This window comes from Prevotella sp. LMAG:51, from assembly GCF_008680225.1.
In the GTDB taxonomy this organism is placed as follows: Bacteria; Bacteroidota; Bacteroidia; order Bacteroidales; family Bacteroidaceae; genus Prevotella; species Prevotella pectinovora.
Genome location: NZ_NALQ01000030.1, coordinates 1 through 57,671 on the forward strand (window position 1 = coordinate 1; position 57,671 = coordinate 57,671).

General features: G+C 48.1%; 39 protein-coding genes and 5 tRNA genes (1 of these 44 running past the window's edge). 12 read left to right on the top strand and 32 right to left on the bottom strand.

What is annotated here, in order from left to right; all coding sequences use genetic code 11:
• Window positions 1-261: 261 nt before the first annotated feature.
• Window positions 262-3,633, bottom strand: coding sequence for a T9SS-dependent choice-of-anchor J family protein (locus CCC32_RS11985; protein WP_287074790.1), 3,372 nt, complete (start codon window positions 3,631-3,633; stop codon window positions 262-264).
• A gap of 3,325 nt (window positions 3,634-6,958) precedes the next feature.
• On the opposite strand from CCC32_RS11985, the gene trpS reads away from it, so the two are divergent.
• From trpS to CCC32_RS12010, 5 genes are all read left to right on the top strand, one after another.
• Window positions 6,959-8,047: a tryptophan--tRNA ligase gene (gene trpS, locus CCC32_RS11990; protein WP_022316694.1), complete on the top strand. Its 1,089-nt coding sequence runs from the start codon at window positions 6,959-6,961 to the stop codon at window positions 8,045-8,047.
• Between the two features lie 358 nt (window positions 8,048-8,405).
• Window positions 8,406-9,875, top strand: a complete 1,470-nt coding sequence (locus CCC32_RS11995) for a hypothetical protein (RefSeq protein WP_287074792.1) — start codon at window positions 8,406-8,408, stop codon at window positions 9,873-9,875.
• Between the two features lie 440 nt (window positions 9,876-10,315).
• Window positions 10,316-11,017 (top strand): iron-sulfur cluster assembly scaffold protein, encoded by a 702-nt coding sequence (locus CCC32_RS12000; RefSeq protein WP_022317243.1) that lies wholly within the window; start codon window positions 10,316-10,318, stop codon window positions 11,015-11,017.
• A gap of 17 nt (window positions 11,018-11,034) precedes the next feature.
• Entirely contained in the window at window positions 11,035-12,048 is a 1,014-nt protein-coding gene (locus tag CCC32_RS12005; protein ID WP_287074795.1) for a GGGtGRT protein, read from the top strand.
• 269 nt (window positions 12,049-12,317) lie between these two features.
• Window positions 12,318-13,334 (top strand): virulence RhuM family protein, encoded by a 1,017-nt coding sequence (locus CCC32_RS12010; RefSeq protein ID WP_044079320.1) that lies wholly within the window; start codon window positions 12,318-12,320, stop codon window positions 13,332-13,334.
• A 95-nt stretch (window positions 13,335-13,429) separates the two neighbouring features.
• On the opposite strand, the gene CCC32_RS12015 is transcribed toward CCC32_RS12010, so the two are convergent.
• The 24 genes from CCC32_RS12015 to CCC32_RS12125 form a co-directional block, all read right to left on the bottom strand.
• Window positions 13,430-15,505 (bottom strand): glycoside hydrolase family 20 protein, encoded by a 2,076-nt coding sequence (locus tag CCC32_RS12015; protein WP_287074798.1) that lies wholly within the window; start codon window positions 15,503-15,505, stop codon window positions 13,430-13,432.
• Window positions 15,506-15,988: 483 nt separating this feature from the next.
• Window positions 15,989-17,794 (bottom strand): DUF262 domain-containing protein, encoded by a 1,806-nt coding sequence (locus tag CCC32_RS12020; protein WP_287074800.1) that lies wholly within the window; start codon window positions 17,792-17,794, stop codon window positions 15,989-15,991.
• Between the two features lie 411 nt (window positions 17,795-18,205).
• Window positions 18,206-19,141, bottom strand: a complete 936-nt coding sequence (locus tag CCC32_RS12025; RefSeq protein ID WP_287074803.1) for a hypothetical protein — start codon at window positions 19,139-19,141, stop codon at window positions 18,206-18,208.
• A gap of 195 nt (window positions 19,142-19,336) precedes the next feature.
• Window positions 19,337-19,861: a tetratricopeptide repeat protein gene (locus CCC32_RS12030; RefSeq protein WP_287074805.1), complete on the bottom strand. Its 525-nt coding sequence runs from the start codon at window positions 19,859-19,861 to the stop codon at window positions 19,337-19,339.
• Between the two features lie 2 nt (window positions 19,862-19,863).
• Window positions 19,864-20,817 carry a helix-turn-helix transcriptional regulator gene (locus CCC32_RS12035; protein WP_287074807.1) on the bottom strand — a complete coding sequence of 318 codons (954 nt, stop codon included), beginning with the start codon at window positions 20,815-20,817 and terminating at the stop codon, window positions 19,864-19,866.
• 245 nt (window positions 20,818-21,062) lie between these two features.
• The gene (gene rpoC / locus CCC32_RS12040; protein WP_042520215.1) at window positions 21,063-25,403 is read right to left on the bottom strand and encodes a DNA-directed RNA polymerase subunit beta'; all 4,341 of its coding nucleotides are present in this window, start codon (window positions 25,401-25,403) and stop codon (window positions 21,063-21,065) included.
• A 39-nt stretch (window positions 25,404-25,442) separates the two neighbouring features.
• Complete coding sequence (gene rpoB, locus CCC32_RS12045; protein ID WP_022317237.1) at window positions 25,443-29,255, bottom strand: DNA-directed RNA polymerase subunit beta; 3,813 nt, start codon at window positions 29,253-29,255, stop codon at window positions 25,443-25,445.
• A gap of 168 nt (window positions 29,256-29,423) precedes the next feature.
• On the bottom strand, window positions 29,424-29,801 hold the full coding sequence (rplL, locus tag CCC32_RS12050) for a 50S ribosomal protein L7/L12 (protein ID WP_022317236.1): 378 nt from the start codon (window positions 29,799-29,801) through the stop codon (window positions 29,424-29,426).
• 56 nt (window positions 29,802-29,857) lie between these two features.
• Window positions 29,858-30,376 carry a 50S ribosomal protein L10 gene (gene rplJ / locus CCC32_RS12055; RefSeq protein ID WP_022317235.1) on the bottom strand — a complete coding sequence of 173 codons (519 nt, stop codon included), beginning with the start codon at window positions 30,374-30,376 and terminating at the stop codon, window positions 29,858-29,860.
• 18 nt (window positions 30,377-30,394) lie between these two features.
• Complete coding sequence (gene rplA / locus CCC32_RS12060) at window positions 30,395-31,087, bottom strand: 50S ribosomal protein L1 (RefSeq protein WP_022317234.1); 693 nt, start codon at window positions 31,085-31,087, stop codon at window positions 30,395-30,397.
• A 22-nt stretch (window positions 31,088-31,109) separates the two neighbouring features.
• Window positions 31,110-31,550: a 50S ribosomal protein L11 gene (gene rplK / locus CCC32_RS12065; protein WP_022316015.1), complete on the bottom strand. Its 441-nt coding sequence runs from the start codon at window positions 31,548-31,550 to the stop codon at window positions 31,110-31,112.
• Window positions 31,551-31,607: 57 nt separating this feature from the next.
• Complete coding sequence (nusG, locus tag CCC32_RS12070; protein WP_287074813.1) at window positions 31,608-32,150, bottom strand: transcription termination/antitermination protein NusG; 543 nt, start codon at window positions 32,148-32,150, stop codon at window positions 31,608-31,610.
• 12 nt (window positions 32,151-32,162) lie between these two features.
• The gene (gene secE, locus CCC32_RS12735; RefSeq protein WP_353756629.1) at window positions 32,163-32,354 is read right to left on the bottom strand and encodes a preprotein translocase subunit SecE; all 192 of its coding nucleotides are present in this window, start codon (window positions 32,352-32,354) and stop codon (window positions 32,163-32,165) included.
• A 14-nt stretch (window positions 32,355-32,368) separates the two neighbouring features.
• Window positions 32,369-32,441 (bottom strand) — tRNA-Trp (locus CCC32_RS12075).
• 58 nt (window positions 32,442-32,499) lie between these two features.
• Window positions 32,500-33,693, bottom strand: coding sequence for an elongation factor Tu (gene tuf, locus CCC32_RS12080; protein WP_042520216.1), 1,194 nt, complete (start codon window positions 33,691-33,693; stop codon window positions 32,500-32,502).
• Window positions 33,694-33,772: 79 nt separating this feature from the next.
• Window positions 33,773-33,844: transfer RNA gene (locus CCC32_RS12085), tRNA-Thr, on the bottom strand.
• A 6-nt stretch (window positions 33,845-33,850) separates the two neighbouring features.
• Window positions 33,851-33,923: transfer RNA gene (locus CCC32_RS12090), tRNA-Gly, on the bottom strand.
• A 17-nt stretch (window positions 33,924-33,940) separates the two neighbouring features.
• Window positions 33,941-34,023, bottom strand: a tRNA-Tyr gene (locus tag CCC32_RS12095).
• Between the two features lie 28 nt (window positions 34,024-34,051).
• Window positions 34,052-34,125 (bottom strand) — tRNA-Thr (locus CCC32_RS12100).
• A gap of 102 nt (window positions 34,126-34,227) precedes the next feature.
• Window positions 34,228-34,527 carry a ribosome hibernation-promoting factor, HPF/YfiA family gene (gene hpf / locus CCC32_RS12105; protein WP_022316019.1) on the bottom strand — a complete coding sequence of 100 codons (300 nt, stop codon included), beginning with the start codon at window positions 34,525-34,527 and terminating at the stop codon, window positions 34,228-34,230.
• Between the two features lie 25 nt (window positions 34,528-34,552).
• The gene (locus tag CCC32_RS12110; protein WP_287074817.1) at window positions 34,553-35,437 is read right to left on the bottom strand and encodes a tyrosine-type recombinase/integrase; all 885 of its coding nucleotides are present in this window, start codon (window positions 35,435-35,437) and stop codon (window positions 34,553-34,555) included.
• Window positions 35,438-36,405: 968 nt separating this feature from the next.
• Entirely contained in the window at window positions 36,406-36,597 is a 192-nt protein-coding gene (gene rpsU / locus CCC32_RS12115) for a 30S ribosomal protein S21 (RefSeq protein ID WP_022316160.1), read from the bottom strand.
• 193 nt (window positions 36,598-36,790) lie between these two features.
• Window positions 36,791-38,437 (bottom strand): hypothetical protein, encoded by a 1,647-nt coding sequence (locus tag CCC32_RS12120; RefSeq protein ID WP_287074820.1) that lies wholly within the window; start codon window positions 38,435-38,437, stop codon window positions 36,791-36,793.
• Window positions 38,434-40,221 carry an aminopeptidase P family protein gene (locus tag CCC32_RS12125; protein WP_287074882.1) on the bottom strand — a complete coding sequence of 596 codons (1,788 nt, stop codon included), beginning with the start codon at window positions 40,219-40,221 and terminating at the stop codon, window positions 38,434-38,436. Before CCC32_RS12125 ends, CCC32_RS12120 begins: the two co-directional genes overlap by 4 nt.
• A gap of 170 nt (window positions 40,222-40,391) precedes the next feature.
• On the opposite strand from CCC32_RS12125, the gene CCC32_RS12130 reads away from it, so the two are divergent.
• The gene (locus tag CCC32_RS12130) at window positions 40,392-41,384 is read left to right on the top strand and encodes a malate dehydrogenase (RefSeq protein ID WP_022315707.1); all 993 of its coding nucleotides are present in this window, start codon (window positions 40,392-40,394) and stop codon (window positions 41,382-41,384) included.
• A gap of 494 nt (window positions 41,385-41,878) precedes the next feature.
• Here the strand turns inward: CCC32_RS12130 and CCC32_RS12135 are convergent, their stop codons facing one another.
• Complete coding sequence (locus CCC32_RS12135) at window positions 41,879-42,802, bottom strand: IS982 family transposase (RefSeq protein ID WP_287071600.1); 924 nt, start codon at window positions 42,800-42,802, stop codon at window positions 41,879-41,881.
• 368 nt (window positions 42,803-43,170) lie between these two features.
• On the opposite strand from CCC32_RS12135, the gene CCC32_RS12140 reads away from it, so the two are divergent.
• The 3 genes from CCC32_RS12140 to priA all read left to right on the top strand — a co-directional run bounded on the left by CCC32_RS12140 (window position 43,171) and on the right by priA (window position 46,897).
• Window positions 43,171-43,725, top strand: a complete 555-nt coding sequence (locus CCC32_RS12140; RefSeq protein ID WP_287074822.1) for a hypothetical protein — start codon at window positions 43,171-43,173, stop codon at window positions 43,723-43,725.
• Between the two features lie 326 nt (window positions 43,726-44,051).
• Window positions 44,052-44,564, top strand: coding sequence for a gamma carbonic anhydrase family protein (locus CCC32_RS12145; protein ID WP_287074824.1), 513 nt, complete (start codon window positions 44,052-44,054; stop codon window positions 44,562-44,564).
• 47 nt (window positions 44,565-44,611) lie between these two features.
• The gene (gene priA, locus CCC32_RS12150; RefSeq protein ID WP_287074825.1) at window positions 44,612-46,897 is read left to right on the top strand and encodes a replication restart helicase PriA; all 2,286 of its coding nucleotides are present in this window, start codon (window positions 44,612-44,614) and stop codon (window positions 46,895-46,897) included.
• A gap of 178 nt (window positions 46,898-47,075) precedes the next feature.
• Here the strand turns inward: priA and CCC32_RS12155 are convergent, their stop codons facing one another.
• Window positions 47,076-48,638, bottom strand: a complete 1,563-nt coding sequence (locus CCC32_RS12155; RefSeq protein WP_278840657.1) for an OmpP1/FadL family transporter — start codon at window positions 48,636-48,638, stop codon at window positions 47,076-47,078.
• A 198-nt stretch (window positions 48,639-48,836) separates the two neighbouring features.
• Window positions 48,837-50,915 (bottom strand): HD family phosphohydrolase, encoded by a 2,079-nt coding sequence (locus CCC32_RS12160; protein ID WP_044064462.1) that lies wholly within the window; start codon window positions 50,913-50,915, stop codon window positions 48,837-48,839.
• A 258-nt stretch (window positions 50,916-51,173) separates the two neighbouring features.
• Here CCC32_RS12160 and gltX point away from each other — a divergent pair, with 258 nt between their 5' ends.
• Both gltX and CCC32_RS12170 read left to right on the top strand, forming a co-directional pair.
• On the top strand, window positions 51,174-52,691 hold the full coding sequence (gene gltX, locus CCC32_RS12165) for a glutamate--tRNA ligase (protein ID WP_042519477.1): 1,518 nt from the start codon (window positions 51,174-51,176) through the stop codon (window positions 52,689-52,691).
• A gap of 102 nt (window positions 52,692-52,793) precedes the next feature.
• Complete coding sequence (locus tag CCC32_RS12170; RefSeq protein WP_022316797.1) at window positions 52,794-54,017, top strand: 3-deoxy-D-manno-octulosonic acid transferase; 1,224 nt, start codon at window positions 52,794-52,796, stop codon at window positions 54,015-54,017.
• A 166-nt stretch (window positions 54,018-54,183) separates the two neighbouring features.
• On the opposite strand, the gene CCC32_RS12175 is transcribed toward CCC32_RS12170, so the two are convergent.
• The 4 genes from CCC32_RS12175 to CCC32_RS12190 all read right to left on the bottom strand — a co-directional run bounded on the left by CCC32_RS12175 (window position 54,184) and on the right by CCC32_RS12190 (window position 57,073).
• On the bottom strand, window positions 54,184-55,350 hold the full coding sequence (locus CCC32_RS12175; protein ID WP_287074832.1) for a hypothetical protein: 1,167 nt from the start codon (window positions 55,348-55,350) through the stop codon (window positions 54,184-54,186).
• 47 nt (window positions 55,351-55,397) lie between these two features.
• Entirely contained in the window at window positions 55,398-56,048 is a 651-nt protein-coding gene (locus CCC32_RS12180; RefSeq protein WP_287074834.1) for a PG0215 family putative anti-sigma factor, read from the bottom strand.
• Window positions 56,045-56,536, bottom strand: a complete 492-nt coding sequence (locus CCC32_RS12185) for a GFO_1088 family ECF-type sigma factor (RefSeq protein WP_287074837.1) — start codon at window positions 56,534-56,536, stop codon at window positions 56,045-56,047. The genes CCC32_RS12180 and CCC32_RS12185 overlap by 4 nt, the downstream gene beginning before the upstream one ends.
• Window positions 56,537-56,830: 294 nt before the next feature.
• The gene (locus CCC32_RS12190) at window positions 56,831-57,073 is read right to left on the bottom strand and encodes a T9SS type A sorting domain-containing protein (protein ID WP_353756646.1); all 243 of its coding nucleotides are present in this window, start codon (window positions 57,071-57,073) and stop codon (window positions 56,831-56,833) included.
• 481 nt (window positions 57,074-57,554) lie between these two features.
• Here CCC32_RS12190 and CCC32_RS12195 point away from each other — a divergent pair, with 481 nt between their 5' ends.
• Window positions 57,555-57,671 carry the beginning of a hypothetical protein gene (locus tag CCC32_RS12195; RefSeq protein ID WP_287074885.1) on the top strand. The gene runs 192 nt beyond the window's last position, so only the first 117 of its 309 coding nucleotides appear in the window; its start codon is at window positions 57,555-57,557; the stop codon falls past the right edge of the window.

Below are 57,671 nucleotides of genomic sequence, written 5' to 3' on the forward strand. Positions count from 1 at the left end.
GGTGATGTTCAGCGTCTTGTCCTTCTTCTGTGCGGATGCCGGGAGGATACTGCCGAAGAGGACGAAGAGAAACGTAAGGAGTAGGATATCTTTTCTCATATCGCGTTGTTTTTCGTTTATATTGTTTCCTGATTTATCTGCCTATACCATAGCGAACTGTGGTTGCGGCAGGAAATGCGGAAAAATAAAAAAAGGTAACGGGGTGTCCCGCCTGCTGGGGCGGGACTGTTACCCATTACCAATACTAATTTTCAAAGATTTTTATTTAACAGTTACCTTCATGGTCTTCACGCCGTCGGCGGTCTGCATCCTTACGACATAGATGCCGTTCTCGAGCTGGTCGAGTGTCTGCATTCCGGTTCCCTTGGCGAGCTGCGATCCGTTCAGAGAGTATACTGTGACTGCAGCGTTCTGTGCGTCTTCAGCACTGATGCCCTGGATGTTGCTGCCTTCTGCCGGCACGAAGTTGGTGAACGTGAAGTCATCGTAGAATGCCTGGAGAGCAAATGTCGCGTTGTAGTCGCGCACTGCCACGTAGATGTCCTTGCCTGCGTATGCAGAGAGGTCGATGACGTAGTGTTTCCAGTCTGCACGGTCGAGGAACGGAATCTCCTCAAGCGGCAATACCTCTGTGAACTGGTCGGTGCTGCTGTTGCCTGTCTCGCTGACGAGCACTGCCACCTTATGCTTTGCTGATGGCAACACGCTCTGCAGACTCTCCAGGTTGCGTGCCCAGAAGTCGAACTGTGCGCCTTCTCCAGCCTTGAGCTTCTGACTGATAATCCAGTTGTCGCCCGTGATGTTCTCCGACAACGGTGTTCCAGCCATGAGCACTGCGTCGCCTGATATTGGAGCGATGCCGTTGTGGTTAGGACGCTCGTAGACGATGGTGAAAGCGAAGACGCCACCGCTCTCCGGACATTCTGTACCGTAGTATGTGAAGCGTGATGTTGCAGCTCTGTCCACGTCAATCATTGTGAAGTCGTTCTTCCAGTTGTGGTCGAGGTCGTTGTCCTCGAATGAATAGTAGTAAACGTTGCTTGCCAACGCTGTTCCCTCAACAGGGAGCGAAAGGGTGTAGCCGCTCTCGAATGTCACTGTGAGGTTGTCGCTTACTGTAGAAACGGCATCCTTGGCATTGAACTGAATGTTGAACTTCTGTCCCTCGCCGGCTGCTATCTCGTCGCCTGCCTTGATGGATGTCTCGAAGTTGCCGGTTGCGAACGTTGCGCTCTTGACCTTCAGCGTATTGGCTCCCTTGTTGATGAGTGTGAAGATGTCGCCAGAATTGGTTGCCATGTTGTAGTTCACCTTGCCTGCGTTCCATCCGCTCTTGTTGAGGATTGCCTTGTCGCCTTCTTTCTCTTCCAATACCACATTGTCGAGAGCTCCGCCTGAATCCTTGCCGCTGTAGCTGTAGTGTGTCCAGCGGAACTTCACTGTCTTGCCTGCGTATTCTGCGAGGTCGAACGATTCTCTGATCCAGTAGATCTTCTCCTTCGCCCAGTCTGTTGACATGTAAGAGAGTTCTTTCCATTCACCGTCGGCATAGATTTCGAAGGTCAGCTTCTCAACGCCGTTGTTAGGCTCTATGTTTACTTTCTTTTCAATGCCGCTCGCATCTGCCACGAGGTCTGTAGGATGACGGTCGCCCCAGTCGAATGATATTGCCATGGTCTTGTTGGCAGGGAGCTTGAACTCCTGTGTAGACACTGAGATATGCTCGCCGTTATTGAGCCATGTGGCATAGAGGCATGGCATTGGATTGCCTGATACTGTATTGACGCTCCATTCGCGGTTATACTGCGACTCGCCTTCTGTGGTCCAGCCTGTCGGCAGATTGTCGCCACTGAAGTCCTCGGTATATGGATAGTCGGCAACCGAAGCGTCTTTCTGTGTGGTGAAGCGCCATTCCGGAGATTTCGTTGCCTGGCCTGCAGCGTTGTATGCCACTACCTTCCAGTAGTATGTAGTCTCATAGTCGGCTGTTGGGAGTGTATAGGTGAGCACGTTGCCCACGTTCTGTCCGTCAATCACGTTGTAAACGCCTTCTGCTGTTCCCACATAGAGGTTGTAGCCCTCGGCGAACAATGCCGGTGTCCATTCGAGCTTGATGTCCTTAGGATAGATGTCTGTTGCCTTGTCCTTAGGTGTCACCACCTTGCAGGTGTCTGGCACGCCGTCCTGTCCGTAGAGTGCAGGAAGGAGGATACGGTCGAGATAGAAGTTGCTGCACTCCGGCACGTAGCCGTCGTTTGATGTCACGCCGGTGTTCACCCAGCGCACGTATGAGTTGTCTGTTCCTGTGCCGAGGTCAACGGTCTGTGTCACCTTCACGTTGCTCTTGCTGACATCTTGGTATGGGAATATCCATTTCTCGGTCCATGTCTTTCCGCCGTCGGTAGAGAGTTCCACCTTGATGTCGTTGCTCTGGTATGTAGTACCGTCTTCGCTGGTGAAGTCGTTGTAGTATTCGAATATCACCTTGCCGCCTTTGGTGAGGTCGAGGCGTGGCGTAGTGATGTAATTGTCCTGCATGTCTACGCTTGCCACTGCCGAGCGGTCGCCCTCAAGGGCTGTAGATGTTGCTGACCATCCTGAGTTCTTCCATCCTGCCGGTGGGAAATATGCCTCGAAGGTTTCCTCTGTCATACCGTCGGGCAGCATTTCCTTGGTTGCCTTCAGGGTGATGGTGAGGTCGCCGCCATTGGTATGGAGCACCACGTCAGCTGACGATGGACTGGCAAGCGAAGCGGTATACGACAGCTGGAAGTTGACCGCCTCGTTCTTGTCGAGGTTCACTGTGGTAGGGTCGAGTGTCATCTTAACGCAGTCAGGCATGTCGACGCCTGTTATCTGCAGACCCTTCTTGCCCACGTTGGTGAGGGTGAACTGCTTGGTATAGAATTTCTCTCCGAGATACATCTTGCCGTAGTCATAGCTCGTGAGGTTGAGCTTGCCCACTGGTGTAGTGGCTGGAGTGAACTGCTTCACGAGCACGTTGTCCAATGCCATGGAGTTTGAATTGGTGGTGAGCATCTTGTACACAAAGGCGATCTTCACCTTCTGGCCCTTCCATTCGCTGAGGTCGAGCTTGCTTGACTGTGTCTGCCAACCCACGAAGTTGGTCACTCCGCTCTCTTTCAGGTCTTCTGGATTCTGGATGGAGAATATCGTCTCGGCATTGGCGAGGTCACCGTTTTTCACGATGCGCACCTGCAGGTCGTACAGGGACTCGGCACTGAATGCCACCTGCGAGGTCTTCCAGTCGAAGCTCAGCTGATAGGTGTCGTCGAGGTCGAGCTCAGGTGTGAGCAGGATTTCCTCTCTCGGTCCGGCGCCGTCGGCACCCGAAAACATCTGTCCGTCGCAATATGCCACGTGTTTACCGGATATCGTACCTTTTTCAGAATAATAGTTGGTCCATTTATACTGGGGGGTCTCGCCGGCGTAGGTGTCTACCGTTGTCCACCCTTGGCCGCTGGCTACGGGACGCGAGAATGGAGTGTCGTCTTCCGAAGCTCTCACATAGTCGGTCTCAAAACCCTCGTCGAGCAATACTTTCTGTGCGCTGACGCTTACAGAAGTAGCAAACATTGCCGCTAACAGCATTAAAGATTTAAACTTTTTCATTGGCTTTGCTTTTTGGGATTATTATTGTTATATCTATTTCATTAAACACATATTTGTATATAGTGGGAATAATATTTGTGAATCAATCACCATACTGGTTGTTCCTTTCTGCCGACAACTGACTTCTTGTATCATCGTGTCGTTTCATCGGCAAAAGTAATAAAAAAACTCACTTTTTGCTAACATTTTATGCGAAAATACGGCAGGCAATCTATTAAAATACAATTTGTCGCATTAATTTGTAATGCAAAAGATACAAAATGGAAGATTTTGCATGACCACCGCCAATAAAGTTACGGATTAAAATCAGTCAGAGAGAAATAGTAACAATGACAATCATAACAAGCATATAAAAATTAAAAAACCTTAGACAGGACACACAATGCCTTGCCTAAGGTTTTCTTGTTCGCGTCCGAACAAATACTACATGTTATTTAATCATTACCTTCAATATAATTTATTCATTTCTGCTAAAAATGTACTTGGAAATATTATATATTATGTCTGTTTTTCTCTTTTCATACTGACTGTCATGACCTGTTCGCAGTTTCGCGTCGTGGAGGAATGGAATGTAAAAGACCAGATAACCTCACTTAACTAGCTTTTCTACGTCAAGATGCATTTTTGAAAGACTTTGGATGAAATGTCTGGATTGGGTTAGCAATTGACTTTCGACCTTAAAAACTATGAACCTATCATTTGTAGTCGTTATGACTATAGAGATTGATGAATAATGTAACGGCTTGTGGTGCCAGTTAATAGTTGTCTCTAACGGGAGAATATGTCATTATCGTTGACGCTCCCACAAAAGTTGATTTCACGATTTCTTGTCCTTTTTGTATGCTTCAGTCAGTAGTATCGTATGTTTCCTTTAATTAAATTATTACTATGTTCCTTGTTTTGTTATTACGCTTGCAAATATATTGCTTTATTTTATTTTCACAAAACAATATATCACTTTTTTTTGTGCTTTTTGAAAAAATCGCAAAAATATACGCTTTTTTATTATACAACGCCTCAATTACATTATATATAGGGCAATGTAAATGCAAAATTGCCGTTTTGCTACAGAATGTAAGGAAGCACCCTGTTCTGCTTAAATCATATACAGGGATAGCAAAGCCAAAGCTACATATTGAAAGAAAGAGGATTGAACAAATATTGGATATTTTATCACAAAGAAATAACAAAGTGTCACTTACGAATTGACTGTATACATTCGGAATTGGAAAAAGATTGACAATAACATGGAAAACGGACAAAAGAAAGAAAAAAGTAAGTAGATAAATCACATTACCCTGCTCATAATAAGAAACCAGAAGAATATCATGCAAGAAGTGGATGGCAGCCAGACGAAAAAGCCATAACTTGTCTTGACCATTGCTACAGCTCTGATCAGACAGGACCTCTTGCCAGGTATGGCTTCGTAACATACAAACTAAAATCACTTGATTGAAAAACTGTTGGAAAATAAAAGTTTTTTCCGATGAAACCGCCAATTCTTAGATCACAATCAACTACTATGGCTTGCTTTTAGAAGGTCGAAATATGATTGTCTTTTAACCCAAATCGGTCGTTAGGGATTGCTTGGATTTTGTTTTTTAGAAGGATGGATTTTGTTTGGCTTTTAATGAGTAATAGCGGGCTATTGCGAATTAAAAACAGACGAAAGACGCCTTATGAAAATCAAAAGACTGCAAGCAGTTATTTGAATTATATATTAAACGGCCTAATGACCTATTGGGAGGGGTAACGATAATCAAGCACAAAATATACACATAAGAATGTTTTTTTACGGGAAAAAGTATCATAGTATCATTTTACGGTCTCTCAGAACGGCTAAAATCCTGCAAGCCAACGAGTAACGCCAATGATACTTTTCCGAACTCTTTACAGAAAAGTATCATTGATGTATCATCGAAATATCATACCGTTTTATGTTGTTTTAACCCCAATCGGTCATTAGAACCATCCTGACCTACCTAATGGGAAAGGACAAGTTACTCTGCATATTGCCATCAGCCCCCACCTATCCTCCCCCGTAGGGGAGGGAATGGTTACTCTTGACTGCCTGTTTACCAGTGGGTTATCCATAATTTTGCAACTTGACCACCAATGGTCATCAGTATTCGAAGTAAACGGCACCACCAGTCTATGGCAGAAACGGAGTAAACTGCATCACCAGTCTATGGCAGAAACGGAATAAACTGCACCACCAGTCTATGACAGAAACGGGATTAACGGCACCACCAGTCTATGGCAGAAACGGAGTAAACTGCACCACCAGTCTATGGCTGAAACGGAGTAACCTGCACCACCAGTCTATGACAGAAACGGAGTAACCTGCACCACCAGTCTATGACAGAAACTGGATAACCTGCACCACCAGTCTATGACAGAAACGGAGTAACCTGCATCTCCCCTTCGGGGGAGAACGAGAGGGGGCTGAAGTCAGAGGCAGAGTAATCTGTTACCTCCCTTTGGGAATGTTAGTTTGTAACCAAGAGCGTATGGGTTACAGATAAAACACCCTAAACCCATTTGTCATTCCGTGATGTCGCTGTATCCCCAGCCTATGGTTGATGGACAGCAGTCTATGATCCTGTCAGAGAGTACAAAATCTGCCCAACTGGGGCAACGTGCTTGCCCATGTTGGGCAACGTGCTTGCCCCACTTGGGCACGCTGCTTGCCCCACTTGGGCAGAAAATGCACCAGACGGCTGCCCAATTAGTTAATGTTGTAATATCCATATTCCTGTTTTCTGGATTCTGCCAACACATGTAATTCCTGCCATCTGAATTCCTGCCATCTGATACTTCCTCTCATCTGCAAACCATCCAGACAATTGCCTGACAGTTGTCTGACAGCCAACTGCCTGAATATCAAAGCACTACATGAAAAAACCAGACAATCTGACAGTTTTGACGATTTTTTAGTGAAATAGCAATTCTATAGTCACCATCATTGCTCCCTGTCTCTCCGTCAGGGATAGTGTCATCAATTTCAAGTCAGGGGACACAGGAACAAGACCACTAAAGAGCAGTGTACTAAAAGCTGTAAATCCTTGTTTTAAGGACAAAAGTTTGGAAGTTTGGAAAATATGACGTAATTTTACAATATCAAAGGGTTAATACCGATGAAATCGGCATTTTTTGTAGTTTTTCGCCTTGTTGCGCTACCAAGACAATGCACAAAGCGGAGAATTGCCATGAGATTGAAACGAAGGCGGAAATGGGAAACGCCACAGAATCCGCATGGCAGAATCCATGTTCCAAAGGAACGAAATACGGAATAAACAATAAAAACAACAAAATATACAACAAAATGGGAAAGATTATACTCACTGGCGACCGTCCGACGGGACGCCTACACTTAGGTCATTACGTGGGATCGCTGCGCCGCCGCGTGGAACTGCAAAACGAGGGTGATTTCGACAAAATGTTCGTTTTCATCGCAGATGTGCAGGCTCTCACTGATAATGCTGACAATCCAGAAAAGGTCAGACAGAACATCATCGAAGTGGCTCTCGACTATCTCTCTGCAGGTCTCGACCCGGAGAAAGTGACGCTCTTCGTACAGTCTATGATTCCGGAGCTCGCCGAACTGACGGTATACTTCATGAACCTCGTCACCGTGTCGCGCCTGCAGCGAAATCCTACGGTGAAAACGGAGATTCAGATGAGAAACTTCGAAACGAGCATCCCTGTAGGCTTCTTCACATACCCTATTTCTCAGGCTGCCGACATCACGGCTTTCAAGGCTACCACCGTGCCGGCCGGAGAGGACCAGGAGCCGATGCTGGAGCAGACCCGCGAAATAGTGAAGCGCTTCAACTATATCTATGGCGACGTGCTCGTGGAACCGAAAATCATGCTGCCTACCAATCAGGTGTGCTGCCGACTGCCGGGAACCGACGGTAAGGCGAAGATGAGCAAGAGCCTCGGAAACTGCATATATTTGTCGGATTCATCGAAGGAAATGCAGCAGAAAGTGAAGGGAATGTACACCGATCCGGGCCACTTGCGCGTGGAAGACCCGGGTAAGGTGGAGGGCAACACCGTGTTCACATATCTCGACGCATTCTCTACAGAGGACGACTTCGCTGAGTTCTGGCCAGAGTATAAAAATCTCGATGAACTGAAGGACCACTACCAGCGTGGCGGTCTGGGCGACATGAAATGCAAGAAGTTCCTCATCAAGGTGCTCGACAAGCGCCTTGAACCTATCCGCCAGCGCCGCCATGAGTTTGAGCAGGACATCCCTGAGGTTTACAACATCCTGAAGAAGGGCAGCGAGGCAGCACGCGAAGTGGCAGCAAAGACTCTCGACGAGGTTCGCGAGGCTATGAAGATAAACTATTTCAACGACGCAGCCCTCATCCAGCAGCAGGCTGAGATGTATAGAAATAAATAATTGCGGACCGAGAGGCTAAGGAGCAATCATCGGAACGCAATCCTGACAAAAAAAAAGACACCACGATACTCCCCATATTGCGCTTCATGCCGTATGGGGAGTTTTTATATATAATAAAAGGTTATCAATTTGACACTTTAAAAGAAAGATTTTAATCATATTGCCAATTTTTATCTAATATTTTTTGAGTTTTATTTGTACATCTCAAAAAATATCTCGACTTTTGCAAGCGGAACGTTATTCAAGAAGCAAAATTGCAATGAGGAAAGATGAAAAACAGTATAAATTGCAAGAAAGGAAACGTTAGAGAGAAACATACAACAACTGATTAAATTATCAACTAAATAAATTTAAGCTTATGAGAATATTTACTTTACTTTCGTTCGCGGCCATCTTCGCTGCACAATCTGCAAATGCACAGAACCCTGTACAGAACCAGCGCATCTCACTTGAGAGTGTATCAGGTGTTTACGCTCCAGCACAGAGCCCGGTAGCCAAGAAGGCGGTTTCTGACATCATGCGCCCTGCTAAGGAGCAGATCTTCTACAGAAACGACAAAGACGACGGATGGGCAGAAAAGGCAGCCGAGGAGTACACTTACACCTACGACGAGAAGGGCCGCGTGAAGACAAAGCTCAGCTACGACCCTAAGGCTGAGGTTGCAAACCAGAAATATTCGCGCTACACATACGAGTATGACGAGGACGGAAACGAGACGCTCGTACTCTTTGAATACAGCGGCGACAAAGAGACATGGAAGGGCGATTGGAAAATCGAGAAGACTTGGGACAACGTGGTGAAGGGTCTACAGACTGGTGCCATGATGTATGAATACAGCGTCGTGACAAAGCAGCTCACCAAGATGTCTCCAGAGAACTGCTTCCGCACAGAGATTACCCGCGACGACAAGGGCCGCGTGACTCTGTATGTGAACTACAGATACGATGACAAGAAGAAGGAGTATATCAACCAGCGTATCACTCCTACATACGACGAGGCTACCGGCCATCCTTCATCAGTGGTGATGGAGGACCAGATATGGGACAATGACGCACAGGCAAACGTATTGGGCGAGATTAGGAGATTCCATAACTTGAAATGGCAAGAGTGTGACGACCAGTTCGTGAACATAAACGACAACTTCCGTATGGGCAATTGCCGCGCTACTGAATACAGATTCAATTATCGCGGTGTGGACTACGGTGACTATGTAATTACATACGGTGAGAAGTATCCTGAGTATGTAGCTAATTATACATACCTCGACGGATCTGGCAGTGACGTCATGACAAACAAGCTAATTGACGATAACGGTTCTTACTACTACTATGACGAAAGCTGGTGGGATAAGAACGGCGACGGAGAGAAAGGCGCAGATGAGATTTCATTGAGCAAGTATGTTTACTACTACAATGAAAAAGGCGTGAAGTGTGGCGATGAGCAGTGGGGAAGCGGATACGGCTCTCCAATCGAACTCTACTATGCCCACAAGGACGTTTACACATACGATGCTGCCTATGACTACCAGACAGAGATCGTGGCTTACTCATTCGATTTCTTCAACAAGGTTCTCGAGGACGGCACTGTAAACTACACTCCAAACCAGCGCACTGTTTACTCAGACTTCACAAAGGTTGGCGAAGTTGACGCTATCGACACAGTGAAGGCTAACGCTGAAGGCTTCACCACATACTCTCTCTTCGACCTGCAGGGACGCTGCGTAGAGAAGGGCGCTATGAACAACAACATCGGTAGCGGCAAGCACGGCGTATTCATCCTCCAGATGAGCAACGGCTCTGAGACAAAGAGCGTACGCATAGCAAGATAATGACATAGACCAGACTAACATCCAATACAATCCCCGTGGCATCGAAAGACGCCACGGGGATTATTCATTTCTACAGCCGATAACGCCCACTTTGCAAACCCGTCTTGACAAAGTCAGCACTATGGATTGACAAACCTCACTAAATAGTGTGAATGACATAAAATATTTACATAAGGGTACGGGGTATATCAGATTTTCTTTGTAATTTTGCCACGTAAAAAGAGCCATACCGTTATCGTGGCAGCTCCAGAGCGAGCCATGTTTGCCAACCACGGAAACGGAAACGGCATGACAAGACTCGAAACGGTATTAGCTACAAGCCGGCAGACGGCATCATCGACAGATCGGGAAACGACAACAACGACAAATCGAAAACTGCATTATCGACAATCGAGAAGGTATTAGTGAGACACAATACATTATAATATTATAATAACATTATGATTTATTCAACAGAAGTAAAGAACATGTGCGTTGTGGCCAAAGGCCCAAACCACGGACCAGCTCCTATCCCAGAGGAAGGAAAATGGGTTTATGCTAAAGAAATCAAAGACATCTCCGGCTACACACACGGTGTGGGTTGGTGTGCTCCTCAGCAGGGCGCCTGCAAGCTGTCTCTCAACGTTAAGGACGGCGTTATCCAGGAGGCTCTCGTTGAGACTATCGGTTGCACGGGTATGACCCACTCTGCTGCCATGGCATCAGAAATCCTGCCAGGCAAGACAATCCTCGAGGCTCTCAACACAGACCTCGTTTGCGACGCCATCAACACTGCCATGCGCGAACTCTTCCTGCAGATCGTTTACGGACGCACACAGAGTGCATTCTCTGAGGGTGGTCTGACAATCGGTGCCGGTCTTGAGGACCTCGGCAAGGGACTCCGCTCACAGACTGGTACTCTCTACGGTACTGTTGCCAAGGGCACACGCTACCTCGAGCTCACCGAGGGATATATCACACGCCAGTTCCTCGACAAGGACAACCAGGTTTGCGGTTACGAGTATGTACACCTGGGCAAGATGATGGAGGCCATCAAGAACGGTATGGACGCCAACGAGGCAGTGAAGAAGTTCACAGGCTCTTACGGACGCACCACCGCCGAGCAGGGAGTTGTTAAAGCTATTGATCCACGTAAAGAATAATAAGGAGAAACAAAGACATGATTAGAAAAGTAAGTTACGAAAGTCAGGAGCGTCGCGAGGCGCAGGTTCTCGCTGCCCTCAACGCTGAGGGTATCAAGAGCGTAGAAGAGGCTAACGAGATTTGCGAGGCTGCAGGTGTTGATCCTTATCAGATGTGTGAGGACACTCAGCGTATCTGCTTCGAGAATGCAAAGTGGGCATACGTTTGCGGTGCTGCCATCGCCATCAAGCGCGGCTGCAAGACTGCTGCTGAGTGTGCAGAGGCTATCGGCGTGGGTCTGCAGGCATTCTGCATCCCTGGTTCTGTTGCCGACGACCGTAAGGTTGGTCTTGGCCACGGTAACCTCGCTGCACGTCTGCTCCGCGAGGAGACACAGTGTTTCGCATTCCTCGCCGGCCACGAGTCATTCGCTGCCGCTGAGGGTGCCATCAAGATTGCTGAGATGGCAAACAAGGTTCGCAAGAATCCTCTGCGCGTTATCCTCAACGGTCTCGGCAAGGACGCTGCCATGATCATCAGCCGTATCAACGGTTTCACATACGTACAGACAGAATTCGACTACTACACTGGCGAGCTGAAGGTCGTTAACCGCATCGCTTACTCTGACGGTCCACGTGCAAAGGTGAACTGCTACGGTGCAAACGACGTTCGCGAGGGTGTGGCTATCAACTGGAGCGAGGATGTAGACGTTTCCATCACCGGTAACTCTACAAACCCGACACGTTTCCAGCACCCGGTAGCCGGTACATACAAGAAGGAGCGTCTCGCTGCCGGCAAGCCTTACTTCTCAGTGGCTTCAGGTGGTGGTACCGGACGTACTCTTCACCCAGACAACATGGCTGCTGGTCCTGCTTCTTACGGTATGACCGACACCATGGGCCGTATGCACTCTGACGCTCAGTTCGCAGGTTCTTCTTCAGTTCCTGCCCACGTAGAGATGATGGGCTTCCTGGGTATGGGTAACAACCCGATGGTAGGTGCTACAGTGGCTATCGCCGTAGCTATCGACCTCGCCCTCAACAAGAAGTAATTATCTTGTTCATAAGATATTTACATAATATTATCCTCCATAATCCTTATAGCGATTATGGAGGATTTTTTTGTATCTGCAAACCTGTTGGATATTGGCTTTTCTGGTGAACTTGTGATCGGGGGGTATGCCATATTTCCCTTTATTTAACGTGGAGAATGGTGGATTTTCGGAGAATATATATATATTTGCATCAAGCGACATTATATTCTATATGGAGCAAGAATTGTAAATGACCTGATAGAAAAGCTAAGAAGAAAAGAATAACAATGGATAAAGGGCAATTTCTATTATATCAGACTCCTGACGGTGATTCACAGATAGAGGTGAAGCTGCAGAACGATACTGTCTGGCTATCACTTGACCAGATGGCAGAGTTGTTTCAGCGTAATAAGTCCACTATCTCACGACATATAAAGAATGTGTTGGAGGATGGCGAATTACAAGAAGAGGCAACTATTGCAAATTTTGCAACAGTTCAAAACGAAGGGACTCGCAAGGTTGAAAGGGTAATAGCTTACTACAACCTCGACATGATTATCAGCGTAGGTTATCGTGTACATTCCTACCGTGGTGTTCAGTTCCGTATATGGGCAACCAAGGTATTGAAGGAGTATATAGTGAAAGGCTTCGCCATGAACGATGACCTGCTAAAGCGAGCTGGAGGTGGCAATTACTTTGACGAGCTGCTTGCAAGAATACGTGACATCCGCTCCAGTGAAAAAGTGTTCTATCGCAAGGTATTGGAGATTTATGCCCTCAGTATCGACTATGACCCACGAGTGGAAATGACACAAAAGTTCTTCAAGACTGTACAGAACAAGATGCACTATTCTGTTCATGGTCATACTGCGGCGGAAATAATTTACGAAAGAGCCGATGCTGAGAAAGACTTTATGGGACTTACGACATGGTCTGGAGCTATGCCTACAAAACCAGAAGCGGAAATAGCCAAGAACTATCTCACCCACGAAGAGATAAAATCACTGAACCGCATCGTAAGCCTGTATCTTGACTTCGCCGAAATGCAAGCCGAGGAGCACCGACCTATGTATATGAAGGATTGGATAAACATTCTCGATGATTTCCTCCGTATCTCCCGAAAAGACATCCTCACCCATGCAGGCAAAATCTCCGCCAAACTCGCCAAAGAGAAAGCCGACCAGGAATACGACAGATTCAAGGAGCGCACCAAGAACGCCCTCTCGCCTGTAGAGATTCATTTCTTGGAGAATTTTGAGCGCGAGCAAAAGAGATTATCTGGAGGAAAAGACAATAATAAGTAAAGTCTGCTCTACATATCAACCACACCTTAATTATATCAGAATACAAGTCCTGATGACCGATTGTGCTTAACTCCCAATCGGTCATCAGGCTGTTTTTATCTCACCACGATTTCATCGGTGAAGAGCCATCCGAATTCGGTGTCGCAGCTGCCCTGCACTCTCACGTAGCGTGTCTTCCGGCTGCCATGCCATGCCTGAGTGCGGTAGCCCACACGACAGGGGTCGCGCTGCGGCTGGTCTTGCGAATACACCTGAGTGAATGTCTTGCCGTCTTCGCTCAAAGACACCCGATATTTGGTAGGATAATAAATCCACGGACCGAGCGACTGCATAAATACCGCCGACACCTCATGCAGCTTCTGTATGCTGCCCATGTCTATCGTCACGTCGAGACACCATCCCTCAGTGCCTGTGAAGCCTTGCCATTTCTTGTCGGCATAGGTCCAGCCGCCACGCACTCCGTCAACAAGCGCCTGTTCGCCACCGGCAGTGTATTTGGGATGCAACGGTGTGTTGTAGGTCACACGACAGCCACGAGCCTTATGCTTCACGGGAGTGAACGACTCCTTGCGCTCGCCAATCTCATGACGAAGGTCGAAGGCGTGGATTCCCATAGCCCTCACCGTGTCACACTCTGCCAAGGCACGACGGTGGAAATCGGCATAGTCTTTCTTCTCTGCCCCGTTCCATCCTATCTCGGCTATCGCCATAGCACGTGGCCAGAACATATACTCCATCTGCTCGTCAGACGGTATGTATTCTGCCCACAGGTTAGCCTGCAAGCCCGTGATATGGCGGCGCTCGTCGGCGGTGAGGTCATCGCCCGGCACGTAGTCATACATCTTCTTGAGCGTGAGGTATCCGCCCATCGCCGTAGGCTGGGTGATGGGAGCATCCTGATATCTGTCGATATAGCAGTAGTCGCCCGGCGAGAGCACCACATCGTAGCCGTGCTCAATAGCCTTGCGTGCCAGGTCGGTCTCTCGCCACACCATCACAGTGGTATTGGGGGCGAGACGGGAGGCTATCACCTCGTCCCATCCCACAAGGCGTCTGCCGTGGGCATTGAGGAAATTGCCGAAGTGGGTGATGAGATGTGCCTGCAGTCCTGCCTTGTCGGTATGCAGCTCTTTCATCATGCGCTGGCAGAGCAGACAGTTGTCCCAGGCTTTCATCACTGCCTCGTCGCCTCCCACGTGGATATATTCCGATGGGAAGATGTCCATCACCTCAAGGAGCACGTTCTCCATGAAATCGTATGTTGCCACACTGCCGGGACACAGGTCGGAATCCTTGTATGGCTCATGGGAGCAGGAGAGTTCGGGATAGGCGGCGAGCACTTCTTCTGAGTGGCCCGGCATCTCTATCTCCGGCACTATCGTTATGCCCCGGTCGGCGGCATAGCTTACGAGCTCACGCAGTTGGTCCTGGGTGTAATACCCGCCGTAGGCTCCCGGTGTGCCCTCCTCCACGTATTTTCCGCCGTTGTCGGTCCACTCCTGCCATGTGGCATAGGGACGCCAAGCGGCGAGGTTGGTGAGCCGGGGGTATCGCTTTATCTCTATTCGCCATCCGGCGGCATCAGTGAGATGCAGATGCAGACGGTTGAACTTATATCGCGCCATGGCGTCGATCTGACGTTTCAGGAATTCGATGGAACGGAAATGACGCGACACATCGAGCATCATCGAGCGCCATTTGTATGCCGGTGCGTCTAACACATCGCAGCATGCCACTCCCTTCTTCGTAGTCAACTGTCTCACCGTAGCCCAAGCCAGACGGAAGCCGTCAGCACTGGCGGCTCGGATAAGGATGGTGTCGGGAGAAACATGCAGTTGGTAGGCTTCGGCCTCAGCACCGTCTTTCAGCGTCAGTCCGGCTATCGACTTTGGAGACAGTCTGTCGAATATCATCACCTGACGGGCGCCTCCCTTGCTAACAGCCATCCATGGCTCGGAATAGATGTTGCGGGCGATGTCCCCCACCCTGTTCTCCACTCTCACTTGTCTGCCACGGGTATGGAATGTCCCTTTGGCTGGCGCATACGACTGTGGTTTGGGCAGTATGCCCTGTGCTGACGCCTTGCCCTGCGGCGTGGCCACGGCAAAGGTGAGGACAAGGCTCATGGCGAGTGTCTTCACTCTTTTGCGTATTCTTCTGTCTATATTCATGTGATATTATGTTTTCTGTATTCCAACTTAGGTTTCCTGTGTTTTCTATGTCTTTGCAAAGATAATCCAAAAATTCGATTGAGTGAGAGAAATGGGAATTTATTCACAGTTCCGAACGTGAGGATTTTATCAAAAAATCGATTGTAATACAAAATGAATAGTCTTAAGACTTTCATTTAATCAAGCCGGAATTCAGAATCTGCACGAGATTGATGCAGATTTTGAAGAAATCTGCACGAATTTGATGCAAAAACGGGTATAGACTTCGTGTAAAAGATATTTATTGAATTAAACCATATGCGAGAAAGGAGTGAAACAGATTATTGAAACAACATCTCATACAAGGAAAAGCGGCATGAAGGAGAAATCAGAAATCTCCCTACATGCCGTTTTATTTTCGAATAAAACAATCTCCTAAACCCCAAGTCTGACCTTAACGTCAGACTGGATATGGAACTAACCTCTCAAATTGTCAACTTAAATTTACTTATGGAAGATAAAGTTTGCAATACGTTGGGCAGCATCCTCAGTAAATTGTTTTATATCTGATTTTTTCCATTTATCTTTAGGATAATGTGCAAGGGCAATGGCAAGTCCGAATTCGCTGCCCAAATATCCTTGTTTACTTTGTACAGTTGTTCCTTTTTTGGTTTTAAACCAATCATTGCTGACAGATTTATTGATGTTTTCCTCCAACAGGATCTTGTTGCCTAACTTATTTACTAAATTGTCAAATTCCTCTCTGGTTCCTATACCAGCATCTATTCTAATTGTATCAACATTATGTCCACTCGCTGGCATAATATGCTCAACGTTAACATTGCTCTCAAACTTGAATGGGATACCTTTATTCTGTGCGTAAAGATATTCATTAAGGAAAACAAGAATATTCTTGTCATAGTCTTTCAAGTCAACAATGATGTCATCTTCGTTGAAGCTGGCTGTAATATGTCTGTCGAAATCTGCGATAATGCTTTCTTCCGTATAGTCAGGATTTACAAGATTCAAATTCTCAGTGAATAAGAATGTCTTGAAAACGGAAGCAGAGTAACCAACTTCGCCCATTTCCATGATGGCAAAGAGGCGAAGAAAGCATTCTACAATAGGTTTGATTTTTTCTTCAGTTATTCTGTTCGCTTCAAACCTATAGAGATATGGCAGAAGGAACAACTTGAAGTTCTCATTAAACTTCAGTAATAACTGAATGATAGGATAATCAGCTATTATGTTCCAGATATTGAGAATCTTCTCGAAGGCATCACTCAACTTATAAGGTTCGTTTAGCAACTCAGGGTTTTCGTACGTATAATACTTTCTCACACCAGGGGTTGTCACCTCGCCAATTTTGTATTGCTGTTTAGTAGCGCGCTCATAGTACATGAATTGTTGTAGAACGGCATCAATGCTAACTACTTTTTTCTGACAGAGTATTTCGGCTTTTTCATTGATACGTTGCCATTGCTCTATAAACAAATCCTTATTGTCTGCTTTTGAATACAATTGAGCCGAGATGATGTCTGCATCTGAGAGTGGCATACCTGTAGAATTTAGAGAATTGAACATGGTTATAGCCTGTTCGATTTGCCAGCTCTTAATTTCTATAATTTGGCACTTAGAGAGGAATATTTTGGCAAAATTATTCAATTGTGACTCAGAATAACTTGATAGGTTGTTGTAAAAGTACTTGAAGTTCCTGAAGAAATTCGTGTATTTGTTATCCTTCTGCTTGCGAGGAATTTTATATACACTATTCTCGGCTATATTGAAGTTGGCAGCTTCAATAATTGCCTGGAAATCATTTTTGTATAGTTCATTAATTGATCTATTTTCGAGTACTACAATTCCTTTTGCATTATTCCAGTCTCTCTCAATATCTTCAAATTTATCTTCATCAGCCTTGTAAAGGATTCTGAAAATCTTTTCATAGCTGTTGTTCAAGCCTCTTCTTAAAGCCCGTGTGTCATCGCTTTCTGGCATTACACGAAGTGATTTCTTAATACAAAGCGAAATAGCTTTTAGAAGAAGAAGGAAGGTTGTTGTACGTTGCTGACCATCTATAAGGCTGAGACAATTATCTTTAGAGCAATCAATAATGATAGTTCCAAAGAAGTAAGGATCCTCTGCCCCTGATTCTAAAAACGCTCCAATGTCTTGCCATAGTTTTTCACATTGTACTGTGGTCCATGAATAGCCACGCTGATACTCTGGAATACAGAATTTATCTTCTGGTTCTAACCGAGTATATTCGCTAATGAGGCGCAAATTAGGCTCTATGTTTTTTGTCGGCATACTTATTATTATTTAAGTTTGATAATCTTAGAAAAGTCATATAAATATTGATAGAAAGGATTAATTCGATATCATCCTCTTTGAATGAGTTAATCTATCTGACAGATGAGGTTCCTTTGCAAAGATATAAATAATTACAGGAAAGGCAAAAGGAACAAAGTGTTTTTTGATTCTTCTTTACTTAATCAGTGTCCCGTAAAATCGGGACCAGCTAAACATTAATCAGAATGCTCTATCCGTTGAGCCAAGGAGCAGCCCTACCCATGGCTTCACTCTCGGGTGAAAGTTATGGGGGTGCTGCTGGTGTATGTTGGCACCGCTGTTGCACATTTTCGATGTTGGCGCGTTGAGCGTCGTCTCAATTAAATGTGACGGTTGCTACAAATGAGTGCAATCAATAAATAGTGAATTCTATTTGGTCGAAATCTCTGTCATTACACCTGTCCTCAGGTCTGTACGCCATTTTTTATTAAGGTCATCGCTGCTGATGATGATATCTGGTGGCCAGACTAACGGACCGTCAGTCTGCTCCCACTCCCAATAGAAAGGTTCCTTGGTAGGCTGAGACATTTTGTGACCGCGCAAATCGTAGAGTGTTCTTTTTCCATTTTGCACGACGACGAAGCCGGCTGAGTTCAGCGTATCTTCATATTCTTCTATACAGCCTTTCGTAAGCAACTCCTTCGTTTCTGTATTCATGAGGTAGAGCTTTCCGTCTTTGGAAACCGGAATGAAGCATCCCACCCCATCGAGGCCTACCACCTTGAAACCATTGAGTTGACGGTCTATCTCTGCTTTCTGGGTTAAATAGAGATTGGTCGTGTCATGATAAGCCTCATAAGATGGGTAAGACTCACCGTTTTGTCTTTGCAGCACTGCTTCTGTGGGATAGTCGGGAATGACGCCGTCCTCATAGCCTTCTATATTCGAGGATATGCATGAGCGCCACTCTTCAAAAGGAGTGTGGGCTAAGTCATGAGGTAGATAAGGCGTGTTCCACGTGCAGTACTCATTGCATAGCCAAAGTTCTTTTTCCCCTAAGGCGTCGGCAATCTCCTGCATAAGCAATCTCCAAAATTGGTTTTTGAAGAATAGCTGACAATAGTGGACTCCGCATTCTATATGCCACATGCCCACGCAGAGCTGTATGCGCATAACATCCCACAGCTCTGTGGTTATGGAATAGTCATCATAGTCGTCATCGTATTCCATGTTGAACACTCCTTTGCCCACACAGTATTTCGCAGACAACTTTTCAATCGTTTCTTCGATAAACGCTTCGCAGGCTCGCTTGTTGTTTCGCTCAGTAAAGCGATTTCTCACAATGCAACTTAAATCAACGCCCATAATATATAGTGTTTTAAAATTATGCTGCAAAGTTAAGTCGGCATTGTTCCACATCGTGGTACATGTTGAAGGATTTTTACGAAAACAGAAAAAAAGTTGGTGCCCAGGCTGCTTAGGACACCAACTTTATTTAAGGACATGCAATTGCCATCCGTAATGGGCAAGACTGCCGACGGGGTACTTGTTGGGAAAAAGCTAATGCAGGAAATCGAATGTCTCCAGTTTCTTCACAGCCAGCGCATGGCGCTCCCTATACGCCAGTCGGTAGTAGCGTTTGGCTTCGTCGAGGTTCTTCACTGTTCCCCAACCGTACTCGTAAAACTCGCCTACGCGGTAGTGGGCGTAGGGCAGTCCGCATTGCTTATAGAGCTCGAATGCTCGTTCCAGGTCTTTTGGATAGCCTTGGCTTCCCTTGCGCAGGATGTCGGCAAGATTGCTCATCGCCAAGTCGTCGCCGTGGCTGATGGCCCGCTCATACCAATAGACCGCCTTATGGATGTCCTTCTCTACCATTATTCCATTCTCAAAGATGCAGCCGAGATTGTTCTGAACATCTTTATCCTGAAGATTGGCGTCGTCGGGGTGGTTCTTCAGCAAGTTGAGCAGCCACTCCAAATACTCCTTGTCGAAACCGGAATCCTCGTAGTTGTCGGTATAAGACAGGTAGAACTCACGATAACATTTCGGGATGTCCGAGTAATTGTCCTTTTTGTTTGCCATTCCTATTTCTCCTCTATCTGATGATACATTTCTGTTGCCTTACGCATGCGGTCTTCTATCTTATTGATGACCGACTGTGGACTTATTACCTGCAAACGACCGCACTTTGAGAGCATATAGTCGATGAAGTCGGGGGTAGGCTTCAACTGCACCTCTATGTCAGCGTAGTCGCGGTATTTTTCGGGATAATCAATGAGGTCAAACCTGCTCGGCCATGACCTGAAGATTTGGCTCTTGTGCAACGGAACGTCGCGCAACTCATAACGCTCATCGGCGTAGGCCCTGATCACTATTCGTTCTGTGGGCATTTCCTCATCGATTACCACACCGAAGTAGGGCTCAAAGAAATCTGCCACATCGAAGTCTTTTGGCAGCTTGAAAATGCGCTGTTGTACTTTAAGCTCTTCTATCTTGTTGAGACAGAACATCTCATACTTGTCGCCGAATAGTTTGCCTAACAGGTACCACCTCTTGTGGAAGAGTTTTAGGCAGTAAGGGTCGGCAGCTGTCCAGAAGCTCTGTGGTGAGCCATACTGGCGATAGAGTATGCTGACACGACGCCTGCTTTTCATCGCATTGATAAGCTTTTCGAGAGTCTGCTCGTCCACCGACACCCGCTCTGCCACGACCCGCTCCTTGAGCGACAGACCCTCACTGACCACACTACCCAGCGACAGGGTCGACAGCATCCAGTTTTGCACCGAGTCGTCTTCCAGCACTTCCGGATTGCCTATATAATAGCGGTAGCGGTCCTTGCGGTCGCACTCGATGTAGATGCCAAAAATGTCTTGTATCGCATCCTTATGGCGGTTGAAGGTGGTGCGTGCCATCTCCACACCGCCGCTCATGTCGGTCTCCACCCATCGCTCATTCAGTTCGACAAAAGAGATGCGCCTGGCGCGGTAGATGGTTCTCACGAGCCAGATATATTCTTTGAACAATGCCGGAATCTTCATCTGCTTCAGTTATTTTATCTGAACGCAAAGTTACGACAATATTGTTTCATATCGTGGTACAAGTACAGAAAAGTTTACGCCCTTGCCTTATTTTCCAGGTAACGACATGCCTATTACGAAGACATGCGAAAACACGATGAGGGCTGTCCCATATCAACAGGACAGCCCTCATAGCGTTTATTGTTTTCAGAAAGAGAATGGCGGAAGCTGTGGTCCACCCTTCTCTTAATCATGTATAGTCAGAATTAGTTCTCCTCAATGGTCTGCTTGTCGGAGTAGTCGATTACGTTCTTGCGGTTTGCCTGCATACGGTCGTGCTCCTCCTGAGAACCAACGATGATTTTCTCAAACTCGCGAAGACCGGTACCGGCAGGGATGAGGTGACCGCAGATAACGTTCTCCTTCATACCCTCAAGACGGTCTACCTTACCGCGGATAGCAGCCTCGTTGAGCACCTTGGTGGTCTCCTGGAAAGATGCTGCCGACATAAAGCTCTTGGTCTGGAGGGCAGCACGTGTGATACCCTGGAGAATCTGAGTAGATGTAGCAGCCACTGCATCACGCACCTGAACGAGCTTGAGGTCGCGGCGCTTCAGACTTGAATTCTCGTCGCGCAGACGACGGGCTGTAATGATCTGTCCCTTCTGGAGTGTGTCGCTGTCGCCAGCATCCACTACAACCTTCTTGCCCCAGATGCGGTCGTTCTCCTCAGCGAAGTCGAGCTTGTCAACCATCTGCTGCTCGAGGAACGTGGTATCGCCCGGATCGTTGATCTGAACCTTACGCATCATCTGACGAACGATGATCTCGAAGTGCTTGTCGTTGATCTTCACACCCTGCAGACGGTAAACGTCCTGAACCTCGTTGACGATGTACTCCTGAACGGCGGTAGGACCCTTGATGGCGAGGATATCGCCAGGGGTGATAGAACCGTCGGAGAGCGGTGTTCCGGCGCGTACGGCGTCGTGCTCCTGCACAAGGATCTGCTTAGAGAGCGAAACGAGATATTTACGCTGCTCGCCAGTCTTCGATGTAACGATGATCTCACGGTTACCACGCTTTACCTTGCCCATTGTAACCTCACCGTCGATTTCTGACACTACAGCAGGGTTGGATGGGTTGCGGGCCTCGAAGAGCTCTGTTACTCGTGGGAGACCTCCCGTGATATCTCCTGCCTTGCCGACAGAACGTGGAATCTTGACGAGAGTGACACCGGTTGCCACCTTCTGACCGTCTACCACCACAACGTGACCACCCACAGGGAGGTTGTATGTTCCAATCACCTCGCCGTTCTCATCTATGATGTCGCAGGTTGGCACCTTGCTCTTGTCCTTAGACTCGGTGATGATGGTCTCGGTGAGTCCGGTGGTATCGTCGGTCTCTGAATGGTAGGTAACGCCCTCGATAACGTCACGGAACTTCAGCGTACCGGCATACTCTGTAACGATGACGGCGTTGAATGGGTCCCACTTGGCGATTACCTCACCCTTGGCGAGCACATCGCCTGCCTTGTGGTAGAGCGAGCTACCGTAAGGCACGTTCATAGAAGAAAGCGTGATGCCTGTATGTGGATCGATGAAGCGGATTTCAGCCAGACGGCTCACTACCATCTCGCACTCGCGGTCGCTGCCATCGTCGGTTTTTTCAACGAATGGCACCGTGCGCAACTCATCGAATTCAATCTTTGAATCGTTCTTTGCTACGATAGTGGCATTGGCGGCTGCGTTGGCAGCCACACCACCGGCGTGGAACGTACGGAGGGTAAGCTGTGTACCTGGCTCACCGATAGCCTGTGCGGCGATGACTCCTACTGCCTCACCCTTCTGAACCATACGGCTGGTAGCGAGGTTACGTCCGTAACACTTCATGCAGACGCCGTGCTTGCTCTCGCAGGTGAGCACTGAACGGATCTCGACGCTCTCGATTGGAGAGTCCTCGATAGCCTGGGCGATAGACTCTGTGATCTCGTCGCCGGCAGCCACGATGAGCTCGCCAGTCTGAGGATTCACGATATCGTGTACTGACACACGGCCGAGGATGCGCTCATAGAGGGTAGAGATAACCTCGTCGCCATTCTTCAGAGCTGTGCATACAAGTCCGCGCAATGTGCCGCAGTCTTCCTCGTTGATGATGACGTCGTGAGAAACGTCAACAAGACGACGAGTCAGATATCCGGCGTCGGCAGTCTTCATGGCGGTATCGGCAAGACCCTTACGGGCACCGTGGGTAGAGATGAAGTACTCCAACACGCTCATTCCCTCCTTGAAGTTAGACAAGATAGGGTTCTCGATAATCTGTGCACCCTCAGCACCAGCCTTCTGTGGCTTGGCCATAAGTCCACGCATACCGGCAAGCTGACGGATCTGGTCTTTAGAACCACGGGCTCCAGAGTCAAGCATCATGTATACGGCGTTGAATCCCTGATCGGCCTCTGTCATCTGCTTCATCAATACATCACCGAGCTCGTTGTTGACATGAGTCCAGGCATCGATTACCTGGTTGTAACGCTCCTTGTCGGTGATGAATCCCATATTGTAGTTGTCAGTAATCTGACGTACTTCGTCATTTCCACGCTCAACGAGTGCTTTCTTCTCCTCTGGGATGATGATGTCGTCGAGGTTGAAGGAAAGTCCGGCGAGGTATGCCATACGGTAACCGAGGTTCTTGATACCATCGAGGAACTCGCAGGCACGGGCGAAACCTACTGCCTTGATAACATCAGAGATGATGTCACGCAAGCTCTTCTTGGAGATTACCTTGTTTACGTAACCTACCTCGTCTGGAATGATGCCATTCACGATTACACGACCTACTGATGTCTCTACGAGTTTCTGCTCGTAGCCACCATTGTCGGCAAGGTCCTTGACAACGACCTTGACCTGGGCGTGGAGATCACAACGGCCTTCGTTGTGGGCGATGATAGCCTCTTCCGGACCGTAGAATGTAAGGCCCTCTCCCTTAGCACCCGGACGGATCTTGGTGATATAGTAAAGACCAAGCACCATATCCTGTGACGGCACCGTGATAGGCGCACCGTTGGCAGGGTTGAGGATGTTGTGGCTCTGGAGCATCAGAATCTGTGCCTCGAGCACTGCCTCGTTGCTCAATGGGAGGTGGACAGCCATCTGGTCACCGTCGAAGTCGGCGTTGAACGCAGTACAAGCCAACGGATGGAGCTGGATTGCCTTACCCTCGATGAGCTTAGGCTGGAAGGCCTGGATACCGAGACGGTGAAGCGTAGGGGCACGGTTAAGGAGAACCGGATGACCCTTCATCACATTCTCAAGGATATCCCAGATAACAGGCTCACGACGGTCAACGATCTTCTTGGCGCTCTTCACGGTCTTCACGATGCCGCGCTCGATGAGCTTGCGGATGATGAATGGCTTGTAGAGCTCTGCTGCCATCAGCTTAGGAAGACCGCACTCGCCCATCTTCAGCTCAGGACCAACGACGATAACTGAACGTGCTGAATAGTCGACACGCTTACCGAGGAGGTTCTGACGGAAACGTCCTGCCTTACCCTTCAGAGAGTCGGAGAGTGACTTCAACGGACGGTTTGACTCGCTCTTCACGGCGCTGCTCTTGCGGGAGTTGTCGAACAAGCTGTCAACAGCCTCCTGAAGCATACGCTTCTCGTTGCGGAGGATTACCTCTGGAGCCTTGATCTCGATGAGTCGCTTCAGACGGTTGTTACGTATGATGACACGACGATAAAGGTCGTTGAGGTCGGATGTGGCGAAACGTCCACCATCCAGCGGCACCAACGGACGGAGCTCCGGTGGAGTGACAGGGATGATCTTCATGATCATCCACTCAGGACGGTTCACGTTGCTGCTTCCACGGAATGCCTCTACCACCTGCAGACGCTTCAGAGCCTCTGTCTTGCGCTGCTGTGATGAATCGGTATTGGCGCGGTCGCGGAGTTCGTATGAGAGTGAGTCGAGGTCGAGACCTGCCAAGAGGTCGTAGATAGCCTCGGCTCCCATCTTTGCGATGAACTTGTTTGGATCTGAATCATCAAGATACTCGTTGTCCTCTGGAATCTGATCCATAAGATCGAGATACTCGTCCTCTGTGAGGAGGTCCATCTTGTGGGAACCATTGAGTTCCTCTTCCTTCTCAGGATCCATTCTGCCAGCCAGCACACCTGGCTGCACAACGATATACTTCTCATAGTATACCACAGAGTCGAGCTTCTTGGTAGGCAGTCCGAGCAGGTAGCCGATCTTGTTCGGCAATGAGCGGAAATACCAGATGTGGGCCACTGGAACTACAAGCTCGATATGGCCGGTACGCTCACGACGTACCTTTTTCTCGGTGACTTCCACACCGCATCGGTCGCAGACGATGCCTTTGTATCTGATACGCTTGTACTTTCCGCAGGCACACTCGAAATCCTTTGTAGGACCGAAGATGCGCTCGCAGAAGAGTCCGTCGCGCTCCGGTTTGTATGTACGGTAGTTTATGGTTTCAGGCTTGGTAACCTCACCGAATGAATTCTCGAGGATTTCCTCTGGCGATGCTAAGCTGATGGTAATCTTCGTGAAATTACTCTTTATCTTTGTATCTTTCTTAAAAGCCATAATTCTTGTTTATATATGTATGAGTAAAGAGTTGCAATATTAGTCGAGGGTAACGCTCAGACCAAGGCCACGCAGCTCATGGAGCAACACATTGAGAGACTCTGGGATGCCGGCTGTCGGCATAGGCTCGCCCTTGACGATTGCCTCATAAGCCTTGGAACGGCCTACTACGTCGTCTGACTTGATGGTCAGAATCTCCTGCAATACATGACTTGCACCGAATGCCTCGAGTGCCCAGACCTCCATCTCTCCGAAACGCTGTCCACCGAACTGCGCCTTACCACCGAGTGGCTGCTGGGTGATGAGTGAGTACGGACCGATAGAACGGGCGTGCATCTTGTCCTCTACCATGTGGCCGAGCTTGAGGAAGTATGTGATACCCACTGTAGCCGGCTGGTCGAACATCTCTCCTGTCTCACCGTCATAGAGGTGCATAGAACCGAGGTTTGGCAAACCTGCCTTGTCTGTCCACTCCTTGAGGTCGTCGAGGTGGGCACCGTCGAAGATAGGAGTAGCGAACTTCACGCCGAGACGCTTTCCGGCAGCACCGAGGATAGCCTCGAAAATCTGACCGAGGTTCATACGTGAAGGCACACCCAATGGGTTGAGCACCAAATCAACAGGACGTCCGTCCGGCAAGAACGGCATATCCTCCTGACGAACGATCTTCGACACGATACCCTTGTTACCGTGGCGTCCGGCCAACTTGTCGCCGACACCGATCTTACGCTTCTTGGCGATGTATACCTTTGCCATCTGCAGGATGCCCGATGGCAGCTCGTCGCCGATGGTTATGGCGAACTTGCGACGCTTGTTCTCTGCATCGAGAAGCTTTGCCTTCTTCAGGAAGTTTGTGATGAGCTTTGAAATCAAGCCGTTTGTATGGTCATCGTCAGTCCAGTTGTTCGACTGGATTTCCTCATAGTTGATGTTCATGAGCTGGGTAGCGGTGAACTTGCTGCCCTTTGTGATGATCTCGGCACGTGAATAGTCCTTGATGCCCTGGCAAACCTTGTCCTCGGTGAGAGTCAGGAGCTTGTCAACGAGGATATCCTTCAGGTCGTCGATCTTTGCCTCATACTCCTCGTCTATCTTAGCAAGGATAACCTTGTCCTTCTGCTTTGAAGCACGGGTCTTGATAGCACGAGAGAACAGCTTCTTGTCGATTACCACACCGCTCAATGATGGGTTGGCCTTCAATGAAGAATCCTTCACATCACCTGCCTTGTCGCCGAAGATGGCTCTCAGAAGCTTCTCCTCTGGTGACGGGTCGCTCTCTCCCTTTGGAGAAATCTTACCGATAAGGATATCGCCTGGCTCTACACGGGCACCGACACGGATGATACCGTTGTCGTCGAGGTCCTTGGTTGCCTCTTCGCTGACGTTAGGAATATCGTTTGTGAACTCCTCAGTACCGCGCTTTGTCTCACGCACGTCGAGAGAGAACTCGTCGACATGAACAGATGTCAGCACGTCGTCACGGACGATACGCTCGTTGAGCACGATGGCGTCCTCATAGTTGTAACCCTTCCATGGCATGTAGGCCACGAGCAGGTTGCGACCGAGTGCGAGCTCGCCATCCTCTGTAGCATAACCCTCTGTCAGGATATCGCCCTTCTTCACTCTCTGTCCCTTGTTGCAGATAGGACGGAGGTCGATGGTCATGTTCTGGTTGGTACGACGGAACTTAGGTATGCGGTATTCCTTGAGCGCCGGCTCGAAGCTTACGAATTCCTCGTCCTCGGTTCTGTCGTAGAGGATACGGATTGTGGTAGCGTCAACATATTCGATAACGCCTTCGCCCTCGGCAGTGATCATAGTACGTGAGTCTACACATACCTGCTTCTCGACGCCGGTACCTACGATAGGTGCCTCATTGTGGAGCAATGGAACTGCCTGGCGCATCATGTTGGATCCCATCAACGCACGGTGAGCATCGTCATGCTCCAAGAATGGGATGAGTCCGGCAGCGATAGAAGCGATCTGCTGTGGAGAAACGTCCATGAGGTCAACGTCTGTCGGTGGCACGACTGGGAAGTCGGCATCCTGACGACACTTGACAACCTCGCGGATAAACGTACCGTCGTCATTCAACGGAGCATTTCCCTGACCGATCACGTGGTCTTCCTCATCCTCAGCGGTAAGGTAAACGACATCCTCGTTCTTCAGGTCTACTACACCATTCTCAACCTTACGGTATGGAGTCTCGATGAATCCGAGTTCATTTATCTTGGCATACACACAGAGAGAAGAGATAAGTCCGATGTTAGGACCCTCAGGACTCTCGATAGGACACAGACGACCATAGTGTGTGTAGTGAACGTCACGGACCTCGAATCCGGCACGCTCTCTTGACAGACCGCCAGGTCCGAGGGCAGAGAGACGACGCTTGTGGGTTACCTCAGCAAGCGGGTTGGTCTGGTCCATGAACTGTGACAATGGGTTGGTGCCGAAGAATGAGTTGATGACACTTGAGATTGTCTTGGTGTTGATCAAGTCTGTTGGCTTGAACACCTCATTGTCGCGCACGTTCATACGCTCACGGATTGTGCGGCTCATACGAGCCAGACCGATAGAGAACTGGTTGCTCAACTGCTCGCCGACGGTGCGTACACGACGGTTGCTCAAGTGGTCGATATCATCGACTGTAGCATTGGAGTTAACCAGCTGGATGAGATACTTGATGATCTCGATTATATCTTCTTTGGTCAGGATACGAACATCCTCGTCGGTATCAAGACCCAGTTTCTTGTTGATGCGGTAACGGCCCACCTTGCCCAAGTCATAACGCTTGTCAGAGAAGAACAGGTTCTGGATAACCTCCTTTGCACTTGCCTCATCAGCAGGATCAGCATTACGCAGCTGCTTGTAGATGTAGAGCACGGCGTCCTTCTCAGAGTTTGTCGGGTCTTTCTGCAATGTGTTGAACACGATGGAGTACTTGTTTGCAGACTCGGCATCCTTGTGGAGAAGGATAGTAGAAGCACCGCTGTCGATGATGTCCTCCATGTTCTCCTTTGTGATGACAGTCTCACGCTCCATGATGACCTCGTTGCGCTCGATTGATACAACCTCACCGGTGTCCTCGTCAACGAAATCCTCATTCCAGCTCTTCAATACCGTTCCGGCAAGAGTTCTGCCAACGGCCTCCTTCAGATTCTTCTTGTTCACCTTAACCTCCTCGGCAAGGTCGAATATCTGCAGGATGTCCTTGTCTGACTCAAAACCGATGGCACGCAGAAGAGTAGTTACAGGCAACTTCTTCTTACGGTCGATGTAAGCGAACATAACGTTGTTGATGTCAGTAGCAAACTCAATCCATGAACCCTTGAACGGGATGATACGGGCAGAATAGAGTGCAGTACCGTTGGCGTGCACGCCCTGGCTGAAGAAAACGCCAGGCGAACGGTGCAGCTGAGATACAACAACACGCTCTGCTCCATTAATCACGAAAGTACCATTACTCGTCATATAAGGGATCGTACCGAGGAAGACATCCTCGATAACAGTACCGAAGTCCTCATGCTCAGGGTCCGTACAGTATAGTTTCATCTTGGCCTTCAAAGGCACACTATATGTAAGACCACGCTCCAGACACTCATCAATAGAGTAGCGAGGCGGGTCGATATAGTAATCCAAGAACTCAAGAACGAAATTATTACGAGTGTCGGTTATAGGGAAATTCTCAGAGAACACCTTGTACAAACCGTCGTTCTCACGTTCCTCAGGCGGAGTGTCCAACTGCAGGAAGTCTCTAAAAGACTTTAATTGCACATCGAGGAAATCCGGATACGGCATCGGATTCTTGATGCTGGCAAAGTTTACTCTGTTATCAACGATTTTAGAAGCCATTACAGATTTTTGTTACCGTTATATAAGCCACCATTGAATATATAGAAGACTCTCAAAGGAGAGCCGGAGCCACTGCTGCGGTGGTTAACAACAGAAGCGCAAAGACACAAAAAGGTTAAGACTCTTCTATTGGAAGAACCTTAACCTTAAATATTTTTTAATACTCAATTACTTGAGCTCAACCTTAGCACCAGCCTCTTCGATAGCCTTCTTCAGGTTCTCAGCCTCAGCCTTAGCCAAACCCTCCTTCAATGTAGAAGGTGCACCGTCAACGAGCTCCTTAGCCTCCTTCAGACCAAGACCGCAAGCCTCCTTAACAGCCTTTACAACCTGAAGCTTAGCGCCACCTACCTCAGCGAGAACAACGTCGAAAGAAGTCTTCTCCTCTGCCTCAGCTGCACCACCAGCAGCAGGACCAGCAGCAACAGCAACAGCTGCAGCAGCAGGCTCAATTCCGTACTCGTCCTTCAGGACTGTTGCCAACTCGTTTACTTCCTTAACTGTCAAATTTACCAATTCTTCAGCAATAGCTTTGATATCTGCCATTTTATTCTAAATTTTTATTGTTTTTTTAATGTTAATGTTAGTGACTTTAATTGTTTTTATTCAGGACGCTCGCCTAAAGTCTTAAGCACACCGTGGATAGTGTTTGCACCTGATTGGAGAGCTGAAACGACGTTCTTTGCAGGAGACTGAAGCAAAGCAACAATGTCTGCGATAACCTCGTTCTTGCTCTTGAGAGCTGCAAGTTCCTCAAGTTTGTCAGCACCTACGAAGAGACCTTCCTCAGCATAAGCACCCTTGAGTGTTGGAATACCTTCCTTGACATAGCTCTTCAGCAACTTAGCAGGAACATTAGCTGTGTTACAGAACAAAACAGCTGTGCTACCCTTCAAGCAGCTGTAGAGAGGCTCGAAATCGATTTCAGAAGCCTCGAACGCCTTGCGAAGAAGATTATTCTTCACAACAACCATCTGAATCTCACTCTTGAAGCACTTGCGGCGCAAGTCGCTTGTCTTGGCAGCGTCCAGTCCGTGAACGTCAACCAGATAGAAGTGAGCGAACTCTTTGAGTTTCTCGCCAAGTTCAACAACTATAGTATCTTTTACTTCCTTTTTCATTTTACAAAACTTTTAGAGTTATTCAACTGATTTAGGATCAATCTTGATACCCTTACTCATCGTACTAGAAAGATAGATACTCTTGATATATGTACCCTTAGCAGCAGACGGTTTCAACTTGATTACAGTAGCTATGAATTCTTTAGCATTCTGATAGATCTGCTCTGGAGTGAATGAAATCTTACCGATTGATGTGTGAATAATACCAGACTTGTCAACCTTGAAGTCAATCTTACCGGCCTTCACCTCCTTGACAGCCTTAGCTACATCCATGGTAACGGTACCGCTCTTAGGGTTAGGCATGAGTCCGCGAGGACCAAGCACACGGCCAAGAGGACCGATCTTACCCATGCAAGAAGGCATTGTTATGATAACATCAATGTCAGTCCATCCACCTTTGATCTTTTCGATGTACTCGTCAAGACCAACATAATCAGCGCCAGCTTCTTTAGCAGCAGCCTCAGCATCAGGTGTGCAGAGACAGAGAACACGTGTAACCTTACCAGTTCCGTTAGGCAGTGTAACAACACCGCGAACCATCTGGTTGGCCTTACGTGGATCAACGCCCAAACGCACATCGATATCAAGAGAAGCCTCGAACTTGGTAGTGGTAATTTCCTTTACCAACTCTGAAGCCTCCTTCAAAGAGTATGCTTTCCCTGCTTCAATCTTATCAGCTACTGATTTTTGATTTTTTGTCAGTTTACTCATTTTCTTAAGTTGAAGTTATAAATTATTTACCAGGGAAGTCCCCATTTACAGTGATACCCATACTTCTTGCTGTACCTGCTACAAGTCTCATTGCAGACTCGACAGTGAAGCAGTTCAAATCCGGCATCTTGTCTTCTGCGATAGCCTTGACCTGATCCCAAGTTACAGAAGCAACCTTCTTACGGTTTGGTTCAGAAGAACCCTTCTTTACCTTGGCAGCCTCGAGCAGCTGAACAGCAGCAGGAGGAGTCTTAATCTCAAAGCTATATGACTTGTCAGTATAGTAAGTGATAACAACAGGAAGAATCTTACCTGCCTTATCCTGGGTCCTGGCGTTGAACTCTTTGCAGAATCCCATAATGTTAATACCCTTAGAACCAAGTGCAGGTCCTACTGGAGGTGAAGGATTCGCAGCGCCACCTTTAATCTGTAATTTGATTAATCCAGCAACTTCTTTAGCCATTTCTTTGTTTATTAAAAATTGATTATTATAAAAGAGTCACACACCCGTAACAGCGAGTTACTCTTTTGTTACTTGCATAAAACTCAACTCAAGCGGTGTCTTACGTCCGAAGATCTTAACCATAACCTTCAGCTTGTGCTTCTCAGTATTTACCTCTTCGATAACTCCAGTGAAACCACTGAATGGTCCGTCGGTCACCTTCACGGTGTCGTTGACAATGTATGGGATTGCAACCTCATCCACTATCTCAGACTCCTCAGAGCTTCCGAACATACGGTTGATATCAGACTGCTTTACAGGAGTAGGATGATCCAGACCTCCAAGAAAACCCAAAACGTTTGGCATGAACCTCAATGTGTGAGCGGTATCGCCTTTCAACTCCGCCTCGATAAGAACATATCCCGGAAGAGCGATTTTCTCTTTCACGACACGCTTACCATTACGCAAAGTAGCATGTTTTTCTGTAGGTATGAATACCTGAAAAACATACTTAGAAAGCAATTCGTTGTGTTTTAATTCTGCTTCGATGTATTCTTTCACCTTAGCTTCTTTTCCGCTAACGGCACGAAGAACATACCAGTTTCTTTTAGTTTCAGCCATTTTCTCGAACGATTAGTTAGGATAAACCACACTCATGACAAAGCTGAACACGGAGTCCATTGCGAAGACTACAAGTGCTATGATCAAGGAAGCAGATAATACAACCATAGCATTGTGGGTCAACTTACCCCGCGTCGGCCAAGTAGTTTTATGCGCAAGTTCGTCGTAACAAACCTTGCAATAATTTCCAAACTTTTTGAACATAATTATTGAATTAGCACGGGAAGAGAGGCTCGAACTCCCGACACCTGGTTTTGGAGACCAGTGCTCTACCAACTGAGCTATTCCCGTAAAAAAGAGTTCCGCTTTATTCCAAACGGAACTCTTGTATTTATCTGAAGACTATTGATTAGTCATCGATGATCTCTGTGATCTGACCAGCACCTACTGTACGGCCACCCTCACGGATAGCGAAACGGAGACCAACGTTCAGAGCAACAGCGTAGATCAAGTCTACAGTGATTGTTACGTTGTCACCAGGCATTACCATCTCAACTCCCTCTGGAAGAGAGATCTCACCTGTACAGTCCATCGTACGGAGGTAGAACTGAGGACGATACTTGTTTCCGAATGGAGTGTGGCGTCCACCTTCCTCTTTCTTCAGAACGTAGATCTGAGCCTGGAACTTCTTGTAAGGCTTGATCTGTCCTGGGTGGCAGAGAACCATACCACGCTTAATCTCGTTCTTGTCGATACCACGGAGCAGCAGACCAACGTTGTCACCAGCCTCACCCTCTTCGAGGAGCTTGCGGAACATCTCAACGCCAGTTACAACTGACTTCTTGTCCTCACCGAGACCGAGCAGCTCAACCTCGTCGCCAACCTTAACGCGACCAGTCTCGATACGGCCAGTAGCAACAGTACCACGACCAGTGATTGAGAATACGTCCTCAACAGGCATCAAGAATGGCTTATCCAAGTCACGTGGAGGCAGTGGAATCCATGTGTCAACAGCGTCCATAAGCTCCATAACCTTATCTACCCACTTTTCAACACCGTTCAGTGCACCAAGAGCAGAACCACGGACGATAGGAGTATTGTCGCCATCGTACTCGTACTGATCAAGAAGCTCACGCATCTCCATCTCAACGAGCTCGAGCATTTCCTCGTCCTCAACCATATCACACTTGTTCAGGAAAACAACCAGACGTGGAACGTTTACCTGGCGAGCGAGAAGCACGTGCTCACGTGTCTGAGGCATAGGACCATCGGTAGCAGCAACCACGATGATAGCACCATCCATCTGAGCGGCACCAGTAACCATGTTCTTCACATAGTCGGCGTGTCCCGGACAGTCAACGTGTGCATAGTGACGGTTAGCTGTCTCATACTCGATGTGAGCAGTATTGATGGTAATACCACGCTCTTTTTCCTCAGGAGCGTTGTCAATCTGATCGAAAGACTTAATCTCTTCTGAACCGAAACCCTTCTCGCTGAGAACCTTTGAGATGGCAGCTGTCAGAGTAGTCTTACCGTGGTCTACGTGACCAATAGTACCAATGTTTACGTGCGGTTTGGTACGTACGAATGTCTCTTTAGCCATAGCTTTTCTTTAGTTTATTATTTATAATGAATTATCGTGTTAATCGTGCTTCCTATTAAAAAAAATAAAAAAGCCGTAGAGCTGTAACCGAGACTTGAACTCGGGACCTCTTCCTTACCAAGGAAGTGCTCTACCACTGAGCTATTACAGCAGCGAGAGCGGAAAACGGGGCTCAAACCCGCGACCCCCAGCTTGGAAGGCTAGTGCTCTATCAACTGAGCTATTTCCGCAAAAATCTCTACTGAAGTGGGTGGTGATGGATTCGAACCACCGAAGTCGAAAGACAGCAGATTTACAGTCTGCCCCATTTGGCCACTCTGGTAACCACCCTTGTCATGTTTCAGACACCTTGCGTTTGAGCCTCTTGTCGGATTCGAACCAACGACCCCGAGATTACAAATCACGTGCTCTGGCCAACTGAGCTAAAGAGGCAAAACCTTGCAGCCGTATTGGCTTGTCGCAAGAGATGTGTCTTGAACACGGCTGCAAAGGTACGCATTATTTTTAAATCACCAAAACTTTTGGGCTTTTTTTTTAATTTTCCCTTGATTTTTCTTTAAATTTGGTCAGTTGAACCTTCATAGAGTCCACACACTGGTCGATTGCCTCCTCAAAAGTGTCGCATGTCTTCTCTACGAAAAGTTTGCTTCCAGGCACCGTAACACTAAGGCTTGCCTCCTTGTTCATGGCCGTTGCAGGCTTCACGACTTTCAGCTGTACTTCTGTGTTCTGGATATCCTCATAAGTCTTTGACAACTTCTCTACCTTCTTCTCGATGAATGCCTTCAACTGGTCTGTTGCGTCGAAGTGAATTGATTTAATCTTAATTTCCATAGTTCTTTCTCCTATATTAAAAAGGTTATCGCCGCGGATGAGCGGCTTTGTACTCTTGTTTAAGTTTCTCGAATGTGGTGTGTGTATAGATCTCCGTGGTGACCAGACTCTCATGTCCGAGCAGCTTCTGCACGCTTTCCAGTCCGGCGCCATGGTTGAGCATCGTGGTGGCGAAGGTGTGTCGGAGCACGTGGGGAGAGCGTTTCTTTGCCGTGCAGACCCGCGAGATGTTTTTCTTCACCCGGTATCTTACGGCTGCGTCATCCATCCGTATGCCTTTTTTCGTCACGAACAGAGCTTTGGTATGGCGCGTTACATTCTCGTCTCTAACCTTTATATAATAGAGAATCTCCTTTTTAAGTTCCTCGCCGAATGGGATTATGCGCTGCTTGCTGCGTTTTCCGGTCACCTTTACCTGAAGGTTTACGAAATCAACGGCATCGTCGTCGAGCGACGTCAGTTCCGAGAGGCGCATCCCCGTTTCATAGAACACCATGATTATCGTTCTGGCGCATACGTCTATGAATTTCGTCATGTCCCACATCGTTTCATCGAGCAGTTCCTGCATCTCTGAATCTTTAACGAATACCGGAAGGCGTTTGTTTTTCTTCACTCCTTCGATTATCCGTGAGGGATCTTTGTCCACGAGTCCGTGGGAGAGGGCGAACTTGAAGAACGACCTCACGGCGCTGAGTCTTCTGTTGACCGACGCCGCCACGTTGCCTTTGTCTATCATTGTCTCCATCCAACCGCGAATGATGTCTGAGTCGATGGTGTTCCACGACAGTCCGGCGTCGACATTCCTGAAATACTCTTCGAGTTCGGTCAGGTCTTTACCGTATGCGAGCATCGTTTCCTCAGAGAAATTGCGCTCGTAACGCAGATAGTCTAAAAAACGCCTTATCATCATCAATTCGTCACTTGTGGATTGTTTTCCGCTACGAAAATACTCACTTTTCTTCAATTGACAAAATTTTCCGCTTCTTTTTTAGTACGAAACTGCCTCCAGGACATTTATGCGACCCGTTGGCGGAATCAATTTAACCCAAATCAACCGTTAGGGCTTGCTTGGATTTTGTTTTTAGAAGGATGGATTTTGTTTGGCTTTTAACCCAAATCGGTCATTAGGGCTTGCATGGATTTTGTTTTTTAGAAGAGTGGATTTTGTTTGGCTTTTAATGAGTAATAGCAGGCTATTGCGAATTAAAAACGAGCAAAAGACGCCTTATAAAAAGCAAAAGACTGCAAGCAGTTATTAAAATTATACATTAAACGGCCTAATGACCGATTTGGGTTTAATGAGTAATAACGGGTGTCGATATGAATAAAAGCAGCCCATATAGCCGATTCTTAGTAAAAAACAAGAAATTCCAAAAAACTGTCAGATCATCTGGTTTTTCGCCGTAACACTCTGACAAGCAGACAGTTGACTGTCATCCGATTGTCAGGCAATTGTCTGGATGGTTAGCTGACGAAAGGAATTGTCAGGTGTAAGGAATTCTGATGACAGGAATTGCCAGCGTTGGCAGAATCACGAAAACAGGAATATGGGTATTAAAACTTTAACTTATTGGACAGACGTCTGACTGCAATTCTGCCCAACAGGGGCAAGCAGCGTGCCCATGATGGGTAAGCAGCGTTCCCCGGTTGGGCAAGCAGCGTGCCCATTTGAAGCCCCAACCGGTCATTATGTATAAAAAACAAAAGATGATACATCTGCACTTGAATCAATGTGCGAATGTATCATCTTTGCAAGGGCTCCGACTTACAGTAAAGTCCCGGCACCTTAAATATTCTTTTGATTATCTACCTAAGTACACCTCCTGTTACAAAAGAATTGTTCAAAAAACTTTGTTAAAACGTCTCTCTTGAAGGAGATTATTCCTCAGCGTCTCTCAGCTGCTGAACATAGATAGCGCGCTCCATCTTGAGTCTCTTGAGTACAGATGGCTTGTCGAACTGCTGACGGGCACGGAGCTCCTTAACAACACCTGTCTTCTCAAATTTTCTCTTGAACTTCTTCAAGGCTCTCTCGATGTTCTCGCCTTCCTTAACTGGTACAATAATCATTTTTTCTTTTTTGTTTTATTTGGTTATACTTAATTAATTATCTATCAGATGCTTTGATTAGCGGCTGCAAAATTACTTCTATTTTTCAAATCTTGCAAGTTTTTACGTCAAAATATAAGAAAGTTGCATACTTTCTCATGTAAAGTTGCTAAGTTTCCCATTAAAAACCAGCAAGTTTCCCATAGAAAGCAGTCTATTTCCCGAATTCTTTCAGTTTGTCGCCGTCTATAAATACAAAGCCGCTCTTTCTTGCCACGATTACTCCATCGGCAAATCTATACACATCTATCACATCATCGTCAAGGTCTACCTTCAACTCGATATCCTTGTCAGTAATAAAGAACCGCGTTCTCCCGTTGCTGTTTTTCATAAACGACAGGTTGTCAAGCTCAAGATATTTCGTGTAAACGTTTGATGCATTATAACTGCGTACCACTTTTCCGTCATCCTTTATTACGAAAGCACTGTCCTTGTCGTTCACGACGAGACACCCTTTCTCTTTGTCCAGGCATTCAAACCGGCTTATTTTCTCTATGTCGAGATACGCCTGCCCCCTAATAAAATTCCGGAATTTACCATACGTCTTCTTCGGATACTCCACAGTACGGATGTCTCTCATGTCCTCCGACGGCCAGACAATAGAATTTGAGAAAAGCAAAGTCTTCAACATTTCGCCATTTGCCAATGTATCACGGACGGAGTTTTTGCCTTTGGAAAAGGACTGCACCATGATTTTTCTTCCGCTCTGCGAATAAAGTTCCATATAGAACGTCTTGTTCAGATTCACTTTTTTATCGTCGTCATCAGTTCCGTAGCCGTTGCTGAAGACAGAGAGTTTCTGCGGATCCGCCTTCAACACGATATTGCCTCCCAAAGCGCCAAGTTTTGCCCTCCATTTTTCCTTCAGCATCATGTCAAAACAATAGACGTTGTGACAGTCTGCCATATATACATTCCCGTTCTCAAAACAGATATTGGAACCGAGATAGCCCAGCGACTTTCTCATTGGGTAGCACAGATAATAATAATGTGACGGTCCAAACAAAGCTGTCGTAAGAAGAGAACCGATGAGACCACCCGCAAAGAAAGCAGATGCGTCTAAGCCTTCGTCGTATGCTCTGACTTTCTTCTTGTACAGCTTTCCCGTTTCGAGGTTTATCTTGTATAAGTTGTCTGCAACGGCAAACAGGGTCTTGTCGTCATATAGTTGGGTATAGCATCTTTGGGCTTGCGAAGCCCATTTGTCACTTTCCCACAAAAACGAACCGTCGGAAATCCTGTATGCCAACAAATCCGGAAAGGCACCATTTCCCACGCCAAGCACAATATCCAGGGAGTCATTGACATAGACCGGAGTGATCTGGAGGAAAGACGCCACCTCGCCTGTTTCAAGTTTTCTGAACTCCACGTAATTGCGTATTTCCTTGTCCTTCCCCACTTCAAGCTGCATCACGGAAACCATATACGGACCATTGATTGAAAAGGAAGTGGTCTTTGGATTTATTTCCCTTATCCAAGCGGCTTGTTTCCTGTCTTTGGCCGAGTATACGCTAAGGAGTCCCACATCACCCGTTTTTCCCTTCTTCGTCGTGTCGCAGGTAATAATGGCTACATAGCTGCTGTCTTCTCCAAAGACAGCAGCCAGCGTGCCGCCGTTTCCGCCCATACGTAGTCCATAGAGTTCCTTGCCACGAGCGTCTTTGCCGTAGCTCAATATGTCTGACGGCAGACTTTTGTCGCCAGGCTTTTCGTTCTCTTCAAAGCGGCTTGCCGCCGACTGTCCACAAGTTACAATCATCATCAAGGCGACAAGCACGCTGTATTTCCGGATATTCATCATATCCTTGCGGTGTTAGTCTTCAACCATTCCTTCTCTTCGTCGTTGAGCAATGGCGAGAGCTTCTCGAATACCATCTTGTGATAGTCGTTGAGCCACTGTTTCTCTTCTGCCGTGAGCATGTCGAGATCGGCACAGTCAAGGTCGATAGGACAGAGGGTGAGCGACTCGAACTGCAGGAATTTGCCGAATTCCGTCTCAATGAAGTCTTTGACTATCAGCGTGTTCTCAATTCTCACTCCGAACTTGCCGGCGAGGTACAGTCCCGGCTCGTCGGTCACCGTCATGCCTGCCTGGAGCGGTGCCGGTTTCCATTCCATCCTTATCTGATGAGGACCTTCGTGTACATTGAGGTAGCTGCCCACGCCGTGGCCCGTGCCGTGCATATAGTTGAGTCCTTCTTTCCACATCGCCTGTCTTGCCAGGATATCAAGCTGGGTGCCGCTGGCATGGTTGGGGAACTTACACAATTCCAGTTGTATATGACCTTTTAGCACAAGGGTGTACACTTTCTTCTGCTCCTCGGTCACAGGACCGAGAGGTATGGTGCGGGTGATGTCTGTCGTGCCGTCGAGATATTGCGCTCCGCTGTCGAGCAGGAGGAAACCGCGCGGTTTCAGTTCCACATCCGTTTCAGGTGTAGCCTCGTAGTGAACGATGGCTCCATGTTCCTGATATGCGGCGATGGTGTCGAACGAGACTCCCTTGAAGAGCGGCTGCTCAGCCCTGAGCGACGTGAGTTTCTTCTCCACAGTCAGCTCCGTCTGTCCGCCAGCCTCAACGGCGGGTTTCAGCCAGTGGAGGAACTTCACCATTGCCACGCCGTCGCGGAGCATGGCACTATGGAATCCTCGGATTTCAGCCTCGTTCTTCACACACTTCAGATAAGGCACCGGCGATGCCGCCTCCACCACTTTCTTTGCGCTGACGGCAGAGAAGAGGGCATAGTTCACCTGATTGGGGTCGAGCAGGATATTGTAGCCATCGAAATGACGAAGTCCCTCGACTACATTTCCATAATCCTCCACCACCACTCCGGCTGTTTTGAGAGCGTCGGCTGCAGATTGCGCAAGTTTCACCTTATTTATATATAATATGGTCTTCTCCACATCGATGAGGAGATAAGCCACAGCCACAGGATTGCAATGCACGTCGGAGCCGCGCAGGTTCAGTGTCCATGCGATGTCGTCGAGGGCGGTCACGAGCAACGCCTCTGCCCCACTCCGCTTCACTGCGGTCCTGATTCTCTGAAGTTTGCTTTCAGCAGTCTCTCCGGAATATTCCAGCGGATGCTGAACCACAGTGTTCAGGGGGATTTCCGGACGGTCTTTCCAGATGATGTCCAGAGGGTCGAAATTGGTGCGGATGGTGATTCCTCCCTGCCGGCGCAGTTCTTCGGCAAGTCCTCTCACCTCGTTGGCGGCATTCACATATCCGTCGAGCCCCACTACAGCACCGTTGATATGGGCAAGCGACATTCCGAGCCATTGCGATATGGTGGGAGTTCCTTCAACGCGCTCTTTCATCAGTTTGAACTCCGTGCCTTGCAGCTGTTCCTCAGCCGCTATGAAATATCTGGAGTCGGTCCATAGCGCAGCCTTGTCCATTGTCACCACTGCCGTTCCGGCGCTGCCGTCAAAACCGCTTATCCATTTCCTGCCTTCCCAATGGGCCGGCACGTACTCTCCGTTGTGGGGATCGGTGCTTGGAAAGATAAAGGCGTCGATGCTCTCTCTACGCATCACTTCACGCAGAGCTGCGAACCTATCTTGAATCATTTGTGTCATAATCATAGTGCTTAATCTAACATTTGTAAAATCTGCTTTACAAAGGTATATCTTTTCATAATTAATAACAAATTATAAGACGATTATGTTGCAATTTATCGAGTTTTTTTTCCTAACTTTGCGGTGCGAATGACAAGACAACGAATATACATAAAAATAAATTTACAACTATGGAATTTTTAACTAACGAAAAACTTGTTATCGTCGGTGCAGGCGGTATGATCGGTTCTAACATGGTACAGAGCGCTTTGATGCTCGGCCTCACTCCTAACATTTGTCTTTATGATATCTATGAGCCAGGTGTTCACGGCGTATTCGACGAAATCCAGCAGTGTGCATTCCCAGGCGCTAACGTAACATATACTGTTGACCCGGCAGAGGCTTTCACTGGTGCTAAATATATCATTTCTTCAGGTGGCGCTCCTCGCAAGGACGGCATGACACGTGAGGATTTGCTGAAGGGCAACTGCAAGATCGCCGCTGAGTTCGGTGACAACATCAAGAAATATTGCCCTGATGTTAAGCACGTGGTTGTTATCTTCAACCCTGCTGACGTAACAGCCCTGACAGCACTCATCCACTCTGGTCTGAAGCCAAACCAGCTGACTTCTCTCGCTGCCCTCGACTCTACTCGTCTGCAGCAGGCTCTCGCACTGGAGTTCGGCGTTCAGCAGGACAAGGTGACCGGTGCTCATACATACGGTGGCCACGGCGAGCAGATGGCTGTATTCGCTTCTCAGGTTAAGGTTGACGGCAAGCCTCTCTCAGAGATGGGCCTCTCTGCAGAGCGTTGGGAGGAAATCAAGCACCACACAGTACAGGGTGGTTCTAACATCATCAAGCTCCGCGGCCGCAGCTCTTTCCAGAGCCCAGCTTACAATGCCGTGAAGATGATCGAGGCTGCCATGGGCGGCAAGGAGTTCACACTGCCTGCAGGATGCTACGTAAACTGCGACAAGTGCGGATTCAAGAACGTGATGATGGCTATGCCTACAACTATCGACAAGACTGGCGTTCACTTCGTTGAACCTAAGGGAACAGAAGAGGAGATGGCTTCTCTTGCCAAGTCTTATGAGCACCTCTGCAAGATGCGCGACGAGATCGTTGAACTCGGCATCGTTCCTCCTGTGGCAGAGTGGACAAAGATGAACCCGAACCTCTAATAGCTAACAAGCCACTGCGGAGGGGACATACTTTCCGCATGCGGTAATACGCTACAACAAAATTTTAAAAGGAGATGGATTAACGCCATCTCCTTTTTTTGTATATATAGAAGTGGTGCAAGGCACAAATCTGCGCAACCATCCCAACTTACGACTATCGACATATCCGGCATATTTAACGATATATTTAAAAAACATTCAACAGCAACATAACATTAAATTAATTCTATAGGCCAATTAGCGACATTCTATAATTTATATGTTGAAAACATGCTACAGAATGCATTTTATTCATATTATATTTGGAGATAAAAGACAGATTATATACTTTTGCAACACATTATTCAAAGCGTTAATAAACATTACTAACCTGAGTTCGGGATAAGCGACAGTCGTTTTTCTTGCTATGCCAGATTTCCGATAGGTGCATATTACATTTGCCCTCCAAACAATATGGATGGCAAAATGCAAGGATTGTAAAGTCCAAATGAAGTTTACTTTATAACAGCAAGCTGTCCGTCAACATTCTCTATGCAATAGTCAATGTTGATGGATGGCTTCTTTTCAAAGAAGCTATACGCAGCCAAAACAGAAAGGACATTCATTACGAAATTGAACACGCTACGATGTCTTGAATGTACAAGTTGTGCAACATTCTTAAGTTCGTCATTGATGGTTTCTATGACAGATCTTTTACGCAACAGAATCTTGTCATACAATGGCATAAGCTTGTTTTTCATATTGCATTTCAAGCCAGTGACAATTTCTATACCGTCGTTAAACAATCTCTCAAACAAGCCATGCGAAATATATCCTTTGTCTGCGAATAATTTTCCGAACACATTATCACTCAATCTGTTAAAAACATCTGTATTTCTATCGTCAACATTCGCTTTCGTAAGCATAAAGTTAAGCAGTTCACCTCTCTCATTGCATATCAGGTGTAACTTGAAACCGAAATACCATCCCATGGTGCTTTTGCCTCTTTCTGCATAACCACGGAACACCTTATTCCTTGTTATACGCTTGTTGTGGCATACAGGAATGCATGTACTGTCAATGAAACTTATACCCGTGCATCTACCAAAGCAAAACAGTTGGAGGAACAGCATCATCTCAACCGCGACTCTGGACTCGAGTTCAACAAAGCGGTTATATGAGAGCTGCTTTGGGAACAAGTCGTGCAGGTGCACCTTGACATAAAAGAGGTAATAATGCTTGAAGTTGCGGAAAGTATTGAAATGAAAGCAGATGAGTATTGTCATGATTTCCGACCGGCTCATAGTACATTTCCGATTGCGGTGCTTACGCCCGTCAGGCTCACAAATGGACATGCGGGCAATCTCTTTATCATATTCTTGGCAAAAATCATCGATAATACAGAAAATTTCAGTAATTTTGTCCTTGGTAATCTCCATAACTATAGTATCCTTTTACTTTATAACTAATTGATTTACAACCATAAAGGTACTAAAAATTATTGAGATTACCAACTTTTATAAAGACTTTCTTATCCCGAACTCAGGTTACTAACTAAAAAACTTTAAAACATGAAAAAGTTATTTTATTGGGTATGTGTTTTATTAGCCGCCACTACTATTGCAGCTTGCAGCAGCAATGACGACTTTTATCCTAACAACACAAATTGAATCAAGTCAACAATGTTGAAAACTTCGAAAGCATCAAATCACGCATCATTACGCTTGGCAAAAAGGATTTGGGGTACAACCGAACAGTCGTTTGCCAGTGCCAATCTTTGGAATAACGAATAAAAAAGGAATACAATATGAGAAAGTTAGTTTTATTCATTTTATTGTTGTTCAGTTTCTATAGCTTCGCAGCTGAACAGCAGGACTCCGTTGCGAAAAGCAGACATAGGGTGACATTATATGGAGATACGGAAGAAAGTGTATCACCAAGACAGCATGGCCTAATTCCAATCATGTCATTCACCACGATAGGTATAGAACCCGTGAGAAGACTGACAATCGGCGTGTCATATATCGGATACCTTGGGCTATACAAGGACAGCGAGAGGAAGACATACTACCAAACGCAAGGCATAGGAGGTGAATGCGGCTGGCAACTCTTCAAGGCAAAGAAAGACGGTACGTTTTGGGACAAAGGCGACGAAATAGACATAAGAGCGAGATATGGCCATAGCATCGGTTACGGTTGCGGCGACCTGAAATTTGACCTGTACGACGCAGCCATAATATACAGATATATGCGCTCGGTAATAGACCTATCCTTAGCCGTCGGCTATAGGTTTATCAATTCCCACAGCTCTGAAGTAAGAAACCACAGTAACGTATACCTTGGTATAGGAATTGGTATATAAATCAACAATGCTCATGCCGAGCGTACAGATATGCGGGCGACAAGGAAGACAATTCCATGTCGCCCGTTTTCTTGATGAATAATATTTGATTAATATTTTCCCACACGGCGTGGGGGATTTTTGGCATATATTTTTGTCTTCGTATTTTGGGGCAATTCATTTAACCCAAATCGCAAACAAGTATCTCTGCCGAAGGTTATATCGTTTATCGCCTCAATGACCACAGCTTTGCTCTTGACAAAGAATAATTATCCTGCAACTGCTGAATGACAAAAAAAAGAAGTACATTTGCAGAAGATTAATAATATACATAACAAGAAAAATCAATGGCACTTATAAAATCAATAAAGGGTCTCACTCCGAAATGGGGCAAGGACTGCTATTTCAGTGAGAACGCCGCAATTGTCGGCGAAGTGACGATGGGCGACGAATGCTCAATATGGTTCAATGCCGTGGTGCGCGGCGATGTGGCTCCCATTACGATCGGCAACAGAGTGAACGTGCAGGACGGAGCCTGCGTACATGTGACCAACCAGACAGGACCCACGATAATCGAGGACGATGTGTCAATAGGCCACAATGCCACAGTACATGCATGCACAGTGCGCCGAGGTGCCCTGATAGGCATGGGCGCGACGGTGCTCGACAACGCTGAAGTGGGCAAAGGAGCAGTAGTTGCCGCCGGAGCACTCGTTCTGGGAGGCACTAAAATCGGCGAACATGAAATCTGGGGTGGCGTACCGGCAAAGTTCATCAAGAAGACGAGACCGAACCAGGCGGAGAGCTTCGCACAACACTACGTGGAATATTCAAAGTGGTATCTTGAGGAACAAGACTGAAAACGACATCCCCACAATCCAAGAGCATCACAACCACATATCATCCTATGACAGAAAGACCGACGACATACGTTGACATCATATTGCCTCTGCCCCTCAACAGCCTCTTCACCTACTCCATTCCGGAGCCGTTGACAGAGGCGGTGAAGAGCGGCGTAAGGGTTATCGTGCCGTTCGGCAAGCAGAAGATGATGGTGGGACTGGCGGTGCGCATCCACGACAAGGAGCCGGAATTCAAGGTAAAGGACATCACGAGGGTGCTCGACACGACGCCTATCGTGACCGAAGACCAGCTGCGGATGTGGAACTGGATTGCAGATTATTACATGTCTCCCATCGGCGAGGTCTTCAACGCCGCATTGCCTGCCGGACTGAAGGCAGAGGACGGGTTCAGGCCGAAGACGGAGACCTACGTCACACTGCCTGAGAACCTGCGCCACGAGCAGGCGCTGCACATCGCTTTCGGCATGCTGAAGAGAGCACTGGCACAACTCAAGACATTCAACACATATCTGACACTCTCCCACTGGGACACCATTGTGGGCGACTGCACCGACGAACCGGTGGTGGAGGTGACGAAAGACGAACTGATAAACGAATCGCATGCCACAGCCGGAGTCATGAAGCAACTGCTGGACAAGAAGATGCTCGTGACCTACGAGAAGGAGGTGGGACGTCTGAACTGTGGCGGAGTGCCTCAGCTCGACAACGTGAAGCGACTGTCGGCAGCACAGCAGGAAGCATACAACAACATACTGTTCCAGTTCCTGAAAAAGAACGTGGTGCTGCTGCGCGGCGTGACGTCGAGCGGCAAGACGGAGATATACATCCATCTCATCAAACAGGCACTGGAGCGCCACGAGCAGGTGCTCTATCTCCTGCCGGAAATCGCCCTGACGGTACAAATAAGGCAAAGGCTTCAGAAGGTGTTTGGCGACAGACTCGGTATCTACCATTCCAAATACAGTGATGCCGAGAGGGTGGAGATATGGAAGAAGCAACTCTCCGACTCACCTTACGATGTGATACTGGGAGCACGCTCCGCCGTGTTGCTGCCGTTCTCCAAACTCGGTCTCGTGATAATCGACGAGGAACATGAAACGTCTTTCAAACAGCAGGACCCTGCACCGCGCTACCATGCCCGCAGCGTGGCGATAATGCTCGCCCACCAGCATGGAGCGAAAACGCTGTTGGGCTCCGCCACACCGTCAGCAGAGAGCTGGCATAACGCCGAGACAGGCAAATACGGTCTTGTGGAACTCGACGAGAGATACAAGGGCATCGAGATGCCGGAGATAAAAGTAGTGGACGTGAAGGACATGCAACGCCGCAAGATGATGTACGGTCCGATATCACCGCTGCTGCTCGAGACGATGAAAAAGGCATTGGATAACGGGGAGCAGGTGATACTGTTCCAGAACAGGCGCGGTTTTGCACCGATGGTGGAATGCCGCACCTGCGGATGGGTGCCGAAATGCGAAAACTGCGATGTCTCCCTCACCTTCCACAAGAACATGAACATGCTGACATGTCACTACTGCGGTTTCACCTACAGCGTGCCAAAGAAATGTCCAAACTGCGAGGGGGAGGACCTGAGGCCCTATGGGTATGGAACGGAGAAGATTGAGGAGAAGATAATGGAACTGTTCCCCAACGTGCCCGTTGCCAGGATGGACCTCGACACTACCCGTTCCCGCAACGCATACGAGAGGATAATAAATGACTTCTCTGCCGGGCGTACGAAGATTCTCATCGGAACGCAGATGGTGAGCAAGGGACTCGATTTCGACCACGTACGTGTGGTGGGAATACTGAATGCCGACTCCATGCTCAACGTGCCCGACTTCAGGGCATACGAACACGCCTTCACCATGATGTCGCAGGTGGCGGGAAGAGCAGGAAGGAAAGGCGACCGCGGACTGGTGATACTGCAGACGAAAGACGTGGAGCAGCCCATCATAGAACAAGTGGTGACAAACAACTGGCGGGCATTCTATTCACAGCTGATGGCAGAGAGACGACTGTTCCACTACCCTCCCTTCTATCGGCTCATATATGTCTACCTGAAGCACAAAGACGATGACCGCGTGAACACGGCAGCGATAGAGATGGGCGGCAGACTGAGACAATGGCTTGGAGCAAGGGTGCTCGGTCCTGACAAGCCTGCGGTATCGAAGGTGCGCACATTCTTCATCCGCAAGATAATGCTGAAGCTCGAACCGGGTATCGACATGAAGAGGGTGCGCCAGTGTCTGTTGCTCGCCCAGCGACAGATGGAACAGGACAAGCGATACTCCTCCCTGCAGATTTACTACGACGTGGACCCGAGCTGACATCCATCCGACGTCCGACAAACAATACAGAATAACAAATCAAGAAAAATAAATTGCCTTTATTACTATTACAAACACACCTAAAGGCAAGCGTGCTATCAATAATCCCCAGTCCTCTCACTACGAGACAACTGGGGATTCATCATTTATGTGTGTTATTTCAAAGAGTAGTTTCTTATCAGAAATCGATGTCAAGACCAACACCAAGCACATCATTGTTACGAGTGTAGTCAGCTGTATAAGTCAGCTTTTCTGACACCTGCTCCGAAGTCTTCTTGTGCTTGTAGAAGGTATGGAAATAAGCTACGGAGAGTGACATCTTGCTTGTCAGGTTCACTTTCGCACCGAAACCGACAGAGTTTGAACTTACCACAAACGACTTGTCGTCCATTGAGGCATCCGACAGACCATAGTTTGTGCTCTGCCATCCTGCACTCACGGTGAGCATCTTGTTCACATCATACTCAGCACCGGCATTATACTCCAGTGTACCGCGTTTGAGATTCTTGTGACGGTCTACACGCTCCTGTGTAACGCCGTCAGCCTTGGTCCAATTGTAGCCAGAGGTTGCCTCCTTGTCGTCAAACCAGTGGAAGCCCACATTGATGCGGAGAGCATCGATAGGACTATAGCCCACTCCGAGGGTGAGCAATGCAGGAATGTCACCGGCATCCTTATGGTTCTGCTCCGGGTCATACTCAGCAATAAGCTCGTTGATGTTTTCCTTTGCCTGCTGGATTGCCGGACTGATGCCCTGGAGCACCTGTACCGGAACACCGGCGGCAGCAAGGTTATCACCGATAGCGTTCAGCTTCTTCACAGGAGTGATGACGGTACCCTGGTTTACAAGACACAGATGGGTCTTGAACTCATACTTTGCAGAGAAGTTCCAACGGCCGGTCTTGTAGTCGATACCGATGATTGGAGTGAAGCCATAACCAGTCTGGTCGGTGTTCAGCTCAATGTCTGAACTCTCCGGGTCGTTTCTGTCCACCATAGTAGAGAGTGGCAGTTTGGCACCGTTGTTACCCACGAAAGCGATGTTCTTCACATATCCGTAGTAGTTACATGTGGCGTAGATTCCTCTCACGCCTCCGAATACAGACAGGTGGTCGTTGATTCTGTAGGCAGCGCCGACAGAAAGTCCATAGTAATACTGACGACCGCGCATGAAGCTGTCGTAGGTATATCCATATCCTCCCATCGTTCCCGTTGCAGGGTTTGCGATATTTGGATTTACCGGCAATATGCCGTTAAGGTATGGAGCGAGGGAGTTGCCGAGGAAACCGATGTTTGCCACAACCTTCTCGAAAGAACCGAGTCCGTTGTCGAACTTACATTTTCCACCTCCTCCGGCAAGGTCGAAGTTGGCCTGGAACGACCATCTGTTCTTGTTGTATGCATACTGGAACGAAGGAATTACAGGGGCAAAAGCCTTACCCTCGAATTTCCTTGGCGTAGTAGGATTCTTTACGTTGTAGTTGAAGAGAGCGTAGTCGTTCTCGATAGTACGTGTCTGCCATGCAGTCTGCAGATTGATGCTGAGGTGATGGCCGTCTTTCATAAATGCCACACCGGCAGGGTTGTAATACACTCCGTCAATGCCGATAGATGCCTCACGGCTCATCATACGGTTGAAAGCAATGTTCTGGTTGGTGTTAGTGAGCAGACCGCCAGCAGTGGCGGTTACTGCGGATGCCGACAACAGGGCTGCCAAGCAAACATTTTTTAAATTAATCATCTTTACCTAAAATACTTTTTAAAACAAATTGGTTGCAAAGGTATCTTATTTGTCCTTTATTTCCGTATAAAGAGTTGCTTGTTTAACATTGCTTAACCACAAAACGCCTATGTTTTGCGCAAAACAAAAGGTTTGTGCAAGAATTATAGCACAAACCTTCCATATTTATCCCCAAATGTGTATGTTACCCCCACTTGCCTATTCCTCGTCGTCTCTCTTCAGAGCCGGCTTCTTCAGTTCAGGATAGCTCACTCTCGTATGATAAATGGACTTGAGTCTTTCTATCAACACCTGCTTGGCCATCGCGATGTCGTGGAATGTGATCGGGCAATACTCAAAGTATCCCTCCTTCAGTTGTCCGTCCACAATCTTGTTCACGATATTGCTGATGCTGAATTCCGTATATTCCGGAAGCGAGCGTGCGGCAGCCTCAACGCTGTCTGCCATCATCAGGATAGCTTGTTCGCGGGTGAACGGATTAGGGCCGGGATATGTGAAGAGCGAATCGTCGATAGGCTCATCCGGATGCTCGTTGCGATACGACACATAGAAATACTTCGTCATTCCCGCACCGTGGTGAGTGCTGATGAAGTCCTTTATCACTCCCGGCAGATTATACTTCTCCGCCAGTTTCAGTCCGTCTGTCACATGGTTTATCACAATATGTGCGGCATCAATCCTCGACATGTTGTCGAGAGGGTTCACGCCATTCTGGTTCTCAGTGAAGAATGCCGGATTCTGCATCTTGCCGATGTCATGATACAAGGCTCCTGTACGCACCAGCTGCGCTTTTGCCCCGATCTTCTCGGCGATGGCAGAGGCAAGGTTGCTAACCATTATAGAATGCTGGAACGTTCCCGGCGCCACCTCGCTCAACCGGCGCAGCAGGTCCTTGCTGGTATTCGACAGCTCGATGAGCGTAACGTTGGATATGAATCCGAACGTCTTCTCGATGATGAGCATGAGAGGATACACGAAGAGCAGCATTATACCGTTTATCACGAAATACTTATACATGCTGTTGTCAACGGTAGTGAACGTATTGTCTGTCATCAGCTGCAGGGCGAAGTAGATGGCGCAGCTCGCCAACGTCACGAAGAGCGCCGTCTTGAAGAGCTGCCCTCGCTGCGATAGTTCCCTCAGCGAGTATATCGCCACGAGTCCCGCCACGAGCTGCACGATGATGAACTCATACTGATATTTCACCGCCGCCGCACACAACATCACCATCACGATGTGTGTAAGGAATGCCGTACGCGAGTCCATGAACACACGGATGAATATGGGCGCCATGGCAAAAGGCAGTATGTAGACGCTGAACACATTGTGTTCTATCATCAGCGACACGAGGATAGGAAAGACGGTGATCATCGCATAGAGCATGGCTATGCTGCGCGGCTTGCTGAAATAGTCGCGGCGGAACATGCCGAGATACATGGTGAAGAGGATTATGAAGAGCGAAACGAATATCACCTGTCCGGCAATGGTAGAAGGCACGGCGGTTGTGCTGGCGCTACGGCGCTGGGTCTCCTTTTCAAATGAACTGAGCACACGGAAGGTGTAGTCGTCAACGATTTCTCCCCTGTCCACGATTTTCTGTCCGGCGAGCACCATACCGCTTGCCAGCGGTATCTGCCCGAGCAGATCGTTCTTCTCTGCCTCGCTCCTCTCCTTGTCGTATATCAGGTTCGGCTCTATGTATTCGTTGAGATTGCAACGCTGCAGCTGCGCACGGTAGGGTGCGAGTCTCTCGTCAAGGTATATCTGCTCATAGGCGGTCATTGTTGACAACACTCTGGATATGCGCACGCTGTAAGCAGTCTTGCCGTCAATGACCCTTATCATCTTGGTGGTATCCTGGGCTATCGACGAGAATTCCGTCGCCCCCATGATTCCAGACTTGTACAGCTGGTGCAGCTTGTCTGCCACGATGTTGGTGTAGGTAGCCGGCATACCAGGCAGTCCGCCGGTGAAGTCTTCGAAGAAGCGTGTCATCTGGGCGCTCTCCATATTGTCCTTAAAGTTGAAGTAAGGTTCGAAGTTGCGCAGCAAGCTGTCGCGCTCCTGCTTTATCGCCTCGTCGGTCTTGTATATCGGGAAGTCGAACTTGGCAATCAGCGAACCATACATCCACGGCTTTCCCACGTCGTAGCGGAACTGCGGTCCGCTGTTGCGCGGAATAAACAATACGATGATGACCACGGAAATCAGGACCAGCGCCATACGGCTGAGGATCTTCTTCCATTGGTTGCGTTCAGACATGTCGTACTTATTCATATTCTCATTCGTTTATAAGTCCGGCGCAACGACAAACCAGTGTAGCTGGCGCCAGCATTAATTACAGTGTATTATCTCGGTTTTAGCCTCCGAAAAGTACCTATTATATATATAAGGCACGTTTCAACTGCGAAAATACAAAAAATAATACAACAATTGATAAAAAAGTTGTATTTTTGCACGGTTTAGCATATATCTCTTGCCCAAATGCGGCATTACGAGGTAATAAAATCAATAAATTCACATATACACAAAGCAATGTCAGAAAGAAAAGTTAGGGTGCGTTTCGCACCAAGTCCCACGGGCGCCTTACACATCGGCGGCGTGCGCACAGCATTATACAACTATCTCTTCGCCAAGCAGCACGGCGGCGATCTCGTGTTCCGTATCGAGGATACCGACTCCAATCGTTTCGTACCCGGTGCTGAAGAATACATCATCGAGTCGTTCAAGTGGCTCGGCATCAAGTTCGACGAGGGAGTGAGCTTCGGCGGAAACTATGGTCCTTACCGCCAGAGCGAGCGCCGCGACATCTACAAGAAGTACGTAGACCAGCTGCTGGATGCCGGCAAGGCATACATCGCCTTCGACACTCCTGAGGAGCTCGACGCCAAACGCGCAGAGATAAAGAACTTCCAGTATGATGCACACACCCGCATGCAGATGCGCAACTCGCTTGCCATGCCAAAGGAGGAGGTTGAAGCCCTCATCGCCGACGGCAAGCAGTATGTAGTGCGTTTCCTCATCCAGCCGGGAGAGGAGATCCATGTCAACGACATGATCCGCGGCGACGTGGTGATAAAGAGCGACATCCTCGACGACAAGGTGCTCTACAAGAGTGCCGACGAGCTGCCTACCTATCATCTCGCCAACATCGTTGACGACCATCTGATGGAGATAAGCCATGTGATACGCGGCGAGGAATGGTTGCCAAGCGCCCCACTCCACGTCCTACTGTACCGTGCGTTCGGATGGGAAGACACAATGCCACGCTTCGCCCACCTGCCTCTGCTGCTGAAACCAGACGGCAAGGGAAAACTGAGCAAGCGCGATGGCGACCGCCTCGGATTCCCTGTGTTCCCGTTGGAATGGCACGACCCCAAGACCGGCGACGTGAGCAATGGTTTCCGTGAGAGCGGATATTTCCCGGAAGCAGTAATAAACTTCCTTGCCCTGCTTGGATGGAACCCAGGCACAGAGCAGGAGCTGTTCTCTCTGCAGGAACTCGTGGAGCAGTTCGACATCACGAAATGCAGCAAGGCGGGAGCACGCTTCGACTATCAGAAGGGCATCTGGTTCAACCATGAATATATCCTGCGCAAGAGCAACGAAGAGATTGCAGAACTCTTCGCCCCGATCGTTGCCGGCAACGGCGTGGACGAGTCGATGGAGCGCATCACCAAGGTGGTGTCTATGATGAAAGACCGCGTAAGCTTCGTAAAGGAACTGTGGCCACTCTGCTCATTCTTCTTCATCGCTCCTACGGAATACGACGAGAAGACTGTCCGCAAACGCTGGAAGGCTGACTCTGCCGTGGTAATGGGCGAACTTGCCGACGTGATAGAAGGCATCGATGACTTCTCTCTCGAAAACCAGGAGAAAGTGGTTCTCGCATGGGTGGAGAGCAAGGGTTACAAGCTCGGCGACGTGATGAACGCCTTCCGTCTGGCTCTCGTCGGCATCGGCAAGGGTCCCGGCATGTTCGACATCACTGCCTTCCTCGGCAAGGAGGAGACACTGAAGAGACTCAGAAAAGCCATTGAAGTGCTGAAATAACAAACCGCATTCTATATGCCCGCTCTCCCTTCCACCGAGGGAGAGCCACAAGGGCAGAGAGAGAAACTGGAATAAAGAACTAAAAGCAACAAAGAAGCAGGCGTGTACAACATCATTATATATATATACCTTCTTGGTGTGGCGATAGCCAGCCGTTGGAACAGCAAGATACGCAAGATGTGGCGAGGGGAAAGAGAAACTTTCGACATACTGAGGCAGAAGACAGACCCGAATGCGAAATACCTGTGGTTCCATGCAGCATCGCTCGGAGAGTTTGAGCAGGGACGCCCCATAATGGAGCGTCTGCGCAAGAGCCATCCCGAATACAAGATTCTCCTCACATTCTTCTCCCCTTCTGGATACGAAGTGAGGAAGAACTACGAGGGGGCCGACATCGTCTGCTACCTGCCGCTCGACACTCCGCTCAACGTCAGACGCTTCTTCAAGATAATACACCCGGAGATGGCGTTCTTCATCAAGTATGAGTTCTGGTGGAACTACATGACATACATGAAGAAACACGACATCCCCGTATACAGCGTGAGCAGCATCTTCCGCCCGCAGCAGGTGTTCTTCCGCTGGTATGGCAACAGCTATCGCCGCGTGCTGAACTGCATCACCCGGTTCTTCGTGCAGAACGAGAAGAGCCGCGAACTGCTCGCCACACTCGGCATAACGAACGTGGAGATTACGGGCGACACGCGCTTCGACCGCGTGCTGGAGATAAAGCAGAGCGCAAGTCAGAAGCAGATGCCTATCGTGGATGCCTTCGCCAAGGGCTATAAGGTGTTCGTTGCCGGAAGCAGCTGGCCGCCAGACGAGGATATCTTCATCCGATATTTCAACGATCACAAGGACTGGCGCATCGTCATCGCCCCTCATGTGATAGGCGAAGACCATCTGCAGCAGATACTCTCGAAGCTCAACCGCACCGCCGTGCGCTACACCCAAACCACTCCCGAAGAGGCAGCCAAGGCTGACTGCCTGATAATTGACTGCTTCGGACTCCTGTCGAGCATATACTCTTGTGCCAAGGTCACCTATGTGGGTGGCGGATTCGGAGTGGGTATCCACAATGTGCTGGAGGCTGCCGTATGGAACGTGCCGGTGATATTCGGCCCCAACAACAAGCGTTTCCAGGAGGCTCAGGAACTGCTCGCCACACAGGGCGGAATGGAGATAAACAGCTACGAGGACTTTGAGAGAATCATGGACCGCTTCGACTCTGACGCCGAATATCTCAGCATTTCGTCTGATCTGGCCGGTGCCTATGTGAAGACGAAAGCCGGTGCTGCCGACAAGGTTATCAAGGGTGTGGGACTATAATGGAATAATCACGACCGGCTTCCTGTCAGCAGGACAACAAGCGATATGACAATCCCCGACATTCTTCACAGACCGTGTGGTCTGCATAGAATGCCGGGGATTGCCGTATTTATTCATTCATGTATGTCGGGGGGGCTGACTTCTTCCAATTCGAGAGTCAGCATCATCATTTGCCCTGGAGCTCGGTTCCGGAGATTTTCTTCAGGCTGTTGGTCGCCACATTAAATATACCCTTGAGATATTTGTCGGGAGTACGCTCCTGCAGCTCTTTCATACCGTCGATACACAATGCGCGCTCATCCATAGTCATCACCGATCCCTTCTGCTTGCAGAGGTCGAGGATGGAATTTGCGAGTCCGGTCAGCAGGTTGGTGTTGTCGATATTGTCTCTCAGATTATTGAGATAAGCGGCACGAAGGTTGCCGAACTGCTGGATGGGATCGGTGTTGCTGCCCACGAGAGGTTTGGAAGCAGACTGCTGCATTCCCTTTACATTGCCGTCGGCTCCTATTTTCATGACGTTTCCCTCACCATCGTCAATAGTCATCGAACCGTCTTTCTCTATCACTATCCGCTGCCTGTTCGACTTGAGGATGGTCTTGCCTTCTTTCGTCTCTATAGTATCGGTACCGTCAACGATTTTCCCGCCAAAAGCCTTTGCCAGTTTTCCCAAGTCGCCCAGACCTGACAGTACCGAGAGATCGCCAAGGTCGAACGAGTCATCATCATCGTCGTCGTCATCAATGCTGTCGAGTTTGTCTGAGAGGTCTTCAAGATTCTTCAGCACTCCGTCGAGGTTCTGTGCGGAGCGTTTCTGCTTGGCAGACATCTTCTTGGGGTTCATACTGTAAAGCTTATACACCTTGCCTTCGATGTTCTTCCCGCGTTTCTGCCATTCCAGTCCGTAGACATAGCGATAGAGAGAGTCGGCGGTATCATCAACACACATCGTGAGATAGTTACGCCCCAACTTGCAATAGGGCCAGCCCAGATGCATTAGTTTTTCCAGATGGTCGCCATAGGCAATCAACCTGTTCGACTTCGCCGCATCTGTCTCTTTCTTCACGAACACGTCGTATGCCGCCGACATATCCTGATAGAAAGCCTTCTTCAGCGGTTCCAGATTCTTCTCCTGCTTCTTGGGCAGCGAGAATTCGTATATCTTGGCGTATGCCTTGGTATTTCCTTTGTCGACGGTAGAAGACTTTATGCCGTTTTTCTCCACTGCCGTGCCAAAGGCATCAATCGCCTTGTTCACATGTTCCTGCGCCGAAGCGCCTAAGGGCAGCATCACGATGGATGCGAGTGCCACGATGTCAAATAGTCTTTTCATTGTCATATTCCTTTCCGTTTTATCCCGAATCGGTTGTTTGGGGTTATTCAATACACGTCTTCTTCGTCACACACGGCTGCTATCTGCGCAGAGTTCAATAAACTGGCAGCCTTGACGAGATTCAGCATATATTGTTGTTCACATTCCACTTTCATCAATTCTATGTCGGCAAGCTGCTTCGCCACCACATTCACGGAGTCTGTCACCGAGATCGCCTCTGCATCGGCAAGCAACACCTCTGGCGGTGCGGGCTTGTAGCGGTATTTCCTCATCACCCGCCTTTTTGCCGGCATTTCGTCTGCCTGTCTCTCCTTGCCGGAGATGGTATCGGGCTTGGCGACGGCACTGTCGGTGGGTTGTGCCTGTGCCACCAAGCGTTTGGAAGTCTGCATGACAGGAGTTTCATCCGTTCCGCCGGGCACAAAATGATAGGCTGCCACAAATATCACTGCTACTGCTGCAGCAATGCCTGCTATCCAACGGAGGCTCCAGACCGGAGCGGTATGGCGGACAGGCTTGCCTGATGGTTCACCGGTCATCCCGTTGTCGAAATATGCGAACATCTCCCGATAGGGGTCCAGTTCGGCAGGCACATGCTCATTCTGGCGGAAGAAGTCTCCCAATGCCTTTTCCTCATCCAGAGTGGTGGTGCCGCTCATGAACTTGTCGATCAATATTTTCAAATCCTCCTGTTTCATCTTCTTCGTTTTATCTCGTCAAACAATTTCTTTCTCGCCCTCGCCAGCATCGTGGGCACGGAGACGGCACTGACTCCCACTATGGCGGCAATCTCTTCGGTGGTTTTGTGTTCCACCTGTCTGAGATGCAGCACGGCGTGTTCCTTGGTAGGCAATTTGTCGAGCTGCGACTTCAGCCATCTGTCGTCTTCTGCCGTCTGGAGCAGCGAGTCGGGCTGACGATAACTGCTGTCTGGGGCGGCTGTCATATCGAGGGCTATCGTCTTGTTCCTTCGCAGCATGTCAATAGACAGATGCCTGGCTATTGTAGTGGCCATCGCCGCGGCAGACGGTTTGTCGTCTATCTTCTCTCTGATGGTCCATAGCTTGAGCATCGTGTCTTGAGCCACATCCTCAGCCGAGTCTGAATCGAGCCGGAATCCCCTCGCCAGCGTCACTATGCGCCGGCGCAGGTCTGCTGCCATGTCTTCAAACTCTTTCTGAACCATACTCATACATTTTTATATATACATGACGCCGTTTCCTCCTGCCGTCACTCTATTAACGCACGATACACAGGATTATGAACAGACATTAATATTGTTTAACAATCAGGCAATAAACTTGCATACTGAAAAATACGAACAATGTGTCGAAAATGTGTAGATTCGCACAAAACAAGTACCAAAAATGTGTAAAGCTTCACATTTTTAGCACATCAACGATTCAATACCTCCTAAAAAAACCGCAACGCCGTCGAATTGACACGTTGCGGTTTTTTGATTATTTCCTAAGGATTATCGTCATTTTATCTGCACCTTGCCCGTCTTGATGCCGTTGGCAGAAACGGTCTTGATGATATACATGCCCTTGGCAAGTCCGCCGACAGCCTGGCCCGCTGTGGCGTCGGACATTTCTGCCACCTTGTTGCCGGCGAGGTCGTAGACTGAAACACGGGCTTTCTCTGTCATGTCGAGAGTAGAGATGCCAGAAGTCTCGCTTGCAAAATTCTTATAACATTTGTGACAGAAAGGACAAAAGCCGATTCAGTCATAATGGAAATAGTATAAAGAAAAATGTCATATCACAAAAAACGGTCGAAACTGTCAGATTGTCTGGTTTTTCATTGTAACATTCTGACAAACAGACAGTTGACTATCTGACGATTGTCAGCCGATTGTCTGGATGATTTGCAGATAAGAGGAAGTATCTGACAGCAGGTATTCAGATGACAGGAATTGCATGTGTTGGCAGAATCCTGAAAACAGGAATATGGATATTACAACATTAACTTATTGGGCAACCGCCTGGCGTCTTTTCTGCCCATCCGGGGCAAGCAGCGTGCCCATGTGGGGCAAGCACCTTGCCCTTGTTGGGCAAGCGGCGTGCCCATTCTACGTCAAATCGGTCATAAGATGTAAGATATGTATATTTGCATAACACTTAGCTACACTCGGCAAATTGAGATTAAACTCTCTTTGCACTCGTTGGCAGAGTGTTTGCAGAAAACAACAAAACATCAAGCTTATGATGGTAAACATTGCTAATCCGATATACGACTCTGTTTTCAAATACCTTATGGAGGACGAGCGCATAGCAAAGACTCTTATCTCCGCTCTTTTGAAAAAAGATTTTGATCAAAGT

What these genes read in the sequence shown, in the direction of transcription:
- rpoB (WP_022317237.1), bottom strand. Translation starts at nt 29,255, where the DNA reads ATGGCTTCTAAAATCGTTGATAACAGAGTAAACTTTGCCAGCATCAAG.
- rpsU (WP_022316160.1), bottom strand. Translation starts at nt 36,597, where the DNA reads ATGATTATTGTACCAGTTAAGGAAGGCGAGAACATCGAGAGAGCCTTG.
- CCC32_RS12155 (WP_278840657.1), bottom strand. Translation starts at nt 48,638, where the DNA reads ATGATTAATTTAAAAAATGTTTGCTTGGCAGCCCTGTTGTCGGCATCC.
- hpf (WP_022316019.1), bottom strand. Translation starts at nt 34,527, where the DNA reads ATGGAAATTAAGATTAAATCAATTCACTTCGACGCAACAGACCAGTTG.
- CCC32_RS12000 (WP_022317243.1), top strand. Translation starts at nt 10,316, where the DNA reads ATGATTTATTCAACAGAAGTAAAGAACATGTGCGTTGTGGCCAAAGGC.
- CCC32_RS12120 (WP_287074820.1), bottom strand. Translation starts at nt 38,437, where the DNA reads ATGATGAATATCCGGAAATACAGCGTGCTTGTCGCCTTGATGATGATT.
- CCC32_RS11985 (WP_287074790.1), bottom strand. Translation starts at nt 3,633, where the DNA reads ATGAAAAAGTTTAAATCTTTAATGCTGTTAGCGGCAATGTTTGCTACT.
- priA (WP_287074825.1), top strand. Translation starts at nt 44,612, where the DNA reads ATGACAGAAAGACCGACGACATACGTTGACATCATATTGCCTCTGCCC.
- CCC32_RS12140 (WP_287074822.1), top strand. Translation starts at nt 43,171, where the DNA reads ATGAGAAAGTTAGTTTTATTCATTTTATTGTTGTTCAGTTTCTATAGC.
- CCC32_RS12145 (WP_287074824.1), top strand. Translation starts at nt 44,052, where the DNA reads ATGGCACTTATAAAATCAATAAAGGGTCTCACTCCGAAATGGGGCAAG.
- CCC32_RS12030 (WP_287074805.1), bottom strand. Translation starts at nt 19,861, where the DNA reads ATGGCAAACAAAAAGGACAATTACTCGGACATCCCGAAATGTTATCGT.
- CCC32_RS12135 (WP_287071600.1), bottom strand. Translation starts at nt 42,802, where the DNA reads ATGGAGATTACCAAGGACAAAATTACTGAAATTTTCTGTATTATCGAT.
- CCC32_RS12110 (WP_287074817.1), bottom strand. Translation starts at nt 35,437, where the DNA reads ATGATGATAAGGCGTTTTTTAGACTATCTGCGTTACGAGCGCAATTTC.
- CCC32_RS12025 (WP_287074803.1), bottom strand. Translation starts at nt 19,141, where the DNA reads ATGGGCGTTGATTTAAGTTGCATTGTGAGAAATCGCTTTACTGAGCGA.
- CCC32_RS12010 (WP_044079320.1), top strand. Translation starts at nt 12,318, where the DNA reads ATGGATAAAGGGCAATTTCTATTATATCAGACTCCTGACGGTGATTCA.
- CCC32_RS12005 (WP_287074795.1), top strand. Translation starts at nt 11,035, where the DNA reads ATGATTAGAAAAGTAAGTTACGAAAGTCAGGAGCGTCGCGAGGCGCAG.
- CCC32_RS12130 (WP_022315707.1), top strand. Translation starts at nt 40,392, where the DNA reads ATGGAATTTTTAACTAACGAAAAACTTGTTATCGTCGGTGCAGGCGGT.
- nusG (WP_287074813.1), bottom strand. Translation starts at nt 32,150, where the DNA reads ATGGCTGAAACTAAAAGAAACTGGTATGTTCTTCGTGCCGTTAGCGGA.
- rplA (WP_022317234.1), bottom strand. Translation starts at nt 31,087, where the DNA reads ATGAGTAAACTGACAAAAAATCAAAAATCAGTAGCTGATAAGATTGAA.
- gltX (WP_042519477.1), top strand. Translation starts at nt 51,174, where the DNA reads ATGTCAGAAAGAAAAGTTAGGGTGCGTTTCGCACCAAGTCCCACGGGC.
- CCC32_RS12015 (WP_287074798.1), bottom strand. Translation starts at nt 15,505, where the DNA reads ATGAATATAGACAGAAGAATACGCAAAAGAGTGAAGACACTCGCCATG.
- tuf (WP_042520216.1), bottom strand. Translation starts at nt 33,693, where the DNA reads ATGGCTAAAGAGACATTCGTACGTACCAAACCGCACGTAAACATTGGT.
- CCC32_RS12185 (WP_287074837.1), bottom strand. Translation starts at nt 56,536, where the DNA reads ATGGTTCAGAAAGAGTTTGAAGACATGGCAGCAGACCTGCGCCGGCGC.
- CCC32_RS12035 (WP_287074807.1), bottom strand. Translation starts at nt 20,817, where the DNA reads ATGAAGATTCCGGCATTGTTCAAAGAATATATCTGGCTCGTGAGAACC.
- rpoC (WP_042520215.1), bottom strand. Translation starts at nt 25,403, where the DNA reads ATGGCTTTTAAGAAAGATACAAAGATAAAGAGTAATTTCACGAAGATT.
- CCC32_RS11995 (WP_287074792.1), top strand. Translation starts at nt 8,406, where the DNA reads ATGAGAATATTTACTTTACTTTCGTTCGCGGCCATCTTCGCTGCACAA.
- rplK (WP_022316015.1), bottom strand. Translation starts at nt 31,550, where the DNA reads ATGGCTAAAGAAGTTGCTGGATTAATCAAATTACAGATTAAAGGTGGC.
- rplJ (WP_022317235.1), bottom strand. Translation starts at nt 30,376, where the DNA reads ATGAAAAAGGAAGTAAAAGATACTATAGTTGTTGAACTTGGCGAGAAA.
- CCC32_RS12020 (WP_287074800.1), bottom strand. Translation starts at nt 17,794, where the DNA reads ATGCCGACAAAAAACATAGAGCCTAATTTGCGCCTCATTAGCGAATAT.
- CCC32_RS12180 (WP_287074834.1), bottom strand. Translation starts at nt 56,048, where the DNA reads ATGAAACAGGAGGATTTGAAAATATTGATCGACAAGTTCATGAGCGGC.
- trpS (WP_022316694.1), top strand. Translation starts at nt 6,959, where the DNA reads ATGGGAAAGATTATACTCACTGGCGACCGTCCGACGGGACGCCTACAC.
- secE (WP_353756629.1), bottom strand. Translation starts at nt 32,354, where the DNA reads ATGTTCAAAAAGTTTGGAAATTATTGCAAGGTTTGTTACGACGAACTT.
- CCC32_RS12175 (WP_287074832.1), bottom strand. Translation starts at nt 55,350, where the DNA reads ATGAAAAGACTATTTGACATCGTGGCACTCGCATCCATCGTGATGCTG.
- CCC32_RS12160 (WP_044064462.1), bottom strand. Translation starts at nt 50,915, where the DNA reads ATGAATAAGTACGACATGTCTGAACGCAACCAATGGAAGAAGATCCTC.
- CCC32_RS12125 (WP_287074882.1), bottom strand. Translation starts at nt 40,221, where the DNA reads ATGACACAAATGATTCAAGATAGGTTCGCAGCTCTGCGTGAAGTGATG.
- rplL (WP_022317236.1), bottom strand. Translation starts at nt 29,801, where the DNA reads ATGGCAGATATCAAAGCTATTGCTGAAGAATTGGTAAATTTGACAGTT.